The sequence below is a fragment of the Flavobacterium anseongense genome (genome assembly GCF_021608185.1).
Taxonomy (GTDB): Bacteria; Bacteroidota; Bacteroidia; order Flavobacteriales; family Flavobacteriaceae; genus Flavobacterium; species Flavobacterium anseongense.
Map to the genome: position 1 here is coordinate 57672 of NZ_JAKIHN010000006.1, position 57671 is coordinate 115342.

Annotated in this window: 58 protein-coding genes and 1 tRNA gene (2 of these 59 cut by a window edge); 36 read left to right on the forward strand and 23 right to left on the reverse strand. The window is 35.5% G+C overall.

What is annotated here, in order from left to right; all coding sequences use genetic code 11:
• The 4 genes in view from L1S35_RS09610 to L1S35_RS09625 are tightly spaced (at most 48 nt apart) and all read left to right on the forward strand, a layout consistent with a single transcriptional unit that may run on beyond the window.
• On the forward strand, positions 1-390 hold the 3' end of the coding sequence (locus L1S35_RS09610; protein ID WP_236400001.1) for a glycosyltransferase. Its footprint begins 684 nt before the window's first position; only the last 390 of its 1074 coding nucleotides appear in the window; its start codon lies beyond the left edge, outside the window; it ends in the stop codon at positions 388-390.
• A gap of 3 nt (positions 391-393) precedes the next feature.
• On the forward strand, positions 394-1731 hold the full coding sequence (locus tag L1S35_RS09615; RefSeq protein ID WP_236400004.1) for an O-antigen ligase family protein: 1338 nt from the start codon (positions 394-396) through the stop codon (positions 1729-1731).
• A complete protein-coding gene (locus tag L1S35_RS09620) occupies positions 1706-2716 on the forward strand; it encodes a glycosyltransferase family 4 protein (RefSeq protein WP_236400007.1) in 1011 nt (336 codons plus the stop codon). Before L1S35_RS09615 ends, L1S35_RS09620 begins: the two co-directional genes overlap by 26 nt.
• A gap of 48 nt (positions 2717-2764) precedes the next feature.
• A complete protein-coding gene (locus L1S35_RS09625) occupies positions 2765-4153 on the forward strand; it encodes a sugar transferase (RefSeq protein WP_236400010.1) in 1389 nt (462 codons plus the stop codon).
• On the opposite strand, the gene L1S35_RS09630 is transcribed toward L1S35_RS09625, so the two are convergent.
• Together L1S35_RS09630 and L1S35_RS09635 are read right to left on the reverse strand one after the other, a co-directional pair.
• Entirely contained in the window at positions 4133-5251 is a 1119-nt protein-coding gene (locus tag L1S35_RS09630; protein ID WP_236400013.1) for a lipoprotein N-acyltransferase Lnb domain-containing protein, read from the reverse strand. The genes L1S35_RS09625 and L1S35_RS09630 overlap by 21 nt on opposite strands.
• 6 nt (positions 5252-5257) lie before the next feature.
• On the reverse strand, positions 5258-6328 hold the full coding sequence (locus L1S35_RS09635) for a putative type IX sorting system protein PorV2 (protein ID WP_502538683.1): 1071 nt from the start codon (positions 6326-6328) through the stop codon (positions 5258-5260).
• A gap of 111 nt (positions 6329-6439) precedes the next feature.
• Between L1S35_RS09635 and L1S35_RS09640 the strand changes: the two genes are divergently transcribed.
• On the forward strand, positions 6440-7192 hold the full coding sequence (locus L1S35_RS09640; RefSeq protein ID WP_236400016.1) for a CDP-alcohol phosphatidyltransferase family protein: 753 nt from the start codon (positions 6440-6442) through the stop codon (positions 7190-7192).
• Positions 7193-7245: 53 nt separating this feature from the next.
• Positions 7246-7983: a hypothetical protein gene (locus L1S35_RS09645; protein ID WP_236400019.1), complete on the forward strand. Its 738-nt coding sequence runs from the start codon at positions 7246-7248 to the stop codon at positions 7981-7983.
• A 280-nt stretch (positions 7984-8263) separates the two neighbouring features.
• Here the strand turns inward: L1S35_RS09645 and lptB are convergent, their stop codons facing one another.
• From lptB to L1S35_RS09665, 4 genes are all read right to left on the reverse strand, one after another.
• Entirely contained in the window at positions 8264-9004 is a 741-nt protein-coding gene (gene lptB / locus L1S35_RS09650; RefSeq protein WP_236400023.1) for an LPS export ABC transporter ATP-binding protein, read from the reverse strand.
• 116 nt (positions 9005-9120) lie between these two features.
• Entirely contained in the window at positions 9121-9468 is a 348-nt protein-coding gene (locus L1S35_RS09655; protein ID WP_236400026.1) for a carboxymuconolactone decarboxylase family protein, read from the reverse strand.
• Positions 9452-10273, reverse strand: a complete 822-nt coding sequence (tatC, locus tag L1S35_RS09660) for a twin-arginine translocase subunit TatC (protein WP_236400029.1) — start codon at positions 10271-10273, stop codon at positions 9452-9454. Before tatC ends, L1S35_RS09655 begins: the two co-directional genes overlap by 17 nt.
• A complete protein-coding gene (locus tag L1S35_RS09665) occupies positions 10273-11238 on the reverse strand; it encodes a KpsF/GutQ family sugar-phosphate isomerase (protein ID WP_236400032.1) in 966 nt (321 codons plus the stop codon). Before L1S35_RS09665 ends, tatC begins: the two co-directional genes overlap by 1 nt.
• A gap of 86 nt (positions 11239-11324) precedes the next feature.
• On the opposite strand from L1S35_RS09665, the gene recQ reads away from it, so the two are divergent.
• Complete coding sequence (gene recQ, locus L1S35_RS09670; RefSeq protein WP_236400035.1) at positions 11325-13520, forward strand: DNA helicase RecQ; 2196 nt, start codon at positions 11325-11327, stop codon at positions 13518-13520.
• A 61-nt stretch (positions 13521-13581) separates the two neighbouring features.
• On the opposite strand, the gene L1S35_RS09675 is transcribed toward recQ, so the two are convergent.
• Positions 13582-13824, reverse strand: coding sequence for a hypothetical protein (locus L1S35_RS09675; protein ID WP_236400038.1), 243 nt, complete (start codon positions 13822-13824; stop codon positions 13582-13584).
• Positions 13825-13901: 77 nt separating this feature from the next.
• Between L1S35_RS09675 and L1S35_RS09680 the strand changes: the two genes are divergently transcribed.
• The 7 genes from L1S35_RS09680 (at position 13902) to L1S35_RS09710 (ending at position 23722) form a co-directional block, all read left to right on the forward strand.
• Positions 13902-15431, forward strand: coding sequence for a T9SS type A sorting domain-containing protein (locus L1S35_RS09680; protein WP_236400041.1), 1530 nt, complete (start codon positions 13902-13904; stop codon positions 15429-15431).
• A gap of 111 nt (positions 15432-15542) precedes the next feature.
• On the forward strand, positions 15543-17105 hold the full coding sequence (locus tag L1S35_RS09685) for an NAD(P)/FAD-dependent oxidoreductase (protein ID WP_236400044.1): 1563 nt from the start codon (positions 15543-15545) through the stop codon (positions 17103-17105).
• Between the two features lie 82 nt (positions 17106-17187).
• Entirely contained in the window at positions 17188-18240 is a 1053-nt protein-coding gene (locus L1S35_RS09690) for a hypothetical protein (RefSeq protein ID WP_236400047.1), read from the forward strand.
• Positions 18241-18318: 78 nt separating this feature from the next.
• Complete coding sequence (locus L1S35_RS09695) at positions 18319-18843, forward strand: RNA polymerase sigma factor (RefSeq protein WP_236400050.1); 525 nt, start codon at positions 18319-18321, stop codon at positions 18841-18843.
• A gap of 11 nt (positions 18844-18854) precedes the next feature.
• Positions 18855-19757, forward strand: coding sequence for a FecR family protein (locus L1S35_RS09700; protein ID WP_236400074.1), 903 nt, complete (start codon positions 18855-18857; stop codon positions 19755-19757).
• Positions 19754-22048: a TonB-dependent receptor plug domain-containing protein gene (locus L1S35_RS09705; RefSeq protein ID WP_236400077.1), complete on the forward strand. Its 2295-nt coding sequence runs from the start codon at positions 19754-19756 to the stop codon at positions 22046-22048. Before L1S35_RS09700 ends, L1S35_RS09705 begins: the two co-directional genes overlap by 4 nt.
• A 93-nt stretch (positions 22049-22141) precedes the next feature.
• Entirely contained in the window at positions 22142-23722 is a 1581-nt protein-coding gene (locus L1S35_RS09710; RefSeq protein WP_236400079.1) for an NADP-dependent glyceraldehyde-3-phosphate dehydrogenase, read from the forward strand.
• A 38-nt stretch (positions 23723-23760) separates the two neighbouring features.
• Here the strand turns inward: L1S35_RS09710 and L1S35_RS09715 are convergent, their stop codons facing one another.
• The 7 genes from L1S35_RS09715 to rsfS all read right to left on the reverse strand — a co-directional run bounded on the left by L1S35_RS09715 (position 23761) and on the right by rsfS (position 29375).
• Positions 23761-24540, reverse strand: a complete 780-nt coding sequence (locus tag L1S35_RS09715) for a superoxide dismutase (protein ID WP_370641062.1) — start codon at positions 24538-24540, stop codon at positions 23761-23763.
• Between the two features lie 44 nt (positions 24541-24584).
• The gene (locus L1S35_RS09720) at positions 24585-24869 is read right to left on the reverse strand and encodes an acyl-CoA-binding protein (protein WP_236400082.1); all 285 of its coding nucleotides are present in this window, start codon (positions 24867-24869) and stop codon (positions 24585-24587) included.
• Between the two features lie 6 nt (positions 24870-24875).
• Positions 24876-25529, reverse strand: a complete 654-nt coding sequence (locus tag L1S35_RS09725) for a phosphatidylserine decarboxylase family protein (protein WP_236400085.1) — start codon at positions 25527-25529, stop codon at positions 24876-24878.
• The gene (locus L1S35_RS09730) at positions 25519-26343 is read right to left on the reverse strand and encodes a phosphatidate cytidylyltransferase (RefSeq protein ID WP_236400087.1); all 825 of its coding nucleotides are present in this window, start codon (positions 26341-26343) and stop codon (positions 25519-25521) included. Before L1S35_RS09730 ends, L1S35_RS09725 begins: the two co-directional genes overlap by 11 nt.
• A 1-nt stretch (position 26344) precedes the next feature.
• Complete coding sequence (locus L1S35_RS09735; protein WP_236400090.1) at positions 26345-26950, reverse strand: lactate utilization protein B/C; 606 nt, start codon at positions 26948-26950, stop codon at positions 26345-26347.
• A 112-nt stretch (positions 26951-27062) separates the two neighbouring features.
• Entirely contained in the window at positions 27063-28982 is a 1920-nt protein-coding gene (ftsH, locus tag L1S35_RS09740; RefSeq protein ID WP_236400093.1) for an ATP-dependent zinc metalloprotease FtsH, read from the reverse strand.
• Positions 28983-29003: 21 nt separating this feature from the next.
• On the reverse strand, positions 29004-29375 hold the full coding sequence (gene rsfS / locus L1S35_RS09745) for a ribosome silencing factor (RefSeq protein ID WP_136151866.1): 372 nt from the start codon (positions 29373-29375) through the stop codon (positions 29004-29006).
• Between the two features lie 92 nt (positions 29376-29467).
• Between rsfS and L1S35_RS09750 the strand changes: the two genes are divergently transcribed.
• Positions 29468-30196 (forward strand): biotin--[acetyl-CoA-carboxylase] ligase, encoded by a 729-nt coding sequence (locus L1S35_RS09750; protein WP_236400096.1) that lies wholly within the window; start codon positions 29468-29470, stop codon positions 30194-30196.
• Here L1S35_RS09750 and L1S35_RS09755 read toward each other — a convergent pair.
• Positions 30193-30603: a hypothetical protein gene (locus L1S35_RS09755; RefSeq protein ID WP_236400100.1), complete on the reverse strand. Its 411-nt coding sequence runs from the start codon at positions 30601-30603 to the stop codon at positions 30193-30195. The genes L1S35_RS09750 and L1S35_RS09755 overlap by 4 nt on opposite strands.
• Positions 30604-30781: 178 nt before the next feature.
• Here L1S35_RS09755 and sucC point away from each other — a divergent pair, with 178 nt between their 5' ends.
• Positions 30782-31975: an ADP-forming succinate--CoA ligase subunit beta gene (gene sucC / locus L1S35_RS09760; protein WP_236400103.1), complete on the forward strand. Its 1194-nt coding sequence runs from the start codon at positions 30782-30784 to the stop codon at positions 31973-31975.
• Between the two features lie 87 nt (positions 31976-32062).
• Complete coding sequence (locus L1S35_RS09765; protein ID WP_236400105.1) at positions 32063-33409, forward strand: glycosyltransferase family 39 protein; 1347 nt, start codon at positions 32063-32065, stop codon at positions 33407-33409.
• 6 nt (positions 33410-33415) lie between these two features.
• Here L1S35_RS09765 and L1S35_RS09770 read toward each other — a convergent pair whose 3' ends face one another.
• Positions 33416-34168 carry a glycosyltransferase gene (locus L1S35_RS09770; protein ID WP_236400109.1) on the reverse strand — a complete coding sequence of 251 codons (753 nt, stop codon included), beginning with the start codon at positions 34166-34168 and terminating at the stop codon, positions 33416-33418.
• Positions 34169-34176: 8 nt separating this feature from the next.
• Positions 34177-34899, reverse strand: a complete 723-nt coding sequence (locus tag L1S35_RS09775) for a methyltransferase domain-containing protein (protein ID WP_236400112.1) — start codon at positions 34897-34899, stop codon at positions 34177-34179.
• Positions 34900-35224: 325 nt separating this feature from the next.
• Between L1S35_RS09775 and L1S35_RS09780 the strand changes: the two genes are divergently transcribed.
• Positions 35225-36508 carry a citrate synthase gene (locus tag L1S35_RS09780; protein WP_236400115.1) on the forward strand — a complete coding sequence of 428 codons (1284 nt, stop codon included), beginning with the start codon at positions 35225-35227 and terminating at the stop codon, positions 36506-36508.
• Positions 36509-36561: 53 nt separating this feature from the next.
• Here L1S35_RS09780 and L1S35_RS09785 read toward each other — a convergent pair whose 3' ends face one another.
• Positions 36562-37617 carry a bifunctional methionine sulfoxide reductase B/A protein gene (locus L1S35_RS09785; RefSeq protein WP_236400337.1) on the reverse strand — a complete coding sequence of 352 codons (1056 nt, stop codon included), beginning with the start codon at positions 37615-37617 and terminating at the stop codon, positions 36562-36564.
• Positions 37618-37826: 209 nt separating this feature from the next.
• Here L1S35_RS09785 and idi point away from each other — a divergent pair, with 209 nt between their 5' ends.
• The 11 genes from idi (at position 37827) to L1S35_RS09840 (ending at position 46595) form a co-directional block, all read left to right on the forward strand.
• Positions 37827-38354: an isopentenyl-diphosphate Delta-isomerase gene (gene idi / locus L1S35_RS09790; protein ID WP_236400118.1), complete on the forward strand. Its 528-nt coding sequence runs from the start codon at positions 37827-37829 to the stop codon at positions 38352-38354.
• Positions 38355-38448: 94 nt separating this feature from the next.
• Entirely contained in the window at positions 38449-38859 is a 411-nt protein-coding gene (locus tag L1S35_RS09795; protein WP_236400121.1) for a 6-pyruvoyl trahydropterin synthase family protein, read from the forward strand.
• Positions 38859-39311, forward strand: coding sequence for a peroxiredoxin (locus L1S35_RS09800; protein WP_236400124.1), 453 nt, complete (start codon positions 38859-38861; stop codon positions 39309-39311). Before L1S35_RS09795 ends, L1S35_RS09800 begins: the two co-directional genes overlap by 1 nt.
• 20 nt (positions 39312-39331) lie before the next feature.
• Positions 39332-40294 carry a type I phosphomannose isomerase catalytic subunit gene (locus tag L1S35_RS09805; protein WP_236400127.1) on the forward strand — a complete coding sequence of 321 codons (963 nt, stop codon included), beginning with the start codon at positions 39332-39334 and terminating at the stop codon, positions 40292-40294.
• Between the two features lie 54 nt (positions 40295-40348).
• Complete coding sequence (locus L1S35_RS09810; RefSeq protein ID WP_136151877.1) at positions 40349-40615, forward strand: hypothetical protein; 267 nt, start codon at positions 40349-40351, stop codon at positions 40613-40615.
• Positions 40616-40682: 67 nt separating this feature from the next.
• A tRNA-Thr gene (locus L1S35_RS09815) sits at positions 40683-40759 on the forward strand.
• A 300-nt stretch (positions 40760-41059) separates the two neighbouring features.
• The gene (locus L1S35_RS09820) at positions 41060-41539 is read left to right on the forward strand and encodes a nucleoside deaminase (protein WP_236400129.1); all 480 of its coding nucleotides are present in this window, start codon (positions 41060-41062) and stop codon (positions 41537-41539) included.
• A 14-nt stretch (positions 41540-41553) separates the two neighbouring features.
• Entirely contained in the window at positions 41554-42957 is a 1404-nt protein-coding gene (locus tag L1S35_RS09825; protein ID WP_236400132.1) for an FAD binding domain-containing protein, read from the forward strand.
• Positions 42954-45200 (forward strand): xanthine dehydrogenase molybdopterin binding subunit, encoded by a 2247-nt coding sequence (locus L1S35_RS09830; RefSeq protein ID WP_236400137.1) that lies wholly within the window; start codon positions 42954-42956, stop codon positions 45198-45200. The genes L1S35_RS09825 and L1S35_RS09830 overlap by 4 nt, the downstream gene beginning before the upstream one ends.
• 15 nt (positions 45201-45215) lie before the next feature.
• Positions 45216-45974 carry a subclass B1 metallo-beta-lactamase gene (gene bla / locus L1S35_RS09835; protein WP_236400140.1) on the forward strand — a complete coding sequence of 253 codons (759 nt, stop codon included), beginning with the start codon at positions 45216-45218 and terminating at the stop codon, positions 45972-45974.
• A gap of 57 nt (positions 45975-46031) precedes the next feature.
• Positions 46032-46595, forward strand: coding sequence for a DUF4256 domain-containing protein (locus L1S35_RS09840; protein ID WP_236400144.1), 564 nt, complete (start codon positions 46032-46034; stop codon positions 46593-46595).
• A gap of 81 nt (positions 46596-46676) precedes the next feature.
• Here the strand turns inward: L1S35_RS09840 and L1S35_RS09845 are convergent, their stop codons facing one another.
• The 5 genes from L1S35_RS09845 to allB all read right to left on the reverse strand — a co-directional run bounded on the left by L1S35_RS09845 (position 46677) and on the right by allB (position 52671).
• Positions 46677-48011 carry a DUF6986 family protein gene (locus L1S35_RS09845; protein ID WP_236400147.1) on the reverse strand — a complete coding sequence of 445 codons (1335 nt, stop codon included), beginning with the start codon at positions 48009-48011 and terminating at the stop codon, positions 46677-46679.
• 65 nt (positions 48012-48076) lie between these two features.
• Positions 48077-48919, reverse strand: coding sequence for a 2-oxo-4-hydroxy-4-carboxy-5-ureidoimidazoline decarboxylase (gene uraD / locus L1S35_RS09850; protein ID WP_236400150.1), 843 nt, complete (start codon positions 48917-48919; stop codon positions 48077-48079).
• 7 nt (positions 48920-48926) lie between these two features.
• On the reverse strand, positions 48927-50345 hold the full coding sequence (locus tag L1S35_RS09855; RefSeq protein WP_236400153.1) for a urate hydroxylase PuuD: 1419 nt from the start codon (positions 50343-50345) through the stop codon (positions 48927-48929).
• Positions 50345-51367: an allantoicase gene (gene alc, locus L1S35_RS09860; protein WP_236400156.1), complete on the reverse strand. Its 1023-nt coding sequence runs from the start codon at positions 51365-51367 to the stop codon at positions 50345-50347. Before alc ends, L1S35_RS09855 begins: the two co-directional genes overlap by 1 nt.
• The gene (allB, locus tag L1S35_RS09865; protein WP_236400159.1) at positions 51349-52671 is read right to left on the reverse strand and encodes an allantoinase AllB; all 1323 of its coding nucleotides are present in this window, start codon (positions 52669-52671) and stop codon (positions 51349-51351) included. Before allB ends, alc begins: the two co-directional genes overlap by 19 nt.
• Before the next feature lie 85 nt (positions 52672-52756).
• On the opposite strand from allB, the gene L1S35_RS09870 reads away from it, so the two are divergent.
• The 7 genes in view from L1S35_RS09870 to moaCB are tightly spaced (at most 45 nt apart) and all read left to right on the forward strand, a layout consistent with a single transcriptional unit that may run on beyond the window.
• Positions 52757-53665, forward strand: coding sequence for an XdhC family protein (locus L1S35_RS09870; RefSeq protein ID WP_236400162.1), 909 nt, complete (start codon positions 52757-52759; stop codon positions 53663-53665).
• A complete protein-coding gene (locus tag L1S35_RS09875; protein WP_236400165.1) occupies positions 53662-54831 on the forward strand; it encodes a molybdopterin molybdotransferase MoeA in 1170 nt (389 codons plus the stop codon). The genes L1S35_RS09870 and L1S35_RS09875 overlap by 4 nt, the downstream gene beginning before the upstream one ends.
• 45 nt (positions 54832-54876) lie before the next feature.
• Positions 54877-55623, forward strand: coding sequence for a sulfite exporter TauE/SafE family protein (locus L1S35_RS09880; protein WP_236400166.1), 747 nt, complete (start codon positions 54877-54879; stop codon positions 55621-55623).
• Between the two features lie 6 nt (positions 55624-55629).
• Complete coding sequence (locus L1S35_RS09885) at positions 55630-55872, forward strand: MoaD/ThiS family protein (RefSeq protein ID WP_236400174.1); 243 nt, start codon at positions 55630-55632, stop codon at positions 55870-55872.
• Positions 55873-55885: 13 nt separating this feature from the next.
• On the forward strand, positions 55886-56914 hold the full coding sequence (locus tag L1S35_RS09890; protein WP_236400183.1) for a HesA/MoeB/ThiF family protein: 1029 nt from the start codon (positions 55886-55888) through the stop codon (positions 56912-56914).
• Positions 56901-57347 carry a molybdenum cofactor biosynthesis protein MoaE gene (locus tag L1S35_RS09895; protein WP_236400185.1) on the forward strand — a complete coding sequence of 149 codons (447 nt, stop codon included), beginning with the start codon at positions 56901-56903 and terminating at the stop codon, positions 57345-57347. Before L1S35_RS09890 ends, L1S35_RS09895 begins: the two co-directional genes overlap by 14 nt.
• 1 nt (position 57348) lies before the next feature.
• Positions 57349-57671, forward strand: partial view of a bifunctional molybdenum cofactor biosynthesis protein MoaC/MoaB gene (gene moaCB / locus L1S35_RS09900; protein WP_236400187.1) — the beginning only. 592 nt of this gene lie beyond the right edge of the window; only the first 323 of its 915 coding nucleotides appear in the window; its start codon is at positions 57349-57351; its stop codon lies off the right edge, out of view.

Sequence of the window (57671 nt, forward strand, 5' to 3'; positions counted from 1 at the left end):
AAAGCTGCAATTGTAAATAAGAATTTAGAAGAAAATGTTTTTATATACGGTTCGAAAAGCGACATTAAAAACATTATAGATCAATCAGACATAGCAATTTTAACTTCAAAATCGGAAGGTTTGCCCATAGCTTTAATTGAATATGGGCTTTCGAAAAAACCCGTAGTTTCGACAAAGGTTGGAGAAATACCTTTAATTATAAAAGATGAAATAAATGGGTTTATTATTGATGCAAGTGATGCTGATTTGTTTTATCAAAGATTATTGAAATTTATAGCTGAAGATGATTTGCGAATTCAAATGGGTAACTCACTTTATCAAACTGTTATTGAAAATAATTCAGAAGAAGGCGTTATTGCTAAATATTCAAACTGGATTTTAAGTCTATAAAATATGAAAGAAAGAAACTATATTTTATTGATTCTTTTGCATATTGCAATAGCGGTCTTAATTTATCTTGTACGTTCATTATCGGTTGTATATGCTATTTGTATTCCTGCATTTGGTTTGTATTATGTAATGAAAACGCAAAACAGAAATAATGAAGTGTTATATGTATCTGCTTATATAGTTGGAAGCGAAGTTCTTTTGAGAATGACAGGTGGTAATCTGCTTTATGAATCCTCTAAATATGGTGTGATGGTATTCTTAGCTTTGGGAATGTACTATAGTGGGTTTTCTAAAAATGCAGTCCCTTATTGGATTTATCTGATATTGTTATTACCCGGAGTAATCATAGCTACTGAAACGCTAAACATGCAAACGGAAGTTAGAAAGGCAATCGCATTCAATATTTCGGGACCGGCATGTCTTGGAGTCGCGTCTTTATATTGTTACAATCGAAAAATTCTAGTATCACAAATAAATAATATATTGTTGATGATTGGGTTGCCTGTTTTTGCTACAACAATTTATTTAATTTTATATACTCCTGATTTAAAAGAAGTTTTAGTAGGAACCGGCTCCAATAATGCAACATCGGGTGGGTTTGGCCCCAATCAGGTGGCTACCTTACTAGGTATTGGAATGTTTGTGTTTTTCTCCAGATTAATTTTAGAATCTAAAACAAAGTTGCTTTTATGTATAAATTTAGTAATATTATTTAATATCACATACCGGGGATTAGTTACATTTTCCAGAGGAGGAATGGTGACCGGATTTATAATGATTATTATTTTATTATTTTATTTATTTATAAAGACAAAAAACCATGGACGATTTAATCTTTATCGTCTTTTGATTTTTATGTCAATTGGATTTTTTCTAACTTGGTTATATACTTCCAATCAAACAGGTGGATTAATAGATAAGCGATATGCCAATCAGGATGCAGCGGGAAGAGTGAAAGAAAGTCAATTGACAGGTAGAGAAGAAATTTGGGATAGTGAGATTGATGATTTTCTTGACAATCCGGTTTTTGGTATTGGCGTTGCAAAAGCATTAGAGGTAAGAGAAGAAAAATCAGGTGGAAATATTATAGCTTCGCATAGCGAAATTTCGCGAACACTAGCAGAGCACGGAATGATGGGGATTATAGCTTTATTAATAGTATTATTCACGCCATTTTTCTTATTCCTTGACAATCAACAACATATATATATGTTTTGTTTTGTTTTATTTTGGTTACTAACAATTAATCATGCTGCAATGCGAATTGCCGCACCAGCTTTTGTATATTCGTTATCGCTATTAAAAGTATATATGGATGAAGAACCTTCTTTACATAGGTAACAAATTATCCGATCACGGCTATACTTCTACTTCTATTGAAACATTAGGAACGTTTCTGGAAGCAGAAGGTTTTTGTGTTTACTATGCTTCATCCAAGAAAAATAAACTGTCAAGAATGTTTGAGATGATATTGAAAACATTCAAATATGCCAAAAAAGTTGATTATGTTTTAATAGACACCTACAGTACCAAGAATTTTTGGTATGCTTTTATTATTTCCCAACTGTGTAGAATTCTGAATTTAAAATACATTCCTAAACTTCACGGAGGTAATTTACCAAGTAGAATTGTGCGAAGTAAATTCTTTTCAAATTTAATTTTTAAAAACGCCTATATAAATATTGCACCATCTTATTACTTATTTGAAGCTTTTAAAAAAAGTGGATATACTAATTTAAAATATATTCCCAACACTATTGAAATGCAATTATATCCATCGGCATCCAAAGAATTTAAATTGCCAAAAATACTTTGGGTAAGATCATTTGCTAAAATATACAATCCGTTGATGGCAGTTAAAGTCTTCATCAAAATAAAGGCTGCTTTTCCAGAAGCTAAAATTTGTATGGTAGGTCCAAAAAAAGATGATAGTTATGCAAAAACTTTAAAATTTGCCAAAAAAAACAATATTGAAGTTGTTTTTACCGGTAAATTATCAAAAGAAGAATGGATTGAGTTATCAAAGGAATACAATGTTTTTATCAATACAACTCATTTTGATAATACACCAATTAGTGTTATCGAAGCCATGGCTTTGGGCTTACCTGTTGTGTCAACAAATGTTGGTGGAATCCCTTATTTATTAGAGCATAATGTAAATGCACTTTTAGTAAACGATGATGATGTTGATGGAATGACAAATCAAATTAACCGACTTTTTACAGAACCAAATCTAGCATTTGATTTATCGAAAAAGGGCAAAGAATCAGTCGAAAGCTTTGATTGGGAAATAGTTAAAAAGCAATGGATAGAATTACTTGTTTAAAAGGTAATTTTAGTAACTTGCGACTTCAAAATTCTTTTTACTCAAAAAATGAATAAATACAAGGATATACACTTTGAAGTTTCTGAAAGGAAAATTCTTTTACGGATTTTTGATGTTATTTCTGTGTTGCTTTCTCTGTATTTAGTTGGTATTGCATTCAATTTCAATTATTTTAATATATCAGGAACCAATTTTTACTGGACAATTGTTTTAGGAGTTTATCTGAATTTTATTGGTTCTGTTTTCGAAATGTATAATTTGCAGGTTGCCAGCAATCAATTTCAAGTTATAAAAAGTATAATACTTACTTCATCAATAACGGTTTTGGTGTATTTATTAACGCCAGTTTTTACGCCGGTACTTCCCACAAACCGACTTCAAATACTCATTTTTTACATCGCTATTTTTGTAGCATTGTTTATATGGAGAATGATTTATGTTCGCTTTTTTGCTTCCAATAGATTTTCAAAAAAAGTAATTCTAATATGCGATAAAGAACAGCTCAAAGAACTCGTTCATGCTCTCGAAAGTGCCGATCCGCATTATCGCGTTTTAGGATTTGTTAATTCAGATAGCGCCAATACCAAAACTAACGATAAAATAAAGAGTATTGACATAGAAAATCTTGAAGAATTTGTCAAGAAGAATTCAATTTCCGAGGTTGTAATTGCCTCTCAAAAAACAGATGGAATTACAGTTAAATTATATAACCAATTAATTCATTTATTAGAAAACGGCTATATAATAAGAGAATATACCCAGGTTTATGAAAATATTACCCAACGAATTCCGGTGCAATATGTTTCTCGTGATTTCTACCGTTATTTCCCGTTTAGTAGAAGCAACCAAAATCATTTCTATTTAATTGTAGTGCGTCTTTTTGAGATTATATTTTCACTAATTGGGCTCTCAATTGGGATTGTGATTCTACCATTAATTTTGATAGGTAATCTTTTCGGAAACAGAGGAAAATTATTTTACACCCAGGAAAGAGTAGGTAAGAACGGTAAAATTTTCAATATTGTGAAATATAGGACAATGGTTAAGAATGCTGAAGAAGAAGGAGCTGTTTTTGCCACAACAAATGATAGTCGAGTAACACCATTTGGGAAAATAATGAGAAAGTCCCGTATGGATGAAATACCACAGTTCATCAATATTCTTAAAGGTGATATGGCTGTAATCGGACCAAGACCTGAACGCCCTATTTTTGTAAATGAAATTGCCGAAGTGATGCCGTTTTATGAAACACGTCACGTTATAAAACCCGGACTAACAGGTTGGGCACAAGTAAATTATTCTTATGGTGAAACGATCGACGATAGTTTGATTAAACTTCAATACGATTTGTATTATATCAAGCACAGAAGTATTTTCCTTGATGTTAATATCATATTCAAAACCCTGAGTACCGTTTTACTTTATCGGGGACAATAGTTTGATTGGATTTCTGCCATTCAATTTCAATAAAATATACAGATTGGTAATGATAAATGGTAGCATAATCACCAAGTGTGGTTTTGTGATTATCACTATGCAATAAATCAGCAGCAGAACTAACAAAGTGATGTTAAGCTTTTTCAAAAAGTTATTTTTTGCAAACGGAATCAAAAGAAACAACGGATTAAAAAGCAATGCATTGTAATTCCAAAGTAATTCTTCGTGTTGAGAATACAAACCAATCAGACACAGAAAAAGTCCCAAAATGCCACAAACAAAAAGATAACTTTTAAACACAAATCGCTTGTTAATGATTATCAAAGTCAAAAGTGCCAAACAGATTAAATAAATGCTGTTGAAAAACGAAAATTGAGGCTGTGTAGAAACGCCCTGAACTACAGTTTCCTTTTTAGAAACCAATGGTTTTCCGTCTATTGTTGCTTTATCTAAGCTGTTCAATAATTCTATAGGAAGAAATAATTTTTCAGCTTTCCCGTCAGTTTTGGCGCCAAATACAATATTGATTCCTAATTTATACCAAAAATAATTTTCGAAATAAGGATACAAAAGTGTTCGGTAACTAATCGATTTATCGTCAACTTTTTGAATCTTTTCTGTGCCAAACAATCCATTTATTTTATTGACAACCATCGTTGTACAATTTCGGTCGATAAATTTATAGGTATAGTTTTTTTCGTCCGAGAGCAACGATTTGTTTAGTGCGTCAAACAGTTCCTGCTTTTTTGCTAACGGTAAATTTAACGTTTGCTCAATTACTTGTCTTCTGTCCAATTTATATTCAAAAACAAAATCATCATAAGAAGTCACGTTCATAAAATACTGCAAATCGCCTTTTACAAATTTGAAGTAGAAATTTTCAGTCCTGAAATCAAAATAGCCATAATTATATACGACATCAAGCGCATTATTTGGGTCTTTGATTCTCAACGCCGTATGCCCAAAAGTAGAGTACAATTCCTCGCCACGGTCACAAGTAAAAATGCTAACCTGTGCCTCAGAAGAAAGTGGCGGATTTTGCGAAAACACAAGGAAACTTAATAAAAGTAAAGAAAAAGAAAGAATTTTTTTGAACATAATTTTTTATCTAAAAATACTTAAGTCAACTTTCACAGAAAAAATATTAGAATACAAAGCAGCACTTTGATCACCCAAATCGGTTAAGGCATAATCAACCTGAATACCTTTGTATTTAAATCCCAAACCAATGTTGGGTTGAAAATTTACTTTGGTACTTCCGTCAATTTGTTCTACGTTTTGAAAGTTTCCAACACCGGCACGAAGAAAAACTAAATCGGTATAACCAAATTCGAGTCCAAGTGCAGGATCAATACTAAAGGCGCTGTTAGAAATGATATCGTTAGTTTGGGCAAACTGCATATTTAAATTCACTGCCGCGAGTAAGGTGTAGTCATAATGAAAATCAAATTTTTTGGAAACGCCAAGTTGTGCTTTTGGAAAAGTAATCTCGGTGCTTTCAGGTGGTTCCTGATTTTGTCCGGCTACGGCATCTTTTATTTCATTGTATTTATCTTCATCAATTGCCCAAATGTTGTAGGTTGTCGTAATATCGCGAAGCATTACGCCATAATGCCAATCATTACTTTCATACTGCAATCCGAAATCAAAACCAAATCCCCATGAACTGGCAAAATCGCCAATAACCCTGCGGATAACTTTAGCATTCACACCATATTGTAAACCTTCAATCAGCGTTGGACGTCGTGCATACGAAAACGTAAAACCATAATCGGCAGTTGAAAAAAGGCTGATTCGGTTGTAGTCAATATTTCCTTCGCTGTCTATAAGTTGTGTTGTATTTAGGATGTCATCAACACCAAAACGGATTAAAGAAATTCCCCAAGCGCTTCTGTCGTCTATCTTTTTGGCGTAAGCTGCATAATCGTATTGAGCAATATTGGCAAAGTAACTTGCATGCATCAGCGCAGCTTCGCTGTCTTCAATTTTTAATAAACCTGCCGGATTCCAATATCCCGAATTGACATCGCCAGTAAATGACGTTACTGCATTCGACATTCCCAAAGCAGCAGCATCAACCCCGATGTTCATAAATTCATTGGAATATTTTCTAACTGATTGTGCATGAGTGATTATGCTAATAAAAAGCAGTAGAATAGCAATTGTTTTTTTCAAGGCAATTTTTCTTTTTACAAATATCAAATAAAAATCTCTAATATAAAACGTAGAAAGCTTTAACTTATTGTATTAGATTTGTATTTCTTTAAAAATAGTAAACGATTACAGATGAACATTAAAGCCCAGATTCCGAACTTATTTACAATGCTTAACCTGTTTTGTGGATGCGTGGCGTTGGTTATGTTGAGTTATCTTAGGTTTGATTTAGCTTTTTATTTTGTTTCACTTGGTATTTTCTTCGATTTTTTTGATGGATTCTTTGCCCGTAAATTTGGCGTTGCAGGACCACTTGGAGTTCAATTAGATTCATTGGCAGATATGGTAACAAGTGGAATTGTTCCAGGATATGCCATGTTTTTAATGCTTTATGATATTGAGTTTTTTGAAATAGTAAGTGTTCAACATAAATTTAATTCCAATACTATTTTTTATCTTCCTTTTTTTGGCTTTTTAATTTCACTTGGAGCTTGCTATCGTTTAGCTAAATTTAATATCGATACACGTCAGTCAGATAGTTTTATTGGATTACCAACTCCGGCAAATGCTTTGTTTATTACAAGTTTGCCTTTGGTGATGGGACTTCGTTTATTTGATAATGTTTGGATTGAGGATTATTTGAATAACAAATGGGTTCTGGTTGCAATAACAATTTTAAGTGCATATGTTATGAATGCCGAAATTCCTTTATTTTCACTGAAGATTAAGAACTTCAGTTTTGCCAAATACAAACTGCAGATTTTCTTTTTGGCGCTATCCGTTTTGATGCTGATTTTCCTTCAGATACTAGCGGTTCCGTTGATAATTATAATCTATGTATTGCTATCAATAGTAGATAATCAATTAAAAATTACCGCAAAGTAATTTTTTTGTCAGAAATAAATCTATTTTTACGTAAATCTATAATCTGTAAAAAAATGAAAAAAATCTTAGGCTTATTTGCCTTTTCAACGCTGTTTTTGAGTAGCTGTTCTTCCAGTGATTCTCCGAGCAGTACTGCTTCAGGACCTTTAGTTAAAACTTTGATTATTGACAACATCAATCCGGGAGACCAAGATTACAATTTACTTTTTACCTACTCGGGTGATAAACTAATTAATATTAAAGATTCAGGTGATATTATTGATCAGTATGTGTACACTGGAGACAAGTTGACCAGAGTTAACTATCCTCAAGATAACACTTATATCTTGATTGAATATGCAGGAAGTCAAGTAACTAAATTTACAGAATATGATCCCGATTTTGATTCTGCTACAAAAACTGTAGTTACTTATTCGGGAAATACATTTACCAGAACAGTATATGAAGGGGATTTAACCAGTCAAACGACTTTAAGTTACACCGAAGTTTGTACAGTTCAAAATGGAAATATCACTCAATTAACCAGAACTTCTTCTTTTGGTTCTTCAGGTACTGAAACGTACACTTATGACACTAAAAATAATCCTTTTAAAAACATAAGTAATTTCACTGTGTTTCAAGTTCTGGACATAGATATTGAGGGTAATGCAAATAATCAAACAGCAATGAATTATCCTGGAAATCCTTATACTATTTCTATAACCTACAATGCTGATAATTATCCATTAACCGAGCTTAGCTATGATGGTTCAGCTGTTTTAAAAGAATCTGACACTTATACTTACTACTAAATTTCGGAATAGTTAAAATAAAAAAGCTTCCAATTAGGAAGCTTTTTTATTTGTTTCTTGTAACCATATATATGATAAAACCGAAAAAAAGCATGAAGCACAGTAGGTATATATAGGCATAGCGATGTGCAAAATTGAATGTTGTACCATACATTGGATTAGGCTTGTCAACCAGAACCCGTTCATCTTCTTTACAGTAGTAGAACATGCCAAAAACCTTCCAATTTTTTGGATCTTTGTGTAGTTTTTCCTGCCGTTCTTTCAACGAGCTTTCCATTGATTAAAACGTCAATTTCTTTTTACGAAGCTCAAAGTTTTGTCCGAGATATACTTTTCTAACCATTTCGTCAGCAGCTAATTCTTCCGGAACTCCGGCTTTTAGAATACCACCTTCAAACATTAAGTATGTTTTATCCGTAATAGCCAATGTTTCCTGAACGTTGTGGTCGGTAATTAAGATTCCGATGTTTTTGTTTTTTAATTGCGCTACAATTCGCTGAATATCTTCAACAGCTACAGGGTCAACACCGGCAAAAGGTTCATCAAGCAGTATGAATTTTGGGTCAGTTGCTAAAGCTCTCGCGATTTCGGTTCTTCTTCTTTCACCACCCGAAAGTAAATCACCACGATTGGTTCTGATGTGCTCTAAACTAAACTCGGCAATCAGGCTTTCCATTTTGGCAACCTGCTCTTCTTTGGAGAGCTTGGTTAATTGCAAAACACTCAAAATATTATCTTCGATGCTCAACTTTCTGAAAACTGAAGCTTCCTGCGCCAAATAACCAATTCCGTGTTGGGCACGTTTGTACATTGGAAATTCTGTAATATTCATGTCATCCAAATAGATATTGCCGGCATTTGGTTTAACCAATCCGACAATCATATAGAACGAAGTTGTTTTTCCGGCGCCATTCGGACCCAAAAGCCCCACGATTTCACCTTGATTTACTTCTACAGAAATACCTTTTACGACACTTCTGCCTTTATAGGTTTTGATTAAATTTTCGGCTCTTAACTTCATGTTTGAGGTTCTAAGGTTCTAAGTAACTAAGGTACTAAGTTTTATTTAATGCAAATAAACAAAATCCATTTGCTCTATTTATCGTTTTAACTTCAATTTTGGAAAACTTCCATCTTCTAACTTCCCGCTTCTAGTGCTTCCCAAAACTCATAAGCTCTTCTCAAGTGCGGAATTACTATTGTTCCTCCAACTAAAGTCGCAATTCCCATAGCTTCCATCATTTCTTCTTTGGTGATGCCTTCTTTATAGCTGGTTTCTAAATGGTATTTGATGCAATCGTCACAGCGCAAAACAGTAGATGCAACTAGTCCGAGAAGTTCTTTTGTCTTAACATCTAATGCCCCTTCTGCGTAAGCATTGGTATCCAGATTGAAAATTCGTTTTACAATTTTGTTATTGTCTGCCAATAATTTCTCGTTCATTTTTGAACGATAGTCATTAAATTCTTCAACTAGTTTGCTCATTTTTCTTATTATTTTTTTCTACAAAAACAGAAATCCAAATACTGGCTTCATAAATTAATAACATCGGAATTGCCACAGTGACCTGACTTACAACATCTGGCGGTGTAACAATAGCAGCTACAATCAATACAATTACAACTGCGTATTTTCTATACTTTCTTAAGAAGCTTGGCCCCACTAATCCCAATTTGGTCAGGAAATAAATAATGATTGGCAACTCAAAAAATAAGCCACTGGCAATGACAGATGTTTTAACCATACTAACATAAGAATCAATACTAAATTGATTTTTTACAACGCTGCTTATTGAGAATGTTGCCAGGAAATTTACCGACATCGGAACAATCACGAAGTAACCAAAAAGAACTCCCAAAAAGAACAAAATAGAAGCAACAAAAATGAATAGTTTAGCGCTCTTTTTTTCTTTTTCATACAAGGCCGGACTAATAAATTTCCAGAATTCCCAAAGAATATAAGGGAAAGCCAAAATAAAACCGGCGGTTATGCAAACCCAGACAAAAATATTTACCTGGCCTTCCATTTGTGTATTCTGAATGATGAAATTTAGTTCGGTAATACAAATGCTGTCAGCAAAACCAAGATAATGTGAAGCATCACAAAAAAAACGATAGGTAATAAAACTTGGGTCGGTTGGGCCAAAAATTAAGTCATTAAAAATATAATCTGCAAAAAAATAAGAAACAATTGCCATGGTTACAACAGCAGCTGAACTTCTCACTAGCAACCATCTTAATTCTTCAAGATGATCTAAGAATGACATTTCATTAAGTGGTTTCTTTGCCATTATACGATGCCTTCTTTTAAAATGTCATGTAGGTGAATTACACCTTTATAATCTCCATTATCTACAACGACTAATTGTGTAATTGAAAAGTCTTCAAGAACATTCAAGGCATCGCTAACCATATCGGTTGATTTTATGGTTTTCGGATTTTTGGTCATAATGTCTTGTGCTGTTAATCCTGAAATATTTTCGGTTTTGTTCAGCATTCTTCTGATGTCACCATCTGTTATGATTCCAACCACTTTTTCATTTTCAATAACAGCGGCAACTCCTAATCGTTTTTCAGATATTTCGACGATGACTTTTTTGATAGTTGAATCTGGTGCAACCATCGGTTTATGTGTGTTATCCAGCATATCACCAACGCGCAGTAATAATTTTTTACCCAAAGCACCACCGGGATGATATTTGGCAAAATCTTCGGCAGTAAAGCTTTTCATTTCCATCAGACAAACCGCAATCGCATCACCCATTACTAATTGAGCTGTGGTACTATTGGTCGGAGCCAGATTAATTGGATCAGATTCAGCTTCTACATAAGTATTCAAAACATAATCAGCTCCTTTTCCAAGGAACGAAGTATTATTCCCGGTAATGGCAATCAGTTTATTTCCGAATCGTTTTAACAACGGAACCAAAACCTTAATCTCTGGACTGTTGCCACTTTTTGAAATGCAAATTACCACATCGCCGGGTTGTACCATGCCTAAATCGCCGTGAATGGCTTCCGAAGCATGAAGAAAAAGTGATGGAGTTCCGGTCGAGTTTAAAGTCGCCACAATCTTTTGAGCTATGATAGCACTTTTGCCAATTCCGGTTACTACTAAACGACCTTTTGAGTTGTAAATGATTTCAACAGCATTTACAAAATTGTCATCTAAAAATTGGGTTAGCTTGGCTATAGATTCACTTTCAGACAAAATTGTCTTTTTGGCAGAAGCAAGAATGTTTTCTTTATTTATCAAAATTGTAACAATATAAAATTTGTATGTATAAAAGAAAGTCTTATCTTTATGTTTGCAAATTTATGTAAAAATACCATTAGGAGAGAATGAATTTAAACGAAATTGACATTCACAAAGAATTAAAAAAATATTTTGGTTTCAACCAATTTAAAGGATTGCAGGAACAGGTTATAAAAAGTATTATTGCTCAAAATAATACTTTTGTTATAATGCCTACAGGTGGCGGAAAATCATTGTGTTATCAGTTGCCTGCTTTGATTCAGGATGGAACTGCAATAGTGGTTTCACCTCTTATCGCTTTAATGAAAAACCAAGTGGATGCCATTCGAAGTTTGTCTTCGGAAAATGGTATTGCTCATGTCTTAAATTCCTCTCTTACCAAAACAGAAATTAATCAGGTTAAAAAAGATATTACCTCGGGAGTTACCAAATTATTATATGTAGCACCTGAATCATTAACCAAAGAAGAATATGTTGATTTTCTTCAAAGTGTGAAAATCTCATTTGTAGCCATAGATGAAGCGCATTGCATTTCAGAATGGGGACACGATTTCAGACCTGAATACCGAAACTTAAAAGCCATCATCAAACTTATTGGTGATGTTCCGGTTATTGGTTTAACTGCAACGGCTACGCCAAAAGTTCAGGAAGATATTCTTAAGAATTTGGATATGGCGGATGCCAAAACATTCAAGGCATCTTTTAACCGTCCGAATTTGTTCTATGAAGTTCGCACAAAAACCAAAAATATCGATGCGGACATCATTCGTTTCATCAAACAAAATAAAGGAAAATCCGGAATCATATATTGTTTAAGCCGAAAGAAGGTTGAAGAAATTGCCGAAGTCTTGCAAGTTAACGGAATTTCAGCCGTGCCATATCACGCAGGTTTAGATGCTAAAACAAGAGCCAAACATCAGGACATGTTTCTTATGGAAGATGTTGATGTTGTAGTTGCCACAATTGCATTCGGAATGGGAATTGATAAGCCCGATGTTCGTTTTGTAATCCATCATGATATCCCAAAATCACTCGAAAGTTATTATCAGGAAACTGGTCGTGGCGGAAGAGATGGAGGAGAAGGCCATTGCCTGGCTTACTATTCTTATAAAGATGTTGAAAAGTTAGAAAAATTCATGTCGGGTAAACCGGTAGCTGAACAGGAAATTGGTTTCGCATTGCTGCAGGAAGTTGTTGCTTATGCCGAAACTTCGATGTCGAGACGTAAATTCTTATTGCATTATTTCGGAGAAGAATTTGACAGCGAAACCGGAGAAGGTGCCGATATGGATGACAATGTCCGCAATCCAAAAACAAAAATTGAAGCAAAAGATCAGGTCAAATTGCTTTTAGAAATAGTTAGAGATACTAAGCATTTGTATAAATCTAAGGAAATTTGTTTTACGCTTATCGGAAGAGTTAACGCTATGATTAAGGCTTACAGAACCGATTCACAACCTTTTTTTGGTAAAGGAAATAAATTTGAAGAACGCTATTGGATGGCCTTGATTCGACAGGTTTTGGTTGCAGGTCTTTTGACTAAAGATATTGAAACTTACGGTATTTTAAAAGTATCAGACAAAGGGCATGAGTTTATCAAAAATCCAACATCATTTATGATGTCGGAAGATCACGAATACAACGAAGCAGAAGATGATGCCATAGTAACAGCATCAAAAGCTGGTGGCACTGCCGATGAAGCTTTGATGTCGATGTTACGGGAGTTGCGTAAAAAAGTAGCTAAGAAATTAGGTGTTCCGCCTTTCGTAGTTTTTCAGGATCCATCGTTAGAAGATATGGCTTTGAAGTATCCAATTACTATTGATGAGTTGACCAATACTCACGGAGTTGGTGAAGGGAAAGCCAAAAAATACGGAAAAGAGTTTGTCGATTTGATTGCACGATATGTTGAAGATAATGACATTATTCGCCCTGATGATTTGGTTGTAAAATCTACCGGAGCGAATTCGGCAAACAAACTATACATCATTCAAAACATAGACCGAAAATTATCCCTAGAAGATATCGCCAAAGCCAAAGGATTTACGATGGATAATTTGTTAAAAGAAATGGAGCAGATTGTCTATTCCGGAACTAAATTAAACATCAGTTATTGGGTAAATGAAATCCTTGACGAAGACCAACAGGAAGAAATTCACGACTATTTTATGGAATCAGAATCCGATAAAATAGAAGATGCTTTAAAGGAATTTGATGGCGATTACGATATCGAAGAATTGCGTCTGATGCGAATAAAATTCATAAGCGAAGTAGCGAATTAAAAAAAAGTGTTCAGTGTTCAGTTTTTAGTGTTCAGTTATTGAACTGCCAACTGAACACTGATTACTGAACACTATAAATTTCTCCACGATGCGGTTTTAAAGCATCTCTAACTGAAATCATATTTTCATCTGTTACGACCATAAAGGCAATGGCATGCAACTCGTTTTTGATTTCAAAACCAGTAATGTTTATCGGAAATTTTTCAATGGCGATGTATTCTTTTAAATGAATTTCGTGATGCTCCGCAGTTTTGGCTGAGGCTTCTCCACGAAAATCCCAAATTAGTTTTATTTGTCTCGACATCTCGTTAAAATTATAAAAATCAGTAGTTTAATTCGTAAAAAATAATACTTTTGTTTTGTCAAACTAAACAAAAACTTATGAAACAAAAGTACATTCTTTTTATGTTGTTTTCCTTATTTGTTTTTAAAGGAAATGCCCAAAGCAATTACGCTGTAAATTCAATTCCGTTTCAACCTTTTTCTGGAACATTGTCGTCATTAACTACGGCTGATGATATTTATTCACCTGTAATTACTATGCCGTTTAGTTTTGATTTTTATGGAGTTACTTACAATCAAATAATTGTTAGTACTAACGGATATATAGATTTTAGGACAAATTTGGCAGGTCAATATTCACCGTGGACTATTACCTATCAAATTCCATGGACTAATTTTCCAGCTAAAAGTTCAATTTTCGGATGCTATGAAGATTTAAATAATAATGCCGCTTTGGGAGGTCTTGGTACTATAACTTGCGGAAGTTATGGTACAGCACCTTACAGAAAATTTGTAGTTTATTTTTATAATCAACCTCATTTCCAGTGTAATAGTACTATACCTTTAACATCTTTTCAAATGATTTTAAGTGAAACTACTAACATTATAGATGTTCAGATAATCAATAGAACACCTTGCATGGCATGGCGTTCAGGAGAGGGAGTGATTGGTATAATTAATAGCGATGGAACTCAAGGAATTACCCCGCCAGGAAGAAATACCGGAAATTGGTCAGCTTCAAATGAAGCTTGGCGTTTCTATCGTCCTGGTTATTATCCGAGTTATTCTTTTGTGCGTTGTGATGATGATTCAGATTCATTTGTAACTTTTGATTTAACTGTAGCCGCAAATGATTTGTCGCCGGCAAATCCATCGGCAATTACTTTTTTCGAAGATAATGCATTGACAATTCCGGTTGCAAATCCAACAGCCTACATAAATACTTCAAACCCAAGAACTATTTATGCCAGCGGAAACGGAGCTATAAGACCTGTTGTACTTAATGTTATCGATTGTAGTGTTGATACTGATAGCGATAGTGTGCCGTCGGCAACCGAAGATGTAAATAACGACACTAATTTAGCCAACGACGATACGGATTTAGACGGAATACCAAATTATTTAGACAATGATGACGATGGTGATTTGGTGTTAACCAGTGTTGAATATGTTTTTGCCAGAGATCCACGTCAGGTAAATGTTATTTTAGATACTGATTTAGACGGAATCCCAAATTATTTGGATAGTGATGATGATGGAGATGGTTTGTTAACTTGGAGAGAAGACTACAATAACGACGGAAATCCGGCTAACGATGACACTAACAGCAGTGGCACGCCTGATTATCTTGAATCTTCTGTGGCTTTAGGCTTAACTCCTGTTAGTATGGATAATAACAGTATAAAAGTATTTCCAAATCCGGCAACTAATGTGTTGAATATTCAAAATAATAATGATGACACTAATGCTTCTATTGAAATTTATTCTATCAGCGGAGCCAAAGTAAAAGCATTAAAAGCAACACAATCATTGACGACAATCTCGGTTTCTGATTTGCAAAGTGGTGTTTATTTTGTCAAAGTAACAATGAACAACCAGGTTGGTAATTATAAATTCATTAAAAACTAATCCAAACTGCCAGTAGCAGTCCGCCTCTTATTATCAAAGGTTTAGTGAAAGCTAAGCCTTTTTTATTTGTACTAACTTTCATTTGATTATTTTTGCGATAGAAATCAAACCATGCCACAAGAATTACAGATCCAAGTTTCCCCCGAAATTGCAGCTAAAGAAAGTTTGCTCTATGAACATGTGGCGCAATTAGTTCAGGTTTCTGCTAAATTGGTTCAAAAAGTTGTAATTCTGAAGCGTTCTATAGACGCACGTCAAAAATCGATTAAAGTCAATCTTAAAGTTTCGGTTTATTTAATAGATGAAAAATATACGGAACAAAAAATAGCGCTTCCCAATTATGAAAATGTTTCCAATAAACAGGAAGTAATTATAGTTGGTGCCGGTCCGGCCGGATTATTTGCAGCCTTACAATTAATCGAATTAGGTTTAAAACCAATAGTTATAGAACGCGGAAAAGATGTTCGTGGTCGTCGTCGCGATTTGAAAGCCATCAACGTTGACCATATTGTCAATGAAGATTCAAATTATTGTTTTGGCGAAGGCGGAGCCGGAACCTATTCTGATGGAAAATTATATACACGTTCCAAAAAGCGTGGTGATGTTGACAGAATTTTAAAGTTGTTAGTTGGTTTTGGTGCTACATCCGATATTTTAGTCGAAGCGCATCCTCATATTGGAACCAATAAATTACCACAAATCATTCAGGACATTCGTGAGAAAATTATCGAGTGTGGCGGAAAAGTTCTATTTGAAACCCGAGTGACTGATTTTGTTATAAAGAACAATGAAATGCAAGGTGTCGTTACGCAAAATGGCGATACGATTTCAGCGAATAAACTAATTTTAGCCACAGGACATTCGGCTCGTGATATTTTTGAATTACTAGACAGAAAAAAGATTTTTATCGAAGCCAAACCTTTTGCACTAGGCGTTCGTGCCGAACATCCACAGGAATTGATTGACAGCATTCAATACAGCTGTGATTTTCGTGGCGACTATTTACCACCTGCACCATATTCAATCGTGAAGCAGGTTAATGGTCGCGGCATGTATTCGTTTTGTATGTGTCCGGGTGGCGTGATTGCACCTTGTGCTACAAGTCCGGGCGAAGTCGTAACCAATGGTTGGTCTCCTTCAAAACGAGATCAGGCAACAGCCAATTCCGGAATTGTGGTCGAATTAAAACTGGAAGATTTTAAACCTTTCGCCAAATTCGGAGCATTGGCCGGAGTGGAATTCCAGAAAAGCATCGAGCAAAAAGCCTGGCATTTGGCTGGACAAACGCAAAGAGTTCCGGCACAGAGAATGGTTGATTTTGTACAAAATAAAGTATCGGCATCAATACCAAAAACATCTTATGTACCCGGAACGACTTCGGTTGAAATGGGAGAGGTTTTCCCGGGATTCTTGACCCAAATTATGCGGGAAGGTTTTATCGAATTTGGAAAAGCAATTCGTGGCTATATGACCAATGATGCGATTCTCCATGCACCGGAAAGCAGAACGTCTTCACCGGTTAGAATTCCGCGTGACAACGAAACCTTGGAACATCCACAAATCAAAGGTTTGTATCCTTGTGGAGAAGGCGCCGGATTTGCAGGTGGAATTATTTCCGCAGCTATTGATGGCGAAAAATGCGCCTTGAAAATAGCCGAAAGTATCTCAAAATAAAGTAAATTTCATTTTTATTTTTAAAAAGTAGGGTGATGGCATTTTGTGTTGTCTAACCTTTAAACACTAAATTATAAATAAGATGAAAAAAATTAAAATTTTACTTTTAGTACTGACTATTGCAATGGTTGGTTTGTATTCTTGTACCGATAATGATCCGGTTGAAAATGAAATTGTAACTGCCAAAAGTATTTCGTTGAGAACCACATTAAACGAAATCAGAAAAGCCAATAACATCAGCGGAAAAAATGATTTAACCACACAGGATACAGCATTTTGCTTCGGATTTGTTTATCCAATTAACCTTTCCTATAGTGATGGAACAGTAATTACCGTTTCTTCGTACGAAGGTTTAATTGAGGTTTTAACCAATGAGACTTCAGCATTATATATTGACGGAATCGAGTTTCCGTTCCAAGTGCAACAGGAAGGAGCGATTATAACTATAAATAACGAAGACGAATTTTTTGCCCTAATTGATGATTGTACTTTCCATACTTTAAATGATTTTGTCTTTGATTTTACCTGCTATTCTATTGTTTTCCCTATTTCGGTTGTGAATGATAATGGAGAAACTACTGTAGTAAATAGTCAAACGGAATTAGTAGATTTAGTTTTGCCAACACCAACAGGAAACTCTTATCAATTAGACATTGTATTTCCAATCTCTGTTGTTCAAAACGACCTAACCATTGTGATTAATAATTTATATGAATTCTTTGATTTGAATAACGATTGTTCAAGCAGTTCATGTGTTTGTACTGCGGACTATAATCCGGTTTGTGTACAAACCTCTGCAGGAATAGTAGAATACTCAAATATGTGTCATGCAGAATGTGATGGTTTTACAGCTGCCGATTTAGTATCATGTGATCCTGTGACAACTATCAATTTCGGAACTGGTTTAGGTTCGTGTTTTAATGTAGCTTATCCTGTGCAAGTGCAGTATATGGGAGCTTTAGTAACAGTTAATTCTAATGATGAATTACGTCAATATTATTTTCCGGCAACATCGAGCATTCCTGCCCTTGTTTATCCTGTAACGGTAACTTTTAATAGTGCAACAGGTCCGGTAACAGTAGTTATGACCGGTAGTGCTCAGTTTGAAACGGCTATCGCTAATAATTGTAATTAATTGATTTTAAATAAAAATTGGGAAAAATCAATGTTACGACACAACCTTAGTAATAAGGTTGTGTTTGTAATTTAAGCTATGAAAGAAGAAAACCAAAATGTTAAGCTCTGTTCCGAAGCGGTTTTTCGCTCGGTTTTTGACACTAATTTTAAAGTGTTGCGTAACTTTTTGGTATATAAATTCAGAGGCGATATAGAAAGTGCCGAAGATGTAGCTCAAAATGCTTTTGTCAAACTTTGGGAAAATTGCGGAATTCTAAAACCTGAGCAAGCCAAAAGCTTTTTATACACCACAGCCATCAGGCTTTCGCTGAATAAAATAAAGCACAATAAGGTAGTGAACAATTTTGAGTTGCAATTTAGTCCCAAATCATCGCACAAGGAATCACCTGAGTTTTTGATGGAAGAAACCGAATTAAAAATGCAACTGGAAAAAGCGATAAACGATTTGCCCGAAAAACAAAGAACCGTATTTTTAATGAACCGTTTTGACAATCAGTCTTATACTGAAATTGCAGCATCATTGGATTTATCGGTAAAAGCTGTTGAAAAACGCATGCATCAAGCATTATTGTCCTTGAGAAAAGTAGTAAAAAACGTTTGAAAAATTATACGATGGAAGAGATGAACGAAACGTATTTATCCGATTGGTTAGCCAATAAAATAACAGACGAACAATTAAAAGAATTGGTTTCGGCAGAAGATTTTGAGGCATTTCAAAAGATAAAAAACACGCTAACCAATTTTGAAATCAGCAATCCTGATTTGGAACAAAACTTTAGCGCAGTCAAACAAAAGCTGGCTGATAAAAGTCAAGCTAAAACAAAAGTAATTACGCTTTGGCGATATGCTTCGATTGCGGCTTGTTTGCTGGTAATGTTTGGTTTGTATCATTTTTTTATAGCGGAAAATACCATAACAACTGCTTTTGGTCAAACACAAATAATCACCTTAGCCGACCATTCCAAAGTATCTTTAAATGCCAAATCAACACTGGTTTACGGCAACAATTACAGCTACAAACGAGCCTTGTGTCTCGATGGTGAAGCTTTTTTTGAAGTCGAAAAAGGAAGTTCGTTTACAGTAAAAACTTCACTTGGTGATATTCGCGTTTTGGGAACCAAATTCAATGTCATAGCATTCAAAGATTTCTTTGAAGTAAAATGTTATGAAGGCAAAGTGGAAGTAACACAAAAAGGGAAATCAATCATTTTAGCACACGGAGAAAGCGTTCGCTATTACAATCATACGGTTGAAAATTGGGCAGATGATACAACCGAAAAACCTACCTGGATTTCGGGAGAAACGTCTTTTAAAAATGTACCGATGCGCTATGTAATTGACCAGTTTAAAAACCAATACAATGTTGAAATCGACTATCCGAAAACTATTGAAAACATAAAATTCACAGGAACTTTTACTCATAAAGAATCAACTGTAGCGCTACAAACCATTTGCCTTCCGCTGCATTTAAAATTTGGCAAAGACCAAACCGGAAAAATTATCATTTCTAAATGAAGAAACTAATGTTGTTAGCCTTCTTTTTGTGCTGGTTACAATTTTCCTGGTCACAAAAAAAGAAGTCGTTTTTTTATGCTGATGCAAAACTCACCAAAGTGCTTTCTGATGTCGAGGAAGCATTTGATGTTAAATATTCCTATGTCGATTCTTTGGTAATCCCACAGCGATTTTCATTGCCAAAAAAGTTATATGCCTTAGATGAAATTAATAATGAAATTGAAAAGCAATCGACTTTAAAAATCATCAGGATTAACGAGCGTTTTTATTCTCTTAATAAGACTGAAACCAATGAAACTGACTCAAGCATAACACTTCTCAAAGAAGTTATAGTAGAAGAATTTTTGGCAAAAGGCATTCAAAAAACCAATCAACATTATAGCATCTTTCCACAAAAAGTGCAAACGCTTCCCGGAATAACGGATGCTGATATTCTGCAATCACTGCAACAGTTGCCCGGAGTTAAAAGTCCGAATGAAACGGCAACAGGTTTATACATTCGCGGTGGCACTTCTGACCAGAATTTGATACTGATGGATGGCATTCGGTTGTATCATCCCGGACATTTGTTTGGCATGATTTCGAGTATTAATCCAAATGTCGAGCAAACCGTGGATTATTACAATAAAGCTGTGAATCCAAGGTTTGGCGAAAGAGTTTCGGGTATTATCGATATCAAATCCACAGACAAAATCTCAGATAAGTTAAAAATCAATGCTGGAATCAACGCTCTGAATGCAGATGTTTATTTGAAATCACCATTGATTAAAGATAAATTAGGCTTGCAATTTTCTGCCAGAAAATCGTATACCGAATGGCTTCAATCGCCAACGTTTAATCAATTGGAACGCAAGGTTTTTCAGAATACTGACTTCAAAGGATTTGATAATGACAACCAATTTCAGTTTTATGATTATTCAGCCAAATTAAATTTTAAACCCAATCCAAAAACTGAAATTTCACTCTCGGGTTTGGTTATTAAAAATAATTTAGATTATAAAAGTACTATTAAGACAGACAGTATCAGTAACCAAAGAATGAACATAGAAAATTATGGATTCAGCCTGAATTGGACACAAAAATATACTCCGAAATTTAAGCAGCAAACTTTGATTTACTATTCGCTTTACAGTTTTGATTATCTGAAGAAAAAGGATTATGACATCAATAAATTTGAAGCGTTCAAGAAATTAAATAGAGTAGTAGATTCGGGTGCAGAGCTGCGTTTTGGTTACCAAATGAATGAACAATCAAATTTAGACTTTGGTTACCAGGTTTTCGGAAATGATATTTCGCATTTGTTCAATAGTTATAATCAGGATGTTGGAATTGATTTAGGTTTGCGACATCTTTACAATGTTACTCATGCCGGATATGTTCATTACCAAAGTGATTTTGGCAGTTGGAATATTCAGCCTGGTTTGCGCTATAACTTTTATAGCCAAATAAAAGCCTCAAGTTTTGAACCGCGTTTGATGCTTCAAAAGAAGCTATCTAAATCGTTAATCTGGCAGGTTTCTTGTGAGCGAAGAAGCCAGATTTTGAGTCAGGTTCGCGAAAATGCAGCCAACGATTTGAGTCTGGAAAATTACGTTTGGATATTATCAGATAATGGTGAATATCCAATTCAGAAAGCGAATCAGTTTGCATCCGGAATCATTTTCAAAAAGAACAATTGGCTTTTAGATGTTGATGCTTATTATAAAAATATTACTGGAATCACTTCATATACTTTGGGGTTTTTGGGACAAAATGACAATGACATTCATCACGGAAAAGGCTTTACCAAAGGCGTAGATGTTTTGCTTCAAAAAAGTCACAATTCATGGAGAGCTTGGATGACTTACACTTATCAGGATTCACAGAATAAGTTTGAGGCTTTGAATGATGGAAATTATTTCAGTTCTAATGCCGATATCAAACACAATTTTACGATAGCCTTGAATAAAAAATGGAAGAACTTTTTGTTTACAACAGGATGGTTTTGGCACAGCGGAAAACCGTTTAGCACCGTTAATAATTCGGGAGAAATAACCTCATACAATTCAGAAAGATTGCCTGATTATCATCGTTTAGACATTTCTGCCAGTTATCAATTTCAAAATCAAAAGAAGAATTTTTTTAAAGTTGGTGTTTCGGTTTACAATGTTTACAACCACAGCGATCTTATCAGTAAAGAATTTGAGCGAAAGTATGCCAGTCTTTCTGATTTTATTACGCCACGCTATACAATGCAGAATTATTATACTTTAGGTATCATGCCAAATGTTTTTTTTAGAGTGAATTTCTAAAAGTTATTAGTTATAACGTTTTAGTTAATTTCTTTCCGCTAATTGATGTTGATGGTCTTAACCAAAATAGTAATTTTATAAAAAATCATTTTTATGAATACTATTCCAACCGAATTTCAGATTACGAATTTATTACATCAGGATACTTATTTAGTTGATGGTCAACTAAAAAAATGGACTGGCGAAACCTCAGAAGTATATTCTACTATTTCTTCTACTGAAAATTATGCACCGACATTACTAGGTACTATTCCAACCATGGGAGAAGAAGCCGCTGATGAAGTAGTACAATCTGCTGTTGCTGCTTATAACAACGGACAAGGATTGTGGCCTACGATGAAAGTTAGTGACCGAATCAAATGCATGGAAAATTTTGTCACGCAGATGAAAGCCACCAGAAGCGAAGTAGTCAAATATTTGATGTGGGAAATCGGAAAATCATTAGGCGATTCGGAGAAAGAATTTGACCGAACAGTCGAATACATTTATGATACGATTGAAGATTATAAACAGTTAGACAGAAACAATGCGCGATTTACCAAAAGTCAAGTTGTAAATGCTATGGTTCGCCGTGGACCTTTAGGAGTTGTATTATGTCTTGGACCTTATAATTATCCGTTGAATGAAACTTTTTCCTTGCTGATTCCTGCAATCATCATGGGAAACACGGTGATTTTCAAACCGGCAAAGCATGGAGTATTGTTGATTTCACCATTGCTCGAAGCGTTTAGAAGCAGTTTCCCAAAAGGGGTTATCAATATTGTTTACGGAAGAGGAAGAGAAGTGGCTTCGCCAATTATGAAATCGGGGAAAGTGGATATTCTGGCATTAATTGGAAACAGTAAATCGGCAATTGCTTTGCAGGATTTGCATCCAAATAAAAACCGTCTGCGATTGATTTTAGGATTGGAAGCCAAAAATCCGGCGATTATTTTGCCTGATGCGGATTTGGATTTGACCATTCAGGAATGCATTATGGGAACCTTGTCTTTTAATGGGCAACGTTGTACAGCCTTGAAAATTCTTTACGTACACGAATCAATTGCGGCTGAATTCAACCGAAGATTTACTGAAAAAGTTGATGCACTTCCGTTTGGAAATCCGTGGGAGAAAGGTGTTTCATTGACACCATTACCCGAAAAAGATAAACCTGATTATATTCAGGAATTAATTGATGATGCTGCAAGTAAAGGCGCTAAAGTCATTAATGCAAAAGGCGGAGAGCGTTCGGATAATTATATTTTTCCGGCTGTTTTGTTTCCGATAAATAAAGAAATGCGTGTGTATCATGAAGAGCAATTTGGGCCTGTGATTCCAATATTAACTTTCAAAGATATTCAGGAACCATTGAACGATATGGCGGAATCAAATTATGGACAACAGGTGAGTTTGTTTGGAAAAGACATTAAAACCATAGCGCCGCTTATTGACACTTTAGTGAATTTGGTTTGTCGGGTGAATTTAAACAGCTCTTGTCAACGTGGACCGGATGTGTATCCGTTTACGGGAAGAAAAGATTCGGCAGTTGGAACCTTGAGTATTCATGATGCCTTGCGTTCGTTCTCTATTCGGACGTTTGTAGCTTCCAAAGACAATGCGTATAACAATGCTATTTTACAGGAATTGCTCAATAGTAAAGAATCGAATTTTATCAATACAGATTATATTTTATAACAAAAAGTCCCGATTCATCGGGACTTTTTTTATAGCGTTTATTTTTTTGCAACTGCTTCTTCATAACGTTCGGAAACTTTTTTCCAATTGATAATTTTAAAGAAGTTATCAATGTATCTTTTTCGTTTGTATTGATAATCTAAATAATAAGCGTGTTCCCAAACATCCAGATTTAAAAGTGGTGTACCCGAAACGATTTGTTTTGGCATCAAAGGATTATCCTGATTTGGTGTGCTTGTCACTTGCAATTTACCTGTTTTATCTACAACCAACCAAGCCCAGCCTGAACCAAATTGCTTGTCAGCAGCTTCAGAAAATTGTGTTTTAAATACTTCAAATGAACCAAAATCTCTCGTGATTAATGTTGCCAAAGTATCTTTAGGCTGTCCTCCCGATTTAGGCGACATACCTTCCCAAAACAAACTGTGATTATAAAAACCACCGGCATTGTTTTTTAAATCGGCATTGCTGCCATCACATTTTTTTAAGATGTCTTCAATAGTTAAATCGATTAATGTTGGATCTTCAGCAACTAATTTATTTAAGTTATTTGTATAAGTCAGATAATGTTTAGAATAATGCACTTCCATTGTTAGGATATCAATGCTTGGTTCAAGTTCATTGTATTGATAAGGCAATTTGGTAAGAGAGAATTGTCCATCAATAGCGCTTACATCATCAGGTTGTCCAATAGTGATTTTTTCTTCGGCTGATGGTAATGGAACTTCAACAACCTCGGTAAGTTTTTTTCTTTTACAAGATGGAAGCAATAGTATAAAAGAGAAACACAATACTATTGTAAAAACATTTTTACTCACTATTGAAAAATTTGTTTTTAATAGGGGTTCGTGAACCTGCGGTTTCATATTGTTTTATTTTTATCATTGGCAATCGCATGAATTGCTTCTATATAATGTTCCTTGGCTTCGTCAATAGACAAATGGCTAATCTGCATCCAGGCATTGGTTTTAAAGGCATTTCTTAAATCAAAATCACCCGAAAAGTTGAAATTTATAGTGCCAAAAGTAGCTTGTTTATAATAGGCATACAATCGCAACTGAACATCTTGAGGAAGTTCAGATTGCGACATTTTGGAAGCAATTTCTACGGCTTCCTGAAATCGAATATCTAATTCTTTTTCATCCATTTACAACTAGGCTTTTGATGTAATGACAGTTTGGTTACCAACAGCATTTTGCTGAAGATTTACTTCTATTTTAGTTCCCAATGGGAAAAACATATCGACTCTTGAACCAAATTTGATAAAACCGGCATCATCACCTTGGCGGACCTGCATTCCTTCTTCGGCGTAATTTACAATTCTACGTGCCAAAGCACCGGCAATTTGACGGTAAAGAATTTCACCAAAAACCCTGTTTTCAATAACAACGGTTGTTCTTTCGTTTTCGGTACTCGCTTTTGGATGCCAGGCAACCAAATATTTCCCGGGATGGTATTTGCTGTATTTTATTTTTCCACCAATGGCATAACGCGTAACATGCACATTGATTGGCGACATAAAAATAGAAACCTGCAAGCGTTTGTCTTTAAAATATTCTTCTTCAAAAACTTCTTCGATAACAACTACTTTTCCATCAACAGGAGCAAGTACTACTTTATCGGAAGCTTCAATTCTTCTGTTTGGATTTCTGAAAAATTGTAAAATCATTATCAAAAAGAACAAAGCTGCAATCTGAATGGTTTTTTCTAACCAAAAAATTGAAATCAACTTAGGTGTAAATAGCGTAATGATTACAGTTAGAGTAGTTGCTATTAAAATAATTTTTCCGCCTTCTTTATGAAACATAATATAAGATTTGATAAAACAAATAAACAAATGGTGCTACAAATATAATACTATCCAGGCGATCTAGAATACCACCATGACCAGGCATTATATTTCCGCTGTCTTTTACACCAGCAATTCTTTTGAATTTTGATTCGATTAAGTCACCTAAAGTACTGAAAATGCTAATAATTACGGCGCTTATTGTCCAAATAATTATGGAAGTGTTAGCGTAATTTGGCTTTGGTTGAAAATAAAATTTTGAGATTAAAATCCCCGCAATTACTGAAAATACAATCCCTCCAATAAATCCTTCGATGGTTTTTTTAGGTGATATTCTTTCGATTAGTTTGTGTTTTCCGATTGATTTTCCAACGATGTAAGCAAAAGTATCATTTGTCCAAATCAGAATAAAAATACTGATAATTATTTTTGGACGGAAGGTATTGTATGAAAAAGGAATCTTTGAAATTATGATAAATGGAAGAATTACATAACCAATGGTATACACATATTTCGAAGCGTTGTCGAATCTTTCTTTTTTTGAATCAAAAAGCAGTAACAAGCATTTTACCGAAACAAACAAAGTTGCGATTAACAGTAAAAGATCGTTTGTTTGATTGGTTCTATATTGGGTTGCTAAACAATAAGCTGCAGTTCCTAAAATAATTGGTGCTATTTTGTTTAAATGAATTAATTGGCAAAATTCATAAACAGCAATTATCATAAATACTCCGAATAGCAGATAAAAACTATTAACAGAATAGGAAGTAGCGATTATAAGCAGCGCAACATAAACTACACCAGATAATAATCTCTTTAGCGTTTCGTTCATTTTATAAATCTTCTAGAAGCAGTAGATACAAGTTCTTAGCAGTGCTTCCATATTGAAGAAAGTCTTCATCTTTAGCTTTCTCAAAATACTTTATAGTAGTAATATTGGTTGGATAGTCTTTCTCGTATTTCTTTTTAATCACACGAAGACCGTCGCTTTTAGCTTCTAAGATTTGACTGGTTGTAGCTAAAATGATGATGTTGTTAGGCAAATCATTTGGTTTGTTTTGCTTGATTTGATTGGATGAAAAAAGGACAGAACCTTCATCGGCAATCAAATTTTCACAACTGGCAAATAAAAACTTTGGATTGGTTGGTTTGTCATAGCTCAACTTGTTTTCATCCAACATGCTGTAAAGCTTTGGCTCGTAGCATAAAGCTTCGCATTCAAACCAATCGTTTTCTTCTAAAATATTCAGAAACTGATCTTTTACTTCGTTTAAGTTTTCACAATATAAAAACTTACCGCCATTTTTTTTGAAATTATAAGTAAACTTTTCATCTACAGGAAGTAACGAAAAGCTGGAAGGAGCATTATTGAATTCGCTTTGACTTTCTTCGTCAGAGGCATCATTACCGGTGCCAAAAATTTTTCTGAAAAGACTCATGCTTGTTTTGGTATAATCTAGTTTGAAAATTGAAATCCTCCAAAGATAAAAAAATCTTAATTCAAAACTTACTTTTGAATTAAGATTTTAAAAAAATGTTAAAAAAGATTAGTTAGACTAATTCAGTTTCTTCGGGCGGAAGGTTAAAAGGTCTTGATCCGAAAATAGCTTCCAAATCATCTTTAAAAATAACTTCTTTTTCAATTAAGATTGCAGCAAGCTGCTCCAGTTTTTCTTTGTTATCTTCTAGGATTTTTATAGCTCTTTGGTACTCATTTTCAATAAGTTTTGAAATTTCTTTATCAATTACTAAGGCTGTTTCTTCTGAATAAGGTTTTGAGAAACTGTATTCACTTTGTCCCGTTGAATCGTAATAAGTGATGTTACCTAATTCATCATTCAAACCATAAATGGTAACCATAGCTCGTGCTTGTCGGGTTACTTTTTCCAAATCGCTCAAAGCACCCGTTGAAATTTTTCCAAAGACGACTTTTTCCGCTGCTCTTCCTCCCATAGTGGCACACATTTCATCTAGCATTTGCTCCGTACGAACAATTAATCTTTCTTCAGGTAAATACCAGGCAGCACCTAAACTTTGTCCTCTCGGAACAATCGTAACTTTTATTAAAGGAGCGGCGTGTTCGAGCATCCAGCTTACGGTTGCGTGACCAGCTTCATGAACGGCGATTGCGTGTTTCTCTTCAGTGGTTACGATTTTATTTTTCTTTTCTAATCCACCAACAATTCGGTCAACGGCATCTAAAAAGTCTTGTTTGTCCACCGCAGTTTTATTATTTCTTGCTGCAATTAAAGCTGCTTCGTTACATACGTTGGCAATATCTGCACCTGAAAAACCTGGTGTTTGTTTAGCAAGAAATTCAGTATCTAAACCTTCTACTTTTTTAAGTGGCGCTAAATGCACTTCAAAGATTTCTTTTCTTTCTCTGATATCCGGTAAATCAACATAAATCTGTCTGTCAAAACGCCCGGCACGCATCAACGCTTTGTCTAATACATCAGCTCTGTTGGTTGCCGCAATTACAATTACGTGTGTATTGGTACCAAAACCATCCATTTCGGTTAGTAATTGGTTCAAGGTATTTTCACGTTCGTCATTGCCACCTGACATATTGTTTTTTCCTCTTGCTCTACCAACGGCATCAATCTCATCAATAAAGATTATAGATGGCGCTTTGTCTTTGGCTTGTTTGAATAAATCTCTAACACGGGAAGCACCAACACCGACAAACATTTCAACAAAATCGGAACCCGATAATGAGAAGAAAGGAACTTTAGCTTCACCGGCTACGGCTTTCGCTAATAATGTTTTCCCGGTTCCCGGAGGACCGACTAAAAGTGCTCCCTTTGGAATTTTTCCACCCAAAATGGTATATTTTTCTGGCGTCTTAAGAAATTCTACAATTTCCTGTATTTCTTCTTTGGCTCCTTCTAATCCGGCAACATCTTTAAAAGTGGTTTTAACTTCTGTTTTTTCGTCAAAAAGTTTGGCTCTCGATTTTCCGATGTTGAAGATTTGACCTCCGCCACCTCCGGCACCGCCAGACATTCTGCGCATAATCAATAACCAAAGTCCGATTATGATAACAAAGGGTAATAAGGTCATTAAAAGTTCACCCCAATTGCTTTTGGCTTTGAAATCGTAATCTTTTATTTTTCCTTCCTGAGCTGCTTTTTCAATTTTATTTTGGAAACTTTCATCATTTCCTATATCGAAAGAGTAGTGTGGGCCTTTATTTACACCGCCCATCATGTCTTTTGCTACTTTAGCATTTGCCTTATCTTTCAAAGCTTCTTTGGTCAGGTAGGCTTCACCTTCTGTTTTGTTGTAGATGATTACTTTTTCAATTTGCCCTTTATTTAGATACTCATTGAATTTTGCTGAAGATATTTTGGTAGTGTCCTGGAAACCGGAACCTCCGAAGTAATTAAGCGCAATGAATCCGATAATTACTACTACATATATTAACCACGGACTTATTTTAAAATTATTAGGTTTTTTTTCGTTAGCCATTTTTTATCTATGAACTATTTTTTAATATTTATTTTGAATGGTAGTTATTTTGGCATCACCCCATAGCCCTTCAATATTGTAGAACTCGCGAATTTGTTTTTGGAAAACATGCACTACAATGTTTACATAATCCATTAAAACCCATTCGGCATTATCAGTGCCTTCAACGTGCCAAGGTTTATCTTTTAATTCTTTAGAAACTAATTTTTGGATGGAGTTAACAATCGCGTTAACTTGTGTATTTGAACTACCATTACAGATTATAAAGTAATCACAAACTGCTGTATCAATGGCTCTCAAATCGAGGATGTCAATATCATTTCCTTTAACTTCTTCTATGCCTTTTATGATGTTCGCCAAAAGAACATCTGAGTTAACCGTTTTCTTCGTCATTTATATTTATATATGTTTTGCAAATGTATTACTTTTTGTCTTTATTTTTGCTTAACAAAAGTTTAAAATTCATTAATATTTACCATGTTACCATGCCTCTAATCAAACTCGATGCCATAGATTCGACAAATGACTTTCTAAAGCAATTGGTTAAAGAATCAGCAGTCGAAAATTTTACGATTGTCATAGCCAAGGAACAAACAAAAGGTAAAGGGCAAATGGGTGCAAAATGGATTTCGGAACCTGGTAAAAACCTAACAATGAGCGTTTTGGTTAAAGACGTTCAGTTGACCAATCAGAGTGTTTTTGATTTTAATATTGCAGTAGCACTTTCAATAGTGGATGCTTTAAAAAAAATGGAGTTTCCTAACATTTCGATAAAATGGCCCAACGACATTATGTCAGATTCGAAGAAAGTGTCAGGGGTTTTAATTGAAAACATTTTTAAGCATGACGGTAATTTTAATTCTGTCGTCGGAATCGGATTGAACGTAAACCAAACTAATTTTAAAGATTTACCTCAGGCAACTTCACTAAAGTGTATCACCGGGAAAGATTACGACTTGGAAGAAATCGCGTTACTTTTGTCTGATTCTTTGCAGGGTTTTATGCAGGTATTAGCAAAACACCGCGAAATACTTTGGGATTTTTACCATCAAAATCTGTATAAACTAAATTATCCGTCGCCTTTTGAAGATAAAAACGGAAATCGCTTTATGGGCATCATCAAAAAAGTTACCCGTGATGGAAAACTTGAGGTTTTACTCGATAATGACACAGTAACTCACTATGATGTCAAAGAGATAAAAATGCTCTTTTAGTGTTTTAGTGTCACGGCAAATCCATCGGCTATGGATTGGTCAATTATCAAGCTGTCATTTACTACAGAATAGCATCCATATTCAGAGCCGTCTATATAGATACTTTCAGCACAAGGCATTTCGGGATTATTGACGAAGTGATAATTATAAACTCCGGTTTCTAATACATCCCACAAATTTGGATCAGTGTTATTGTTGGTTACTGTAACAGTTTGTGTAATCGGATTAAAATCCCAAGTAATCATTCCTTCGGGGAAGTCGTTGTTTATTCCGGCAAATGTACCGCTAACGTTAACTAATTTCCATTGTCCGGTAACGGAATCAGATGTTGGAGTACTTGAATCTTTACTACATCCAACAAATAAAAGCATTATTAAAATTCCTAAAATTAAGTGTTGCTTTTTCATAGTTTTGTTTTTTCAAGTCAGATACTTTGTTACAAAATTGGTTGCGCAAGACAATAAAAAAATGTAAATCAAGATAACACTAAATTGAAAATAATTCTTTTTCTTTGGAGCTAAATTAATTACTTTTGTGGCACATTTAGCTGAATCAGTTCAGCATCTCACAATCTAACTCATTATTATGAACATACACGAATATCAAGGTAAAGAAATTTTAGCCAGCTATGGCGTTCGAGTTCAACGTGGTATTGTTGCTAACAGCCCGGTAGAAGCTGTGGCTGCTGCAAAACAATTAACAGCAGAAACAGGAACAGGCTGGCACGTTATCAAAGCTCAAATTCACGCAGGTGGAAGAGGAAAAGGTGGTGGCGTAAAATTGGCAAAAAACCTGCAACAGGTAGAAGAACTGTCAGAGCAAATTATTGGCATGATGTTAAAAACACCTCAAACTCCGGCAGAAGGAAAAAGAGTGCACAAAGTTTTAATTGCTGAAGATGTTTATTATCCGGGAGAAAGTGAAACCAAAGAGTTTTATATGTCGGTTCTTTTAAACAGAGCCAAAGCAAGAAACATGATTATGTATTCAACCGAAGGTGGAATGGATATCGAAGAAGTTGCTGAACACACTCCACATTTAATCTTTACCGAAGAAATTGATCCTTCAGTTGGATTGCAGGGTTTTCAGGCACGTAGAATTGCTTTCAATCTTGGACTTTCAGGAAACGCTTTCAAAGAAATGGTAAAGTTTGTTGATTCTTTATATAACGCTTATGTAGGTTCCGATGCTTCCATGTTTGAAATTAATCCGGTTTTAAAAACATCGGATAATAAAATTATGGCTGTTGATGCCAAAGTAAATATTGACGACAATTCCTTGTACCGTCAGGCAAAATATGCTGATATGCGCGACATTCGTGAAGAAAATCCAATTGAAGTTGAGGCCAAAGAAGTTGGTTTGAATTATGTTGACCTTGACGGAACTGTTGGCTGTATGGTTAATGGTGCTGGATTAGCAATGGCAACAATGGATTTGATTAAATATGCAGGTTTTGAACCGGCTAATTTCCTAGACGTTGGTGGAACTGCCGATGCAAAACGTGTAGAAACTGCGTTTAGAATTATCTTGAAAGATCCAAACGTAAAAGCAATTTTGATTAATATTTTTGGTGGAATTGTTCGTTGCGACAGAGTAGCACAAGGTGTTGTTGATGCCTATAAAAATATGGGTGATGCTATAAAAGTGCCAATCATTGTGCGTCTTCAGGGAACCAATGCCGAAATCGCAAAAGAGTTAATTGATAATTCCGGAATGCCAATTTTATCGGCCACACAATTTCAGGAAGCTGCTGACCAAGTTAAAGCTGCTTTGTCATAAAGAAATAAATAGTTTAGAAAAAAAATCCTGAGTTAAAGCTCGGGATTTTTTATTATTTTTCGGCACTATTTTATCAATACCATACAAATGAATACAATTGATTTTTCAATCAAAAGAGTTAACCTTCTTATCATTTTGATTTCATCTTTGATGATGTTTGTTGTTCTTAATCTACCTGTTAAGGCGAAACCTTTTGGCGATGATTTTTCCTTTCACGCTCAGTCTAAAAATCTTGCAGCCTATATAAAAGGAGATATTGCATACAATCAAGTTTATATAACCAAAGCTCCCGGACCAGTAATTTTTTACACGCTGGCCTACCTTTTGGCACCTTCAAATCCTACAGATGACCAGCTATGGATTTTTGCTGTGATGGCTACTTTTATAATTTCTACAGTTAGTTTATTGCTAATTTTTAGGATTGGCTCTAATTTGTTTTCCAAGGAAGTTGGCCTTTTAGCAGTTCTACTCATTTTTATATTTCCGATTCACGCTTATTATTCTTTGGGAATTTTAGCAGAAATCCCGGCTTTCTTCTCATTTTCCGTGGCACTTTATGGTTGGTCTAAAGTATTGCAGAATCCGGATAAAATAAAAGGCTGGATATTATTGACTTTTGGAATTTGGTTTTTTATTTTAAACAGACCAAACGTTATGTTGATACTAGGTTTAGGAATTTTGATACTAATCTATGCCTTTTTTAAAAGAAAGGTTTTTTTTAGAACCTATGGGAAAAAATTAGCTGTAACATTTTGCGTTATTGGATTAATGAGTTATGGAACGCTGCATTTGGCAAAGATAATTACCGGAAAGAATTCGGGTGAAAATCCGGAATCGCTTTTTTATTTTGTGGCTCATCAAGGCAGATTTCAGTTTAGGGATGAACCAACCGATTTTCGTTTTTGGGATAATGATGTAAGAGCAGATAGTAAAGATTATCAAAATTGGGGGAAAAGTGGGACAGAATTATCCATTTTAATGGAAAAAACACATAAATCTTCTAATGAAGTTTATAGAAGCTTTTTGATTAACGATGCGCTTGAACATCCTTTTTTATTTACGAGACAGTTCATAGTTAAATGTATCTTCGGGCATACTTATTTCATCAATAGTGTTAAACCAAAAGATTTTCATATCGGACCTTTTCATGGAGGAGTTCTATATTGGTTTATCATTCTGGTAATAAACTTTGTTAATTTATTACTCATTCTGGGAGCGTTTATCTTTTTATTCAAAGAAAAAAATCTCATGAACTATTGGCTGTTTTGGTCAGTAATTGCGGCCTTATTAATTTTTCATGGATTGACTTATATGGAACCACGATATATGTTTCCGTCGAGAGTGGCTTTATATATAATGAGTGCTGCCGGTTTATACAAAATTAAATGGATTCAAAACAGAGTCAATTCTATTGCTAAATTTGTTTTCCCATAAAGTAGGTTATAATTTATAGTGCAATTTTAACTTGATCAATTCAAATGGAACTTTGAAATAATCACTTAGTTTTATTTTGGAGCCTTTGACATCTTTCCATGTGCTTATAAATTTTTCCTGAGCTATTTCATTGATGTCTGAATTTTTTTGTGTTTGAATAGTTCTGCAAAATAATTCAATATCAAAAAACCATTTAGATATAAATTCTTCTGAAAAGATATCTTTAATAATGGTCGTTTTGAAAAACTTAAAGCCACATTGGGTATCATAAACAGCTGTTTTTAGAACCCAATTGCTAACTACAGTAGCAAAAATTCTACCCAATAAATACCTTATGAATCTTCGCTCTACATTGCCGCCAAGATGTTTTATTCTTGATCCGAAAACAATTTGTTTTTGAGGGTTTTCAAAAACCAGGATAGCGTTTTTTATTTCAAATAATGGTGTAGCTAAATCAGCGTCGAGAAAACCAATAATGTCAAATTTATTTTGGTCAAACATATAGTTAACACCATGTCTTACGGTTTCGGCTTTGCCTATATTTTTTTCATTATTAAGAACATAAACCTGATTTGGAAATTTTACCATAAATTGCTCCAACAGCGTTAAAGTATCGTCTTTACTACCATCGTTTACAAAGCAGAAAAAGTGATTTGGACAAGTTTGTATGTTTTTTTCAAAATCATCAAGACAAATTCTCTTAGCTTCGTTGTAACAAGGGACAACAATACCTATTTTATAACTATTCTTACTATCCATTTTTTGTTTTAAATTTTACCATAAGCTATACAGGTTATACCCATTAATTTGTTTTGAGTCAAATAATTTGCATCAAAACGACATAGTAAGAACAAGATTTTATTCAGAATTGGGGATAAAGGTTTCATATCTGATTTAACTTCTTTGCTCGGAAATAAATTCGATATTTTTCTGCTAAACCAAACTAACGGGAATAAAATTCCATACAGATAATATGTCGAAATAATTGTATAGTTACTATCGAGTAGCACTTTTTTTAATGTTGGAATTGTATACCTTCTGTAATGGCATAAATAGACATCATGAGCCGACCACAAAGACTTAAAGGCAGGGACTGTTATAAAAAAATAATTCTGACCTACTGTATTGGCTCTTATTTCATCAATCATTTTTTTATCGTCCTCTAAATGTTCCAAAACATCCATCATTACCACTAAAGAATCTGAAATATGATTTGGAATCGCTTTTTGCTTGATTAATCTTGTATTAGAAGATTTTTCGATTTCTTCTTCAGAGTATTCGGTATCAATTAAATAACAGTTGTTTATTTTGTCCGGAAATGCTTTTAAAAGTTCCTCAGCAAAAAAACCAGTGCCCGAACCAACATCAATAATATTGTACTTTATGCCCTTTGACAAACTTTCGAAGTAATTCAACAGCGGGATTTTTTTACTTTGATAATACCAGTGTATATTTTGGTCAATACCGCTCGAAATCTCTTTAATGTCCATTTGTTATGATTGATTTATAAATTTTGTAAATATAATATTTTTAATAGATGATAGTTAAGTTTGGATGGTAACTTGACTTAATTAAAAATTGGTTTTTTAAGAGTTAATCATCATTCTGGACAGATACTTAAAAGTGATGAATTTTCCTTTTGGAGTCAGTACATCTTGAGTTGCCATAAGAGTTTCTTAGAAAACATTGGTTATTGATAAAATTTTTATCAAATAATTAACGAAAACGCTACTATATTTCTTTTTTATTTCATTTCGAATTCCCTAAATTTGTTAAATTATTTATTTATCAGATTTAATTCCCTTATTTTATACCATGTCCAAAACAGCAATATTAGAATTTGATGGCAACAAATATGAGTTTCCGGTAATTGTAGGAAGCGAAAATGAAGCAGCTATCGATATCGAAAAACTACGCGCTTTAACAGGTGCAATAACGCTTGATCCGGGTTATAAAAACTCAGGTTCTTGTCAAAGTGAAATCACTTTCCTTGATGGTGAAGAAGGAATTCTTCGTTACCGCGGTTATGCCATTGAAGATCTAGCCGAAAAAGCAGATTTTCTTGAGGTTTCTTATTTAGTGATTTTCGGAGAATTACCAACAAAAAGTCAGTTAACCCAATTTGAAACTGACATCAGAAAATACACTTTGGTAAATGAAGAAATGAAAAACATCATCGATGGTTTTCCAAAAACGGCTCATCCAATGGGTGTTTTGTCTTCGCTTACAAGTGCACTAACAGCTTTTAATCCAAAAGTAGTTAATGTAGAAAACGAAAAAGAAATGTATGAAGCTGTTTGCAAAACCATGGGTAAATTCCTTGTGATTGCAACTTGGACATACAGAAAAATGATGGGTTATCCTTTAAATTATTATGATAACACCATTGGGTATGTTGAGAATTTTATGCAGTTGATGTTTAAATTACCAACCGGACCATATTCACCAAATCCAGTTGTAGTAGATGCTTTAGATAAATTATTTATCCTTCACGCAGATCACGAGCAAAACTGTTCTACCTCTACGGTGAGAATTGTTGGTTCATCACACGCCGGATTATTTGCATCGATTTCTGCCGGAGTTTCGGCACTTTGGGGACCATTGCACGGTGGCGCTAATCAAGCTGTTTTAGAAATGTTGGAAGCCATTCAAAAAGATGGTGGCGATTCAGCGAAATATATGGCGAAAGCCAAAGACAAAGATGACCCTTTCCGTTTGATGGGATTTGGACACAGGGTTTATAAAAACTTTGATCCAAGAGCGCGAATCATTAAAAAAGCAGCCGATGAAGTTTTGAAAGATCTTGGTGTTGATGATCCAATCCTAAGAATTGCAAAAGAATTAGAAGAAGCAGCCTTAGTTGATGAATACTTCGTATCAAGAAAATTGTATCCGAATGTTGATTTCTATTCCGGAATTATTTATCGTGCTTTAGGAATCCCAACCGATATGTTTACCGTAATGTTTGCCATCGGTAGATTACCGGGTTGGATTGCACAATGGAAAGAAATGCGCATCAACAAAGAACCTATCGGAAGACCAAGACAAGTCTATACAGGTTATCCTTTAAGAGAATTCAAAACAGTGGATAATAGATAAATTATTCATTTAAAATAAAAAAACTCCTTGTGCAAACAAGGAGTTTTTTAATATTATTTCTTTTTCAATCTATCTTTAAAGACTTTCTCAAACTTTTCAATCTTGGGTTGAATCACCATTTGACAGTAAGGCTGGTCTTTGTTATTTTCATAATAATTCTGATGATAATCTTTTGCTTTATAAAAAGCCTTAAATGGTTCTAAAGTGGTTACAATTTTACTGCCGTAAACGTTAGCGTTATTCAGTTCGGCAATGATACTTTCAGCCGCTTTCTTTTGTTCTTCATTTGCGTAAAAAATCACCGAACGATATTGTGTTCCCACATCAGCACCTTGACGGTTCAATGTCGTTGGGTCATGAACGGTAAAAAATACTTGAAAAATTTCATCCAAGTTGGTTTTAGTTTTATCGTAAGTAATCTGAACTACTTCAGCAGCACCGGTTCTTCCTGTACAGACTTCTTCATAACTTGGATTGGCAACAGTTCCGCCGGCAAATCCGGATACTACTTTATCGACACCTTCTAACTTTTCATACACAGCTTCAACACACCAATAGCAGCCACCACCAAGTACGATGGACTCTAAATTGCCTTTAGCTACAGTTGCATCAGGAACAAAATCTAATGAAATAGCATTCATGCAGTAACGCTTTCCTGTTGGTTCCGGACCATCATCAAATAAATGTCCCAAATGGCTGTTGCATCTTCCACAGAGTGCTTCTATTCTTTGCATTCCGTAGGAGTTGTCATCTTTAAAAGTAATGCTGTTTTTATTTTCCTGTTCAAAGAAACTTGGCCAGCCACAACTGCTTGTAAACTTTTGGTCAGAACGGAAAAGTTTCAATCCACAAGCTGCACAATAGTAAGTTCCTTTGGCTTCTGAATTCCACATGGTTCCGGTAAAAGCTCTTTCAGTATCCGCTTGACGGGCAACAGCATATAAATCTGGAGATAGTACTTTCTTCCATTCGGCTTCAGACACATTTAATTTTGCGGTATCAGTGTTTGAGTAATACGGATTTTCAGGTTTTGAAATTACATTTTCCATAGCGATGGGTTTTGAAGTTTTGTTTGCTTTATTGTTTGTTTGTCCACAGGCATTTAGCATGAATAGTGGTAACAAAAGTAAAAAGTTAAAAATTGATTTTCGCATAGCTTTATCTTTAATATCTACGGCAAATTTACTACACAATATACGAAGAGAATTGTCGTGTAGTTTACAAAAAGAGGTGTTTTAAGGAAAGTTTAACGGTTGTTCAAAACGTATAATTATGAAGGCTGATTTTTTTTCGTATTTTTGGATGGTTAATAAAAGATATGACAGAAGAACAAGTAATCTTGGTAAACCAACAAGATGAACCTATCGGTTTAATGAACAAACTCGAAGCGCATGAAAAGGCAGTATTGCATCGTGCTTTTTCAGTTTTTGTATTGAATAAGAATAACGAAATCATGTTGCAGCAACGTGCCCATCACAAGTATCATTCACCTTTATTATGGACAAATACCTGTTGCAGTCACCAACGAAATGGAGAAACCAATATCGAAGCCGGAACACGCAGATTGTTTGAAGAAATGGGTTTCAAAACCGAACTCAAAGAACTTTTTCATTTTATTTACAAAGCACCATTTGATAACGGTTTGACCGAGCATGAATTAGATCACGTGATGATTGGTTATTACAATGAAGAACCAATAATAAATAAAGAAGAAGTCGAAAGCTGGAAATGGATGAAAATAGAAGACGTAAAAACCGATATGCTTCAAAATCCGAACATATATACGGTTTGGTTCAAAATAATTTTTGACGAGTTCTATCACTATTTGGAAGAACATAAGATTTAGTTAACCACAAAAGACACAAAGTTATCTTTGATTCTTTTGCTAAACTTTTGTGACTTTTGTGGTTATAAAAGATAAGGCACAAAAGAAATAAATTATGAGAGTAACAGTATCAAGAAAAGCCCACTTCAATGCCGCGCATCGATTGTACCGAAAAGATTGGTCAATGGAGAAAAACGATGCTGTATTTGGTAAATGCAATAATCCAAACTTCCATGGTCATAATTATGAATTAACCGTTTCGGTTACGGGTGAAATAGATCAGAAAACGGGCTATGTTATCGATACCAAAATTTTAGCCGATTTAATCAAAGAGCATATCGAAAATACTTTCGATCATAAAAATCTAAACCTTGATGTTCCTGAGTTTGCTGACTTAAATCCAACTGCCGAGAATATAGTTGTGGTCATCTGGCAAAAACTCAGAAAATATATAGATGCCAATAAAGATTTGGAAATTATTTTATACGAAACACCAAGAAATTTTGTAACCTATAACGGCAATTAATGGCATTAAAAGTAGGAGATAAAATTCCAAATTTTGCTGCCATTGATACTAATGGAGATTTGTTTGACAGCAATGAAGTTATTGGTAAAAAACCTGTCGTAATTTATTTTTATCCAAAAGATGATACTCGTGTTTGCACCGAGCAAGCCTGTTCTTTCCGTGATCAATATGAAGATTTTAAAAGTTTAGGTGCTGAGGTTATAGGCATTAGTAGTGACAGTTTGAAATCACATGTTGCGTTTGCCAATAAATATAATTTACCATTTATTTTGCTCTCCGATTTTGATAAAAAAATTAGAAAAGCATTTGGTGTTCCCAACGATTATCTCGGACTAATTCCGGGAAGAGCCACTTATGTTGCCGATAAAAAAGGAATTGTTAAGTTAATTTTCGACAGTACTTCGGGTAAAATTCATATCGAAAAAGCGCTCGAAATTTTAAAAACTATGTAAGTTTGCCCAATATGACGTTAATGAAATTATATCCGCTACAATTTGAACCTTTTTTTAAAGAAAGAATTTGGGGTGGAACCAAATTAAGAACAGAACTCAACAAACCCATAACTTCTGATTTGACAGGAGAAAGCTGGGAAATTTCAGCCGTTGAAAATTTTGTGAGTATTATTGCCAATGGCACTTTTAAGGGAAAATCATTAAACGAATTAATCAACGAATTTCCTGAAGCTATATTGGGAATAAACGTTTTTACCCGTTTTGGTAAAAAATTCCCTTTGCTTTTTAAATATTTAGATGCCCAAAAAGACTTATCGATTCAAGTTCATCCCGATGATGCTTTAGCTCAGAAGCGCCACAATTCTTTCGGTAAAACCGAAATGTGGTATGTGATGCAAGCCGATGCTGATGCAAGATTAATTGTTGGCTTCAAAGAAAAATCGTCACCTGAAGAATTTATTCAAAACCTGAATGGAAAAACCTTACTCGATATTCTTGATACCAAAAAAGTGAATCAAGGAGATGTTTTCATGTTGGATACAGGAACAATTCACGCTATTGGTGCAGGAACTGTAATAGCCGAGATCCAGCAAACTTCAGATATTACATATCGTGTTTATGATTTTGATAGAGTAGATGCTAACGGAAATGCCCGCGAACTGCATATTGATTTAGCTTTAGATGCTTTGAATTATGATAAGATAGAAGCACAACGATTCTATTCTAAAACCGAAAATATTTCTAATGAAGTTGTCAATTGCCGCTATTTCACAACTAATTTTATTCCGCTTGACGGAAATTTAAATACTCATAAAAATCAATCTTCGTTCACGGTTTATATGTGTGTCGATGGCGATTTTAGGCTAACCGTTGATGGAGAAAACTATACTTATAAAAAAGGAGATACCATTTTGCTGCCGGCTGCTTTGACTGATTTTCAGTTTTCTGGAAAAGCATCTATCCTAGAAATTTATATTTCGTAGTTTGTTTTCTAAAGATTTAGTGTAATTTTGCACCGAATTTTAAAAATAAAGAAAATGCCAAGTGTTAGAAATTTAAAGAAAGATATTAACTTCGTATTAGGTGATATTATTGAAGCGGTTTACATTTATGAAATGACCACTACCGGAAAGCCATCTGATAAAACAAACGCTATCATTGATGAAGCTATCACGTCTTTCGACGGTTTGATCGAAAAAGTTAATGCTAAGAATGTAGAAAATAAAAAAGCGCATTTCAAACAAATTAATGCAGATTTAGAACAAACTGCAAATCAATTGGTTGAAAAAATCAACGCACTTTAATAGAAAAAAGTTGAGAAATATTTTGGAGAATTAATTTTCACTTCTATATTTGCACAACTAATGAGACGCCAGCATAGCTCAGTTGGCTAGAGCAGCTGATTTGTAATCAGCAGGTCGTGGGTTCGAGTCCCTCTGCCGGCTCCAAATGAAACCGCTTCGTTTATTCGAAGCGGTTTTTGTTTTATATGAATTTGGGACGAGAAGTTTATCCCGAACTTGTTTCGGGAAGTCCCTTTGCCGGCTCCATAAAAAGGAAAGCATTTTGCTTTCCTTTTTATGGAATAAATTGCCATCACTGAATTGCCATCACTTTCAAGTGATGGTTTTCTTTTTTAAGAAAGTAAGATTAAAAAACTTTTTTTGAAAACCATTTCAATTCGTATCTTTATTGGCTTCAAAATTTTGAAAGCAGCTAAAAATTATATTAAATAGTATTACAGAAATATGTGTTCAACAAAGCAAAGTGAATTTATGACAGAAGCGATTCGGCTTTCTATCGAAAATGTGAAATCAGGAAAAGGCGGACCGTTTGGTGCTGTTATTGTCAAAGACGGAAAAATAATTGCGCATGGCGCGAATAGCGTAACTTCAACTAATGACCCAACAGCTCATGCCGAAGTAGTAGCCATTAGAAATGCCTGCAAAGCTTTGGGAAGTTTCCAATTAGATGGTTGCGAAATCTACACCAGTTGTGAACCTTGTCCTATGTGTTTGGGAGCAATCTATTGGGCTCGACCGGACCGAATGTATTTCGCCAATACCAAAAAAGACGCAGCCAATATAAACTTCGATGACCAGTTCATCTACGAAGAATTAGAATTGCCCTATCAAAACCGTAAATTGGAAACCATCCAGATGATGAACGAAGAAGCTTTAGAAGCCTTCAAACTTTGGTCAGAAAGTATCGGTAAAATCGAATATTGATTTCTAAATTCCCTATGATTCAATTTATATTAAATAACCAACTTATCAAAACCGACAAGCCGGCACATACAACATTGCTGGATTTTGTTCGTTATGATGAAAATTTACGCGGGACAAAAATTGGTTGCCGCGAAGGTGATTGTGGTGCTTGTACTGTTTTAATCGGTACAATGAAAGATGGGAAACTCGAATATATGAGTGCTACTTCCTGCTTAACGCCATTACCAAACATTCACGGAAAACACGTCGTTACCGTTGAAGGTCTGAATTTGCCAAACAAATTAAACCAAGCGCAACAAGCAATGGTCGATTGTTCCGGAACGCAATGCGGTTTCTGTACGCCGGGTTTTGTAAACTCCATGTGTGGCTATGCGTTGACTTGCGTCGAACCAACAGTAGAAAGCGCGATTAGTGCTATTGATGGGAATATTTGTCGTTGCACTGGTTACAAAACCATAGAAAGAGCTTCTGCTCAATTGGCTAACAAATTGGTTTCAAAAGATAAAAGCAATCCAATGGATTGGCTCGTTGCTAACGAATTTGTTCCCGATTATTTTTTAGATATTGAAGAAAGAATAAAATCAATAAAAACTGAAACATACAACTCAAATGGGGTGACACCAATTGGTGGTGGAACTGATTTATATGTTCAGAAGCATGACGATTTGCACGAATACGATTTGGATTATCTGTTTGATAAAAGTGAATTAAACGGAATTTCTTTCGATGGAAATACTTGTATCCTAAAATCGGCAACTACGGTTACGGATTTGATGGAAAACAAAAGATTACTTGAAACAATTCCGAATTGGTATAAACACCTGAAACTACTTTCATCAACACCAATCCGAAACATCGCAACCATAGCCGGAAACATTGCCAATGGTTCGCCAATTGGTGATTTTACCATCATTCTTTTGGCAATGAAAGCAGAATTAACATTGACAAATAAAGACAATGTTTCAAGAAAATTAATGCTGAAGGATTTTTATACAGGCTATAAAACATTCGATAAAAAAGCAGACGAAATAATCACCGAAATCGCTTTTGAACTTCCGGTAAACGGAACAAAATTCAATTTTGAGAAAGTCTGCAAACGACAATATTTGGATATAGCCAGCGTGAATTCGGCAATCTCAGTTACTACTAATGGAAATACAATCACAGAAGTTCATGCCTCAATGGGTGGAGTAGGACCAATTCCAAAATATCTGGCGAAGACCGTAGCATTTTTGACAAACAAATCAATTTCGGTTTCCGTAATAAAAGAAGCAGAACAAATTTTGCAATCCGAATTATCGCCAATCAGTGATGCAAGAGGTACAGAAGCATACAAAAGATTATTGGGAAGACAATTGTTTTTCGGACATTTCATCGAACTTTTCCCTGAAACCATAAAAATGGAGGACTTGCTATGATTAATATAGATGCACATAATCACGTAAAAGGGAAATCCATTTACCTTGATGATATACAGGAAGTCCATGGCACTTTGTATGCGCTTCCATTCGATTCGAATGTGGCTCATGCTAAAATCAAAAAGCTCGATTTGGATGCTGCTTTAAAAAGCCACGGAATTGTTTCAATTATTACAGCTAAAGATATTCCGGGTCAAAATCAAATTGGCGGAATATTTCCGGATGAACCTTTATTGGCAGAAGGCGAAGTTCATTTTCGTGGACAGGTTATAGCTATTATCGTTGGAACATCAGAACATCATTGCCGTCAGGCCTCAAAATTAATCAAAGTCGATTATGAAGAATTGCCAATAATTGTCGATCCAAGAATCGCTCAAGCGCAAGACAAACTGATTATGCCACCGAGACAATTCAAACTCGGAGACACAGCTTCAGCTTGGGCACAATGCGATTATGTTTTTGAAGGCAGAAGCGACGTCAACGGTCAGGAACATTTATACATAGAAACACAAGGTGCTTACGCCCGCCCAAAAGAAGACGGAAGTATTATCATATCGTCATCTACTCAAGGTCCAACTGCCGTGCAAAGAATGGTGGCTCAGGTTTTGGGAATTCCAATGCACAAAGTCGAAATCGATACGGTCCGGCTTGGCGGAGGTTTTGGAGGGAAAGAAGACCAAGCAACACCTTGGGCAGTTATGGTAGCTTTGGCTTGTCAGATTCTGCACAAACCTGTAAAAATGTCGATGCATCGAATGGATGATATGCGAATGACCGGAAAACGTCATCCGTATTCAGCTGATTTTAAAATAGGTTTAGATAAAGATTTAAAAATCATAGCTTACGAAGTAACGCATTACCAAAATGCAGGAGCTGCAGCCGATTTATCGCCGGCGGTTATGGAACGAACCTTATTCCATTCGACCAATGCGTATTTTATTCCGAATGTGATTGCAAAAGCGTACAGTTGTAAAACCAATCTGCCTCCAAATACCGCTTTCCGTGGATTTGGTGGTCCACAAGGAAAATTCGTAATCGAAGCAGCTATTGTAAAAGCTGCCGAAGCCTTGGGTGTAAGCCCGGCATTGATTCAGAAAGCGAATTTGGTAAAAGATGGAGATGAATTATCGTATGGTCAAATTTTGCAACAGGTTGAAGCGAAAAATACATGGGAAACCTGTATGAAAAGCTACGATTACGAAGCACAAAAAAATAGGGTAGAATCGTTCAATAAAGTTAACACCCGTTTCAAAAAAGGATTGGCAGTTCAGCCAATTTGTTTCGGGATTTCGTTTACCAATACGATGATGAATCATGCACGTGCTTTGGTTCACATCTATCACGACGGAAGTGTTGTGGTAAGTACAGGTGGCGTTGAAATGGGGCAGGGTTTGAATACCAAAATGCTTCAGATTGTTGTTGAGACTTTAGGTATTAAAGCCGATAAGGTACGATTGGAATCAACCAATACCTTACGTGTTGCCAATACATCACCAACAGCAGCAAGTGCCGGAGCCGACCTTAACGGAAAAGCTTTGTTAATGGCTTGTAACGCTTTGTTAGAACGATTAAAAGCGGTTGCCCAAAAAGAATACACTGACCAGATTATTGAAATCAAAGACGAAATGGTGTATGCCAATGAAACCAAAACCGAAATGAGTTGGAAGGATTTGATCCTAAAAGCGTTTACCCAACGTGTCGCGCTTTCTGAAAATGCGCATTACGCTACGCCAACCATTCATTACGATAAAACCAAAGAAAAAGGACATCCGTTTGCGTATCACGTTTACGGAACTTCCATCCACGAGGTTACGGTAGATTGCCTAAAAGGAACATACGAATTCGACAGCATCAATATTGTTCACGATTTCGGAAAAAGTATGAATAAGGATATTGACAATGGTCAGATTGAAGGTGGATTGGTTCAGGGAATTGGCTGGATGACTTTGGAAGAAATCATCTATAATGACCAAGGAAGATTGGTTTCAAATGCATTATCGACCTATAAAGTTCCGGATATTTATTCGGTGCCAAAAGTGATTAACATCCAACATTTAGAAACCGAAGGTCACGAACTTGCAATAAAAAAATCAAAAGCAGTAGGCGAGCCGCCATTGATGTATGGAATCGGAGCTTATTTTGCAATCAGAAATGCTGTAAAAGCGTTTAATCCAAATGCAGATTTGGCTGTAAATGCACCTTATACTCCGGAAAAAGTTTTGATGGATTTGTATAAAGAATAGTTATCGGAAATTTTTATGAAGGGCATTATCAAATTGTTATTGGCAACTATAATCTGCATTATTACTATTTGTTGCAATGATAACAAGAAGCAACAATTTAAACCTGCTGAAGTTTATAAATCCAATGACTTGGTCATCGTCCAAATTGCACAAAATTCATATTTGCATACCTCATTCAAGCAAACTGAAGATTTTGGAAATGTACCTTGCAACGGTCTAATCGTCAGAAATGGAGATGAAGCTATAGTTTTCGATACACCTGTTACTGACGTAACTGCTCAAGAATTAATAAAATGGGTAAAAGATTCGATACATTGTAAAATAAATGCCATTGTTCCAACCCATTTTCACGATGATTGTTTGGGAGGATTGAAAGCATTTCATGAAAACAATATTCCTTCTTATGCTTATTTCAAATCTATAACACTAGCAAAGGAAAATAATATGACTGTGCCTAAAAACAGTTTCAAGGATACACTTCTATTAAAAATAAATAGAGAAAATTGTATTGTTACTTTTTTTGGAGAAGGGCATACTAAAGATAATGTAGTAGGTTTTTTTCAGAGCGACAACATATTATTTGGTGGATGTCTTATTAAGGAAGTTAATGCCAATAAAGGATATTTAGGAGATGCCAATGTTGCGGATTGGTCAAATACGGTTAGTAAAATTAAAAAGCACTATCCGAACATTAAAATTGTTGTTCCTGGACATGGAGCTTATGGAGATGCAAAATTACTTGATTATACGGTCAATTTGTTTAAACCGCAGTAGACTTTCAGAGAGATTGGAAATCCTATAATTCAGGCAGATAATTAAATTATTATGATCATGGCAAATAAAAAGCAATTATCACCGGAACATTCCTCAGCACTTCTTGAAGTATTGAAAGAGCGTTTTGACAAAAACAAAAACCGTCATCCGGATGTAGATTGGGCTAAAGTTCAGTCAAAGCTAGAAGCCAATTCTGAAAAACTTTGGTCACTCAACGAAATGGAAAGAACAGGAGGTGAGCCTGATGTTGTTGGTTACGATGCAAAGACAAACGAATATATTTTTTATGATTGTTCTGCCGAAAGTCCAAAAGAGCGAAGAAGCATTTGTTACGACCAACAAGCATTAGACTCAAGAAAAGAATTTAAACCAAAAGATAGCGCTATGAATATGGCAGCTGAAATGGGAACTGAAATCTTAACCGAAGAACAATATAGAGAACTGCAGCAATTGGGAAACTTTGATTTGAAAAGTTCTAGTTGGGTAAAGACTCCGGCTGATATCCGAAAATTAGGTGGTGCACTTTTTTGTGATCGGCGTTACGATACTGTTTTTGTATATCATAATGGAGCCGAATCGTATTATGCTTCCAGAGGATTTCGAGGATTATTAAGAGTTTAATAAAACATAAAAACCGCAACATTACTGCTGCGGTTTCTTTTTATTTATAAGTCAACTGCGACTGAAAACTGCGACTGACCACTATTTCCCAGCTCTGTTCTCTAATATCTTCTTAAACGAACGACCTCTGATTTCATCTAAAGTCAAGCCTGTTACCAAAACTTCTTCTTCGGTAATCGCACCACTGTTCAAGGCACGAAGGAAATAATTTAGCAATCCTTGTCCGGTAGCGGCATCATCAAATACATCACCAATCAAAGTCGCACGTGCTGCCTTTTCAACGAAAGTTTTTAAACGGTCAACGGCATCGTCGTAGCTTTCCAAAAAGAAGGCATACACAGCCGCATAACGCATTGGGAACTGAGCCGGATTCAAATCCCAACCCTGATAATAACCATTCCATAACGAGTGGCGAATGTGGTCGTATCCTTTTTTCCAGGCTCTGTGAACCACTTCCATGTTTTCTTTTTCCTGTTGCGGAGTCAAGTCACCACGATGTGGACCAATAGGCATCGTATTCGTAGCACCATCGCTCAACCAGATTCCTGTATGAGCTAAGGCAACTTTGGTTACATGATGTGCAAAATCGCAAACAGGATGATCCATTTCCTGATATTTTGCCGTGATGCTGCAGCTTGCTGTATAATCATATGTTCCGAAGTGCATCGCAATGCAACGACCTTGTGCCGCTTTGATGAATCGGTATAATGGGTTAGTTCCGGCAATATCCATAATGGCTTGCGTAGTTTCGACCATCATTTCCATTTTCAAAGTTCCTTTTACCATACCTAACTCTTCTTCCAAAATGGTAAAGAAATTTGCCAGAGTTTCCGGTTGCTCCGGAATCGTAACTTTTGGCAACATCACTACAAAATTGTCCGGTAATTTTCCGCCGGTTTCTTTTACTAAAGTGGTTATGAAAATGTCTAAAGTCTTCAACCCTCTTTCTCTCATTTCTTCTGTAAATGGTTTGATACGGATACCAATAAATGGTGAAAGCGTGTGGTCTTTCATTCCTTTAGCAACTTCTTTGGCAGCAGTTTCGGCAGTTGCATCTTCTTCTTCATTACTTCTGTTTCCGAAACCATCTTCAAAATCGATACGAAAATCTTCAATCGCTTCCGATTTTAATTTGGCTACCACCTTGTCATAAATCTTTTTGCTGAAATCATTGCCGCCAGTAAGGCCAAAAGCTTTACCGAAAACTTCGTGGTTTGGCGCATAGGTTTCTAATATTTCTAAAGCGCGATGTCCCAAGGTAATCGGCGCATCCGATTTGAAAAGGTTCGCACCGCCATACAAAGTATGTACAGGCTGACGGTCGCTTCGGTCACCCGGATATATTTCGTTGAAAGTCGAATTGGCTTTGCTTAAACTGTTGAATAATTGTTCTTTTTTATTTGCCGGTATTGTCATAATAATTGTGAATTTTCTATTTCTTAATCTAACTATCTAAGAAGTCTAACAATCTAAAAATCTATTTAGCTGCCTCTATAAGTACTATATCCAAAAGGATTAATCAACAAAGGCACATGATAATGTGTTTCGTCAAAAGTGCTGAAAATGATTTCTACTTTTGGATAAAAGGTTTTTTGTCCTGAATAATATTTTCCGGTATCAAAAACCATTTTATAGGTATCTGGTTTTAGATTTCTTTCTTGTGCCAATAAATCCGGAATTCTACCGTCAGCATTAGTAATGCCTTGCGTGATGGTTTGCCATGTATTATTTCTGAAAGCTTGTAATCGGATTGAAATGTCTTTCCCTGGAATCCCTGTTGAAGTATCTAAAACGTGTGTGGTGATTTGGCTTACTTTAAGGAAACTAAAATCGCTGTCAGGTAACATTTTTTTGAAACGGATGATAGAGATTTTCTGCTGTTCGCCCATTGCGATGTGTAGTTCTTCTTCGGCTGTATTTTGCAAACGGTCATTCAATAAAGCCAACATTTCAGTTGCTGATTTTCCGGTAGCGCATACAATAAAAATGAATCCGTTTTTGTTTTCATAATCCGTATTGGCTTTCGCCAAAGCTTCAATGGTTTCAGAAGTAGCCACGGCAACTCCGGCTTGTTCTTTTCCGGCAAACTTTTCGGTTAAGCTTTTTACATCGCCAATTTTTGGATGATGGGTGAATGATTCTCTCCAATCCGCTTCGCCACATTCATCATACCAAATTTTGGAAGACAAATCCACTAACTGTTTTTCGGAAACAAAAGGGAAGTGCTTCATCATGGCATCTGCCCATTTTTCAGAACCACAACAAGCAAATAGTTCTTTCCTTGCGGTTTCTTCTGGTAAAGTATTAAATGCTAATAAATTCATATCGTCATTATTTTAGGCTTGCACCTTGTTCAATCCAACACCGAATCATATTTCGTTCTTCTTCGGTGATATTTGTTTTGTTGTTCTGAGGCATTGTTTTAGTCACCACAACACGCTGCATGATTAAATCCCTTTTGTTGTAAATATCCTGAGGCGTATCATATTTTACGCCGTTTGGAGCTGTTTTATAGACATCATCCGTTGGTGTAGCCGAGTGACATTGGGTACAACGTTTTTGGATAATTTCATTTACTTCTATAAAGGTAACTTCTTTTTTACATTCATACGGATTTGTACTTGGTGCTGAAATAAAGCATGCAGCTAATAAAATTACAACTGAAACAGGTAAAATCCAAACGTTGAGGTTTTGTTGTTCTTTTAAGTTCAGATAGTGTTTTACACCGGCAGCGCCCAAAGAAATTATTGCTAACATCAACCAAGGATATTCATAACCAAAGGTAGACGGAAAGTGATTACTCACCATCACAAACAGAACAGGCAATGTAAAATAGTTATTATGTAATGAACGCGCCAAGGCTTTTTTACCCAAACTCGGATCTAACGGAATCCCCAATTTGGCACAACGCACCATTTCTTTTTGTCCCGGAATAATTACAAAGAACACATTGGCAACCATTATTCCTCCAATCATCGCTCCAAAATGAATATAAGCTGCGCGGGCACTGAATACATGACAGTAAAACCAAGCAAACAATATCAGGAAAGCAAATCCAACCAAAGCAAACGCCAATTGATTTTTGATTAAGGAAGATTTGCACATCTTATCATAAATAATCCAAGCCACCACGAATGAACTCACTCCAATAAGGATTCCTTCGGTAGCTGTTATGTCCAGAATATTTTTGTCAATTAAAAATGCGGAAGCATTGAAATAATATACCACAAACAGCAGACAAAAACCAGACAGCCAAGTAAAATAAGCTTCGTATTTAAACCAATGCAGGTGTTTCGGAATTGTCTTTGGCGCGATTTTATATTTCTCTAAATAATAAAATCCGCCACCGTGAACAGCCCAGAGGTTTCCGGCTAATTCATCGCGTACATCTTCTGTTCTGTTTAAAGCATTTTCTAAAAACACAAAATAGAACGAAGCACCAATCCATGCAATTCCAAAGGTAATGTGCATCAATCGGATAACAATGTTCAACCATTCCATCATGTGCGCTTCTAACGGCGTTCCTTCAACTAAAATATAGGTGTTGACTAAAATCCCAACAATCATCAGTAGCATTCCAACATAAATATAATTCATGCTGGTGTTTCTGATATCGGCATCGCCTTCAGGATTTTTTTGGTTTTTGCCTTTTAAAAAGCCTGATATTTTGTATGACATATAGCCCAGCGTAACCAGTACACCGAAATACAATACATACAAAACGATTATGACAAATGTTCCTACTGACACTATTTACTGATTTTACCAAACAATCTCAAACGACTTATTCCTCCGTCAGGGAAGATATTTAATCTAACGTGGGTAATCGGTTGGTGAGCGTTTATTTCTTTTACAAATTCATGTTCATTGTCAGCGCTTAATTTTTGTTGCGGTAACAAAGTTTGCCAATCGCCATTATTAATGACGGCTTCGTCATTATCGCTTGAGCAACATTCAATCGAACAACTATCAGGATAATTTCCTTTGAAATGACAAGTATCCACAATGATTCTTTCTACCGTTCCTTTGTGTGCTAATTTTACAATAACCCAATCGCGGTTGTTTGGAGTTCGATTACGTTTAGTTTCCCAACCATCGCCCATATTGGCGCCACGATTTGGCATAATTAGATTGCTCATCGCGCTAAAGAACATATCGTTGCAGGCAAGAGATTGTCCTCCGTTTGTAGCCGCAGCTAAATCGATAGTGTCATTTGCTGAAACCGCATCCCAGTTTTTGAATACTTCTCCATAAACTCTGAAACGGGCCACGCCGCCATCAGGATAAATATGTAGTCGTAAATGGGTAAAGATTTCATCGCTTTGACATTCATAAAAATTCTGTGAACCTGCATCTAAATGAGATTTTGGCAGGATTTCTTTCCATGCTACATTTTCCCAATCGGTTACACTTTCAGGATTTGTGATATTCACCGCTTCAATCGAAGCATGTGGAGGGTGATTTCCCAAAAAGAAATTGGTATCGATATCAAAACCGGCAATCTTTCCTGAAACGCCCAATTGAATTACAGCCCAATCGTGTCCCGGAGTTCTCTTTCTGCGGCTTTCCCAGCCGTCCATCCATTTTCCTCTGTCGGTGTATTTATCGTGTATAAATATGCCTCGTGTTGGCAGAATTAAATTTTCTTTTTCGGCAAAAAAATCATCGGTAGCATATAAAACTTTTCCGCCTAATCGCGCTGCGGCTAAATCAGTTAGTGTTGTAAATGCTGGTGATTCTTTGATAATCTCGGTTACTTTTGCAAAAGCCATTGTCCTTTATTTTTGTTTTGTAGTGATTTGTTTCGATAAACAGTCGCACCGTTTACTATAGTTTCAAGCACTTTACCGTTTAAGCGGGTTGCAATATATGGACTTATTTTATATCTAAAAAAAATGTCTTCGGGTTTTGCTAAATCGATTGCGTCAGGATTCCATATTACAAAATCGGCATCATTACCGATTTTTATTGTTCCTTTGGTTGAAGATTTAATAAAACTTGCTGGTTTTGAAGTTACTAGTGGAATAAATTGTTCCAATGACATAGTTTCTTTTAAAGCTGTCCATGAAGCTGTCAATAGAAATTGAATGCCTGCAATTCCTCCCCAGGCTTTTCTTAAATTGCCGCTTTCCATTTCTTTGATGTTTGGCGGAGCAGGTGAGTGGTCGGTTGTGATAAAATCTAAAACCCCTGAAATAAAAGCTTTTTTCAACTGTTCATTGTTTGTTTTTTCCCGAATTGGCGGCGCACATTTGTATATGCAGTTTCCGTCAGGAATGTCTTCGGCATTAAAGAAGATATATTGTGTACAGGTTTCGGCTGTAATTGGCAATCCTTCTTTTTTAGCAGCTTCAATCATTGCTAATGCTTCCGCAGATGCTACGTGAACGATATGAATCGGGCAATTGTGTTTTCGGCACATTCTAATCATCAAATCAATCGCATCATTTTCCCATTTCTTTGGACGACTTGCCAGATAATGTTGGTAGCTTGTCGGATTAGTATCGAAATCACAATCAATTTCAGTATCGTATAATTCACAATGCGCCAATAACGGAATATTGTGTCTGGCTATAATCGGCATGGCTTCATCCAAATCTTTTTCGGTAACATTCGGAAATTCATCAATACCTGAATGTGTCAGAAAACATTTCACACCAACAACTCCTGCCTGAATCAACGATTCTAAATGAGAAGCATTTCCCGGAATCAATCCGGCATAAAATCCAACATTGACATTCATCTTACCTTTTGAAGCTTCTATTTTTTGATTAAAAGCATCTAAAGTTGTCGTTACCGGACTTGCATTCAAAGGCATGTCAATTATTGTAGTAGAACCACCAGCGGCTGCAGCCTGAGTTGCGGTTTCAAAACCTTCCCATTCGGTTCTTCCCGGTTCGTTTATATGAACGTGTACATCAATAACTCCGGGCATAATCAGTGCCTTGCCATAATCTTCAGCATCAGCTGATTTGTTGAAATCGATAGCGGTAATTCCGTAGTTAAAAGTAATGGTAGCGGGTTGTAGTTTATTGTCAACCCAAACGCGACTGCTGTATATTTTTCTTTCCTGCACTGTTTTTTATTTTGGATTTACCCGAAAGGCAAACATACAAACTTAAGGATAAAAAGTTAATTTTGGTAAATCAGAAACGATATAAATGGTTTTAGATTTTTATAAAAAAGTAAAAGAAGTTCTCCAATCCGAAAAGCGATTGGTGCTGATGATTGTTATTGCCAATGAAGGCAGCAGTCCGGGACGAAAAGGGTTCAAAATGCTGATAACCAAAAACCAAATGTACGGAACCATTGGCGGCGGAATCATGGAGCATAAGCTGGTAGAATTCGCCGAATCACTTTTGGATAAACCAAGCTTCGAGCCTTTTTTAAAGCATCAGATTCACGATAAATCAGCACCAAAGGACCAATCGGGAATGATATGTTCAGGGCAGCAGACGATTGCCTTTTATGATGTTACAGTTCAATTTCTTCCATTAGTTAATCAAATTATAACCGAAGAAAATTTCGAGATTACTTATAATAATCACGGAATTAATGTTTTTGCTGAAAATACAGAATGGAGTTTTACCGAAACCAATTCACTAACCGAGAAAGTTTATATAATCGGCGGTGGTCACGTTGGTTTGGCATTAAGCGAAACACTCTCCAAATTAGATTTTGAAATTCATATGCTCGATCATCGTGAGAATCTCAATACGATGGAGCAAAACCATTTTGTGCAATCAAAACAAACTGTAGCATTTGAAGAAATCGAAAATTATATTCCAGAAGGCAGCAATGTTTATTTGGTTATCATGTCTTTCGGATATCGAACAGACGATATTATAATCCGACAATTAATCAACAAAGATTTTAAGTATATTGGGTTATTAGGAAGTAAAGAAAAGATTGCCACTTTGTTTCAGAACATGATTGCCGATGGTTTTGATAAAGAAAGAATCGCCCGAGTTTATGCACCAATTGGTATCGATATCAAAAGTGAAACGACTCAGGAAATCGCAATTAGCGTAGCGGCACAATTAATTAGAGTTAAAAATCAAAACCGATGATTTCGCCACAGAAAGCTTTTGCAATACTTGATGAATTAGATTACTCCAAAAGAGTAGTGGAGCTTTCGTTGCCGGAAGCACGGAATCATATTTTGGCAGAAACGGTTTTTTCGCCCATCAATATGCCGCCTTTTCGTCAAGCCACGATGGATGGTTTTGCTGTTTGTCTGCACAATTCGTTGCAGTATGAAATTGTAGATGAAGTGAAAGCAGGTGACTTTTACACATCAGAATTAAAACCCGGGCAAGCCGTCAAGATATTTACAGGTGCTGCTGTTCCCAATTCGGCGCAGGCTGTTATTCAGATGGAGAAAGTTACTGTCGATGATACTAATTTGTTGCTTCAGGAGAACATAAATCCAGAAACTAATGTTCGTCAGCTTGGTGCACAAATTACTAAAGATGCCATTGCTTTGGGAGAAGACACATTCTTAAACCCGGCAGCCATTGGCTTTTTAACCGGATTGGGTTTTACAAAAGTGAAAGTCTGTCAAAAACCAAAAGTTGGAATTGTTGTTACCGGAAACGAGTTGATTTCGGCAGGTGAAAATCTGACAGACGGGAAAGTATATGAATCTAACGCAATAATGCTGCAAACGGCTTTATTTGGTGCAAATTTCAATGTAATTTCTAATTACAGAGTTAACGACGATTTTGAAAACACAAAAATCACTTTGAAAAATGCAATCAATGAAAATGATGTTGTATTAGTTTCGGGCGGAATTTCGGTTGGTGATTATGATTTTGTGGGTAGTGCTCTGAATGCTTTAAACGTTGAAACACTGTTTTATAAGGTGAACCAAAAACCCGGAAAGCCATTGTTTGCTGGAAAATTGGGTAACAAAATAATTTTTGCCTTACCGGGAAATCCGGCAGCAAGTCTGACTTGTTTTTATGTGTATGTGTTGCCGACACTTCAAAAACTTTCTGGTTTTGACGCTGTTTATGGTTCAAAACTGATAAAGAGTTTAGCGCATGATTTCACGGTTGATAATCCGCGAAGTCAGTTTTTAAAAGCCTCGATTATTGATGATGAGGTTACTGTTTTGCCGCATCAGGATTCGGGCATGCTCAATTCTTTTGCGCTTGCCAATGCTTTGGTTTATGTTCCAAACGGAAATTACCAACTGCTAAAAGGCGATAAAGTTTCGGTTTATCTTATCTGAAAACATAATTGTAGTTATATTTACGGTTCGTTAATTTTTTAAAATATGCTCGCCAGCGAACTTATTCAATCTCCGTTATTACTAATTTTATTGTTTATCGTCGCCTTTCTTTATGCAAGTGTCGGACACGGTGGCGCCAGTGGTTACTTGGCTTTGATGAGTTTGTTTGCGTTTCCGGTTACGTTTATGAAACCTACTGCTTTGATATTAAATATATTGGTTTCGGTGATTTCTTTTTATTTCTATTACAGAGAAAAGAAATTTGAATGGAAACTGTTTTATCCGTTTGCAATAACTTCAGTTCCGTTCTCGTTTTTAGGCGGAATCATTACGATTGAAACACATATTTACAAAATCATTTTGGCGACAGTATTGCTATTCGCTGTGGCGAGATTGATTGGTTTATTTGGAAAACAAAAAGGAGAGTTGAAGCCGATAAACATTCCGTTAGCACTATTTATTGGTGCTTTAATAGGTTTTTTATCAGGTTTGATTGGAATAGGAGGCGGAATCATTTTAAGCCCGGTAATCTTGCTTTTAGGCTGGGCAGACATGAAACAAACTGCAGCAGTATCGGCATTGTTTATTTTTGTGAATTCTATTTCAGGGCTTTTTGGTTTTTTATCAAAAGGAGGAACCTTGCCAATCTCATCACTATCACTGATAGCTGTAGTTTTGATAGGTGGAATATTAGGAGGTTATTTTGGAAGCAAAAAAATGAATACGCAAATGCTGCGAAATGTTCTGGCTTTGGTTTTACTAATCGCAATTTTTAAATTGTACACAACCTAATTCGACATGGAAATTACAGTGAAATATTTCGGAATAATTGCCGATATAACCCAAAAAAATGAGGAAGTATTCTCTATTGATGAAAATTTGAATACGCTAAAAAAAATGCAATTAAAACTAGAAGTAAATTATCCTAAACTACTGGTTATTAAATATTCAATAGCTGTAAATAAAAAATTCTTACAAAATGATATTTTGTTAGAAAAATATGACGAAATAGCATTATTGCCACCGTTTGCCGGAGGATGATTAATTAAGATAAATGAAACGATACAAAAGACAAATTACCTTACCTGAAATTGGAATTTCAGGTCAACAAAAATTAGCTGATGCCAAAGTTCTGCTTGTTGGTGTTGGAGGTTTGGGTTGTCCTGTTTTGCAAAATTTGGCTGCAGCCGGAGTTGGAAATATCGGAATCGTTGATGGAGATATTGTGGAAGAAACCAATCTGCATCGCCAGTATTTATATAGTTTAAGCGATTGCGGAAAAAGCAAAGTAGCTGTCGCTGCTGAAGTAGTTTCGAAACAAAACCCGGATATTGATATTATTAAATATCCAACTCATTTCACCAGAAAGAATTGCTTTGAAATCGCTTCAGATTACCAAATCATTGTAGATTGTACTGATAATATCGCAACGCGCTATTTAATAAACGATGTTGCGGTAGCCAAAGGAATTCCGATGGTTTATGCTTCGATTCATAAATTTGAAGGTCAGCTTTCAGTTTTTAATTATAAAAACGGACCAACTTATCGTTGTTTGTTTCCCGAAGACGATCGATTAGAAGCTATTCAAAATTGTAATGATTCCGGAGTTTTGGGAGTTTTGCCAAACGTGTTAGGGACAATGCAGGCGAATGAAGCATTGAAGATAATTCTGGAAATCGGCACTATTTTGAGTGGAAATTTATTGTTGTATAATAGTTTAAGTAATAGTTTTCAAACTATTGAAATTCAAAAAAATACAAATTATAAAAGTCAATTTAAAATTATAGATAGCAGCATTTCTGAAGCTGATTTTTTTGCCAGTAATAATTCCATGATAATTGACATTAGAGAAGAATATGAAGAGCCAAAATTGGATTTAGAAACAGTCAAAAACGTACCTTTGTCGGAGTTGAATAATTTTCTGAAGGATATTGATAAACATCAAAAAATAATCTTGGTTTGCCAACACGGAAATAGAAGTGAACTCGCAGTTGATTATCTGACAAAAAAAGGATTTGCCAATGTTTTTCATTTGCAAAACGGAATAGAATCTTTAGCAAAAATGAGTAATGACAACAGATAGACCTAAAAAAACAACCTTCATTCAAGGTGCTATTTCTTCTGAATTCATTGGAAATTCAATAGCGAAGCACCAAAGCAAGACGACTATTGGCGCTCACAATATTTTCCTCGGGCAAGTTCGTGCAGATGGGATTGATGGAAAAACAATTGCCGCTATTGAGTATTCGGCTTACGAAGAAATGGCTGAGCAGAGTTTTTATGAAATTCGTGAAGCAGCTTTCGCCAAATACAACTTAACCTGTATGCATATTTATCATAGTTTAGGAAGCGTAAAAACAGGCGAAATTTGCCTGTTTGTCTTTGTTTCTGCACCAAGAAGAAAAGTAGTTTTTGAGGCAATTGAATTTTTGGTAGAGGAAATCAAGCAGAAAGTTCCAATATTTGGAAAAGAAATCTTTGAAGATCAAACCTATACCTGGAAAAAAAACACTTAAAATGGTCGATATCACACATAAAATCACAACGCTAAGAATTGCAACAGCTCAGGCTATTGTTAAGGTTGGCTCGGCAGAAACCATTCAGGCAATTTTAGACAAAAAAGTACCAAAAGGCGATGTGCTGGAAGTTTCCAGAACGGCAGGTTTATTTGCTGTTAAAAACACCTCAAGTGTAATTCCCGATTGTCATCCAATACCAATCGAATATACAGCGGTTCAGTTTGAATGCTTGAAAGAAAGCATCAAAATAGAAGTTACCGTAAAAACGATTTACAAAACAGGTGTTGAGGTCGAAGCCATGCATGGCGCGTCAATTGCAGC

Excerpts from the sequence above, each read along its gene's own strand:
- L1S35_RS09615 (WP_236400004.1), top strand. The coding sequence starts at position 394 with ATGAAAGAAAGAAACTATATTTTATTGATTCTTTTGCATATTGCAATA.
- L1S35_RS09620 (WP_236400007.1), top strand. The coding sequence starts at position 1,706 with ATGAAGAACCTTCTTTACATAGGTAACAAATTATCCGATCACGGCTAT.
- L1S35_RS09625 (WP_236400010.1), top strand. The coding sequence starts at position 2,765 with ATGAATAAATACAAGGATATACACTTTGAAGTTTCTGAAAGGAAAATT.
- L1S35_RS09630 (WP_236400013.1), bottom strand. The coding sequence starts at position 5,251 with ATGTTCAAAAAAATTCTTTCTTTTTCTTTACTTTTATTAAGTTTCCTT.
- L1S35_RS09640 (WP_236400016.1), top strand. The coding sequence starts at position 6,440 with ATGAACATTAAAGCCCAGATTCCGAACTTATTTACAATGCTTAACCTG.
- L1S35_RS09645 (WP_236400019.1), top strand. The coding sequence starts at position 7,246 with ATGAAAAAAATCTTAGGCTTATTTGCCTTTTCAACGCTGTTTTTGAGT.
- lptB (WP_236400023.1), bottom strand. The coding sequence starts at position 9,004 with ATGAAGTTAAGAGCCGAAAATTTAATCAAAACCTATAAAGGCAGAAGT.
- L1S35_RS09655 (WP_236400026.1), bottom strand. The coding sequence starts at position 9,468 with ATGAGCAAACTAGTTGAAGAATTTAATGACTATCGTTCAAAAATGAAC.
- tatC (WP_236400029.1), bottom strand. The coding sequence starts at position 10,273 with ATGGCAAAGAAACCACTTAATGAAATGTCATTCTTAGATCATCTTGAA.
- recQ (WP_236400035.1), top strand. The coding sequence starts at position 11,325 with ATGAATTTAAACGAAATTGACATTCACAAAGAATTAAAAAAATATTTT.
- L1S35_RS09675 (WP_236400038.1), bottom strand. The coding sequence starts at position 13,824 with ATGTCGAGACAAATAAAACTAATTTGGGATTTTCGTGGAGAAGCCTCA.
- L1S35_RS09680 (WP_236400041.1), top strand. The coding sequence starts at position 13,902 with ATGAAACAAAAGTACATTCTTTTTATGTTGTTTTCCTTATTTGTTTTT.
- L1S35_RS09685 (WP_236400044.1), top strand. The coding sequence starts at position 15,543 with ATGCCACAAGAATTACAGATCCAAGTTTCCCCCGAAATTGCAGCTAAA.
- L1S35_RS09690 (WP_236400047.1), top strand. The coding sequence starts at position 17,188 with ATGAAAAAAATTAAAATTTTACTTTTAGTACTGACTATTGCAATGGTT.
- L1S35_RS09695 (WP_236400050.1), top strand. The coding sequence starts at position 18,319 with ATGAAAGAAGAAAACCAAAATGTTAAGCTCTGTTCCGAAGCGGTTTTT.
- L1S35_RS09700 (WP_236400074.1), top strand. The coding sequence starts at position 18,855 with ATGGAAGAGATGAACGAAACGTATTTATCCGATTGGTTAGCCAATAAA.
- L1S35_RS09705 (WP_236400077.1), top strand. The coding sequence starts at position 19,754 with ATGAAGAAACTAATGTTGTTAGCCTTCTTTTTGTGCTGGTTACAATTT.
- L1S35_RS09710 (WP_236400079.1), top strand. The coding sequence starts at position 22,142 with ATGAATACTATTCCAACCGAATTTCAGATTACGAATTTATTACATCAG.
- L1S35_RS09720 (WP_236400082.1), bottom strand. The coding sequence starts at position 24,869 with ATGGATGAAAAAGAATTAGATATTCGATTTCAGGAAGCCGTAGAAATT.
- L1S35_RS09725 (WP_236400085.1), bottom strand. The coding sequence starts at position 25,529 with ATGTTTCATAAAGAAGGCGGAAAAATTATTTTAATAGCAACTACTCTA.
- L1S35_RS09730 (WP_236400087.1), bottom strand. The coding sequence starts at position 26,343 with ATGAACGAAACGCTAAAGAGATTATTATCTGGTGTAGTTTATGTTGCG.
- L1S35_RS09735 (WP_236400090.1), bottom strand. The coding sequence starts at position 26,950 with ATGAGTCTTTTCAGAAAAATTTTTGGCACCGGTAATGATGCCTCTGAC.
- ftsH (WP_236400093.1), bottom strand. The coding sequence starts at position 28,982 with ATGGCTAACGAAAAAAAACCTAATAATTTTAAAATAAGTCCGTGGTTA.
- rsfS (WP_136151866.1), bottom strand. The coding sequence starts at position 29,375 with ATGACGAAGAAAACGGTTAACTCAGATGTTCTTTTGGCGAACATCATA.
- L1S35_RS09750 (WP_236400096.1), top strand. The coding sequence starts at position 29,468 with ATGCCTCTAATCAAACTCGATGCCATAGATTCGACAAATGACTTTCTA.
- L1S35_RS09755 (WP_236400100.1), bottom strand. The coding sequence starts at position 30,603 with ATGAAAAAGCAACACTTAATTTTAGGAATTTTAATAATGCTTTTATTT.
- sucC (WP_236400103.1), top strand. The coding sequence starts at position 30,782 with ATGAACATACACGAATATCAAGGTAAAGAAATTTTAGCCAGCTATGGC.
- L1S35_RS09765 (WP_236400105.1), top strand. The coding sequence starts at position 32,063 with ATGAATACAATTGATTTTTCAATCAAAAGAGTTAACCTTCTTATCATT.
- L1S35_RS09770 (WP_236400109.1), bottom strand. The coding sequence starts at position 34,168 with ATGGATAGTAAGAATAGTTATAAAATAGGTATTGTTGTCCCTTGTTAC.
- L1S35_RS09775 (WP_236400112.1), bottom strand. The coding sequence starts at position 34,899 with ATGGACATTAAAGAGATTTCGAGCGGTATTGACCAAAATATACACTGG.
- L1S35_RS09780 (WP_236400115.1), top strand. The coding sequence starts at position 35,225 with ATGTCCAAAACAGCAATATTAGAATTTGATGGCAACAAATATGAGTTT.
- L1S35_RS09785 (WP_236400337.1), bottom strand. The coding sequence starts at position 37,617 with ATGCTAAATGCCTGTGGACAAACAAACAATAAAGCAAACAAAACTTCA.
- idi (WP_236400118.1), top strand. The coding sequence starts at position 37,827 with ATGACAGAAGAACAAGTAATCTTGGTAAACCAACAAGATGAACCTATC.
- L1S35_RS09795 (WP_236400121.1), top strand. The coding sequence starts at position 38,449 with ATGAGAGTAACAGTATCAAGAAAAGCCCACTTCAATGCCGCGCATCGA.
- L1S35_RS09800 (WP_236400124.1), top strand. The coding sequence starts at position 38,859 with ATGGCATTAAAAGTAGGAGATAAAATTCCAAATTTTGCTGCCATTGAT.
- L1S35_RS09805 (WP_236400127.1), top strand. The coding sequence starts at position 39,332 with ATGAAATTATATCCGCTACAATTTGAACCTTTTTTTAAAGAAAGAATT.
- L1S35_RS09810 (WP_136151877.1), top strand. The coding sequence starts at position 40,349 with ATGCCAAGTGTTAGAAATTTAAAGAAAGATATTAACTTCGTATTAGGT.
- L1S35_RS09820 (WP_236400129.1), top strand. The coding sequence starts at position 41,060 with ATGTGTTCAACAAAGCAAAGTGAATTTATGACAGAAGCGATTCGGCTT.
- L1S35_RS09825 (WP_236400132.1), top strand. The coding sequence starts at position 41,554 with ATGATTCAATTTATATTAAATAACCAACTTATCAAAACCGACAAGCCG.
- L1S35_RS09830 (WP_236400137.1), top strand. The coding sequence starts at position 42,954 with ATGATTAATATAGATGCACATAATCACGTAAAAGGGAAATCCATTTAC.
- bla (WP_236400140.1), top strand. The coding sequence starts at position 45,216 with ATGAAGGGCATTATCAAATTGTTATTGGCAACTATAATCTGCATTATT.
- L1S35_RS09840 (WP_236400144.1), top strand. The coding sequence starts at position 46,032 with ATGGCAAATAAAAAGCAATTATCACCGGAACATTCCTCAGCACTTCTT.
- L1S35_RS09845 (WP_236400147.1), bottom strand. The coding sequence starts at position 48,011 with ATGACAATACCGGCAAATAAAAAAGAACAATTATTCAACAGTTTAAGC.
- uraD (WP_236400150.1), bottom strand. The coding sequence starts at position 48,919 with ATGAATTTATTAGCATTTAATACTTTACCAGAAGAAACCGCAAGGAAA.
- alc (WP_236400156.1), bottom strand. The coding sequence starts at position 51,367 with ATGGCTTTTGCAAAAGTAACCGAGATTATCAAAGAATCACCAGCATTT.
- L1S35_RS09870 (WP_236400162.1), top strand. The coding sequence starts at position 52,757 with ATGGTTTTAGATTTTTATAAAAAAGTAAAAGAAGTTCTCCAATCCGAA.
- L1S35_RS09875 (WP_236400165.1), top strand. The coding sequence starts at position 53,662 with ATGATTTCGCCACAGAAAGCTTTTGCAATACTTGATGAATTAGATTAC.
- L1S35_RS09880 (WP_236400166.1), top strand. The coding sequence starts at position 54,877 with ATGCTCGCCAGCGAACTTATTCAATCTCCGTTATTACTAATTTTATTG.
- L1S35_RS09885 (WP_236400174.1), top strand. The coding sequence starts at position 55,630 with ATGGAAATTACAGTGAAATATTTCGGAATAATTGCCGATATAACCCAA.
- L1S35_RS09890 (WP_236400183.1), top strand. The coding sequence starts at position 55,886 with ATGAAACGATACAAAAGACAAATTACCTTACCTGAAATTGGAATTTCA.
- L1S35_RS09895 (WP_236400185.1), top strand. The coding sequence starts at position 56,901 with ATGACAACAGATAGACCTAAAAAAACAACCTTCATTCAAGGTGCTATT.